Source organism: Dorea longicatena (genome assembly GCF_024168045.1).
Classification (GTDB): domain Bacteria; phylum Bacillota; class Clostridia; order Lachnospirales; family Lachnospiraceae; genus Dorea_A.
The window spans coordinates 1,516,959-1,574,629 of the sequence record NZ_CP100126.1 but is presented as its reverse complement, the minus strand read 5'-3'; the positions used below and the strand labels follow the sequence as shown (position 1 = coordinate 1,574,629).

52 protein-coding genes and 3 pseudogenes (1 of these 55 only partly in view) are annotated in these 57,671 nt (G+C 42.7%); 52 read left to right on the top strand and 3 right to left on the bottom strand.

Annotation, left to right across the window (positions count from 1 at the left end; genetic code table 11):
* From NKF87_RS07410 to NKF87_RS07330, 17 genes are all read left to right on the top strand, one after another.
* Positions 1-50, top strand: partial view of a polyprenyl synthetase family protein gene (locus NKF87_RS07410; protein WP_253583356.1) — the 3' end only. Its footprint begins 853 nt before the window's first position; the window shows 50 of its 903 coding nt (coding positions 854-903); its start codon lies off the left edge, out of view; the stop codon is at positions 48-50.
* A 15-nt stretch (positions 51-65) separates the two neighbouring features.
* Positions 66-1,928 (top strand): 1-deoxy-D-xylulose-5-phosphate synthase, encoded by a 1,863-nt coding sequence (gene dxs, locus NKF87_RS07405; protein WP_253583355.1) that lies wholly within the window; start codon positions 66-68, stop codon positions 1,926-1,928.
* A gap of 31 nt (positions 1,929-1,959) precedes the next feature.
* A complete protein-coding gene (locus tag NKF87_RS07400; RefSeq protein WP_055283458.1) occupies positions 1,960-2,769 on the top strand; it encodes a TlyA family RNA methyltransferase in 810 nt (269 codons plus the stop codon).
* A 6-nt stretch (positions 2,770-2,775) separates the two neighbouring features.
* On the top strand, positions 2,776-3,615 hold the full coding sequence (locus tag NKF87_RS07395; protein ID WP_117597424.1) for an NAD(+)/NADH kinase: 840 nt from the start codon (positions 2,776-2,778) through the stop codon (positions 3,613-3,615).
* 4 nt (positions 3,616-3,619) lie between these two features.
* Positions 3,620-4,069: an arginine repressor gene (gene argR, locus NKF87_RS07390; RefSeq protein WP_028085765.1), complete on the top strand. Its 450-nt coding sequence runs from the start codon at positions 3,620-3,622 to the stop codon at positions 4,067-4,069.
* 8 nt (positions 4,070-4,077) lie between these two features.
* On the top strand, positions 4,078-5,751 hold the full coding sequence (gene recN, locus NKF87_RS07385; protein WP_253583354.1) for a DNA repair protein RecN: 1,674 nt from the start codon (positions 4,078-4,080) through the stop codon (positions 5,749-5,751).
* 117 nt (positions 5,752-5,868) lie between these two features.
* On the top strand, positions 5,869-6,933 hold the full coding sequence (gene spoIVB / locus NKF87_RS07380; protein ID WP_028085763.1) for a SpoIVB peptidase: 1,065 nt from the start codon (positions 5,869-5,871) through the stop codon (positions 6,931-6,933).
* A 118-nt stretch (positions 6,934-7,051) separates the two neighbouring features.
* On the top strand, positions 7,052-7,840 hold the full coding sequence (gene spo0A / locus NKF87_RS07375) for a sporulation transcription factor Spo0A (RefSeq protein ID WP_118224097.1): 789 nt from the start codon (positions 7,052-7,054) through the stop codon (positions 7,838-7,840).
* A 69-nt stretch (positions 7,841-7,909) separates the two neighbouring features.
* Positions 7,910-9,346: a glycogen synthase GlgA gene (gene glgA / locus NKF87_RS07370; protein WP_055283470.1), complete on the top strand. Its 1,437-nt coding sequence runs from the start codon at positions 7,910-7,912 to the stop codon at positions 9,344-9,346.
* Between the two features lie 31 nt (positions 9,347-9,377).
* Positions 9,378-10,247 (top strand): methylenetetrahydrofolate reductase [NAD(P)H], encoded by an 870-nt coding sequence (gene metF, locus NKF87_RS07365; protein WP_055283472.1) that lies wholly within the window; start codon positions 9,378-9,380, stop codon positions 10,245-10,247.
* 10 nt (positions 10,248-10,257) lie between these two features.
* A complete protein-coding gene (locus NKF87_RS07360) occupies positions 10,258-10,902 on the top strand; it encodes a vitamin B12 dependent-methionine synthase activation domain-containing protein (protein WP_055214113.1) in 645 nt (214 codons plus the stop codon).
* A 28-nt stretch (positions 10,903-10,930) separates the two neighbouring features.
* Entirely contained in the window at positions 10,931-13,321 is a 2,391-nt protein-coding gene (locus tag NKF87_RS07355) for a homocysteine S-methyltransferase family protein (protein WP_118308920.1), read from the top strand.
* Between the two features lie 56 nt (positions 13,322-13,377).
* On the top strand, positions 13,378-14,385 hold the full coding sequence (asnA, locus tag NKF87_RS07350) for an aspartate--ammonia ligase (RefSeq protein WP_117597430.1): 1,008 nt from the start codon (positions 13,378-13,380) through the stop codon (positions 14,383-14,385).
* 101 nt (positions 14,386-14,486) lie between these two features.
* Complete coding sequence (locus NKF87_RS07345) at positions 14,487-15,998, top strand: 4Fe-4S dicluster domain-containing protein (RefSeq protein WP_117597431.1); 1,512 nt, start codon at positions 14,487-14,489, stop codon at positions 15,996-15,998.
* Between the two features lie 131 nt (positions 15,999-16,129).
* The gene (gene alaS, locus NKF87_RS07340) at positions 16,130-18,769 is read left to right on the top strand and encodes an alanine--tRNA ligase (protein WP_117597432.1); all 2,640 of its coding nucleotides are present in this window, start codon (positions 16,130-16,132) and stop codon (positions 18,767-18,769) included.
* A 163-nt stretch (positions 18,770-18,932) separates the two neighbouring features.
* Positions 18,933-19,109 carry a 30S ribosomal protein S21 gene (rpsU, locus tag NKF87_RS07335; protein WP_005603101.1) on the top strand — a complete coding sequence of 59 codons (177 nt, stop codon included), beginning with the start codon at positions 18,933-18,935 and terminating at the stop codon, positions 19,107-19,109.
* A 277-nt stretch (positions 19,110-19,386) separates the two neighbouring features.
* Positions 19,387-20,607, top strand: a complete 1,221-nt coding sequence (locus NKF87_RS07330) for an aspartate aminotransferase family protein (RefSeq protein WP_117597433.1) — start codon at positions 19,387-19,389, stop codon at positions 20,605-20,607.
* Positions 20,608-20,689: 82 nt separating this feature from the next.
* On the opposite strand, the gene NKF87_RS07325 is transcribed toward NKF87_RS07330, so the two are convergent.
* Positions 20,690-21,643 carry a cation diffusion facilitator family transporter gene (locus NKF87_RS07325; RefSeq protein ID WP_253583353.1) on the bottom strand — a complete coding sequence of 318 codons (954 nt, stop codon included), beginning with the start codon at positions 21,641-21,643 and terminating at the stop codon, positions 20,690-20,692.
* Positions 21,633-22,250 (bottom strand): Maf family protein, encoded by a 618-nt coding sequence (locus tag NKF87_RS07320; RefSeq protein ID WP_055283488.1) that lies wholly within the window; start codon positions 22,248-22,250, stop codon positions 21,633-21,635. Before NKF87_RS07320 ends, NKF87_RS07325 begins: the two co-directional genes overlap by 11 nt.
* Positions 22,251-22,448: 198 nt before the next feature.
* On the opposite strand from NKF87_RS07320, the gene NKF87_RS07315 reads away from it, so the two are divergent.
* From NKF87_RS07315 to NKF87_RS07210, 22 genes are all read left to right on the top strand, one after another.
* Positions 22,449-22,985 carry a prolyl-tRNA synthetase associated domain-containing protein gene (locus tag NKF87_RS07315; RefSeq protein WP_006426481.1) on the top strand — a complete coding sequence of 179 codons (537 nt, stop codon included), beginning with the start codon at positions 22,449-22,451 and terminating at the stop codon, positions 22,983-22,985.
* Between the two features lie 77 nt (positions 22,986-23,062).
* Positions 23,063-24,784, top strand: a complete 1,722-nt coding sequence (locus NKF87_RS07310) for an ABC-ATPase domain-containing protein (RefSeq protein ID WP_173790952.1) — start codon at positions 23,063-23,065, stop codon at positions 24,782-24,784.
* Between the two features lie 3 nt (positions 24,785-24,787).
* Complete coding sequence (gene rsmD / locus NKF87_RS07305) at positions 24,788-25,357, top strand: 16S rRNA (guanine(966)-N(2))-methyltransferase RsmD (protein WP_055283492.1); 570 nt, start codon at positions 24,788-24,790, stop codon at positions 25,355-25,357.
* Positions 25,351-25,842, top strand: coding sequence for a pantetheine-phosphate adenylyltransferase (gene coaD, locus NKF87_RS07300; protein ID WP_173790951.1), 492 nt, complete (start codon positions 25,351-25,353; stop codon positions 25,840-25,842). Before rsmD ends, coaD begins: the two co-directional genes overlap by 7 nt.
* A 5-nt stretch (positions 25,843-25,847) precedes the next feature.
* Entirely contained in the window at positions 25,848-26,570 is a 723-nt protein-coding gene (locus NKF87_RS07295; protein ID WP_173790950.1) for an ATPase, read from the top strand.
* A 110-nt stretch (positions 26,571-26,680) separates the two neighbouring features.
* Positions 26,681-27,028 carry a hypothetical protein gene (locus NKF87_RS07290; RefSeq protein WP_173790949.1) on the top strand — a complete coding sequence of 116 codons (348 nt, stop codon included), beginning with the start codon at positions 26,681-26,683 and terminating at the stop codon, positions 27,026-27,028.
* A gap of 600 nt (positions 27,029-27,628) precedes the next feature.
* A complete protein-coding gene (locus NKF87_RS07285) occupies positions 27,629-29,077 on the top strand; it encodes an aminoacyl-histidine dipeptidase (protein ID WP_117597437.1) in 1,449 nt (482 codons plus the stop codon).
* 76 nt (positions 29,078-29,153) lie between these two features.
* Positions 29,154-30,530, top strand: coding sequence for an RsmF rRNA methyltransferase first C-terminal domain-containing protein (locus NKF87_RS07280; protein ID WP_173790948.1), 1,377 nt, complete (start codon positions 29,154-29,156; stop codon positions 30,528-30,530).
* 1 nt (position 30,531) lies between these two features.
* A complete protein-coding gene (locus NKF87_RS07275; RefSeq protein ID WP_055283503.1) occupies positions 30,532-31,245 on the top strand; it encodes a pseudouridine synthase in 714 nt (237 codons plus the stop codon).
* Positions 31,232-33,247: a YgiQ family radical SAM protein gene (locus tag NKF87_RS07270; RefSeq protein ID WP_253583352.1), complete on the top strand. Its 2,016-nt coding sequence runs from the start codon at positions 31,232-31,234 to the stop codon at positions 33,245-33,247. Before NKF87_RS07275 ends, NKF87_RS07270 begins: the two co-directional genes overlap by 14 nt.
* 27 nt (positions 33,248-33,274) lie before the next feature.
* Positions 33,275-34,087 (top strand): SDR family NAD(P)-dependent oxidoreductase, encoded by an 813-nt coding sequence (locus NKF87_RS07265; protein WP_253583351.1) that lies wholly within the window; start codon positions 33,275-33,277, stop codon positions 34,085-34,087.
* A gap of 102 nt (positions 34,088-34,189) precedes the next feature.
* A complete protein-coding gene (locus tag NKF87_RS07260) occupies positions 34,190-34,765 on the top strand; it encodes a hypothetical protein (RefSeq protein ID WP_118377841.1) in 576 nt (191 codons plus the stop codon).
* A gap of 26 nt (positions 34,766-34,791) precedes the next feature.
* Entirely contained in the window at positions 34,792-35,814 is a 1,023-nt protein-coding gene (locus NKF87_RS07255) for an RluA family pseudouridine synthase (RefSeq protein ID WP_055283511.1), read from the top strand.
* A complete protein-coding gene (locus NKF87_RS07250; protein WP_253583350.1) occupies positions 35,772-36,344 on the top strand; it encodes a Holliday junction resolvase RecU in 573 nt (190 codons plus the stop codon). Before NKF87_RS07255 ends, NKF87_RS07250 begins: the two co-directional genes overlap by 43 nt.
* A gap of 60 nt (positions 36,345-36,404) precedes the next feature.
* Entirely contained in the window at positions 36,405-37,658 is a 1,254-nt protein-coding gene (gene hisZ, locus NKF87_RS07245; protein ID WP_006426497.1) for an ATP phosphoribosyltransferase regulatory subunit, read from the top strand.
* Between the two features lie 5 nt (positions 37,659-37,663).
* Positions 37,664-38,299: an ATP phosphoribosyltransferase gene (gene hisG, locus NKF87_RS07240; RefSeq protein WP_006426498.1), complete on the top strand. Its 636-nt coding sequence runs from the start codon at positions 37,664-37,666 to the stop codon at positions 38,297-38,299.
* A gap of 49 nt (positions 38,300-38,348) precedes the next feature.
* Positions 38,349-39,647 carry a histidinol dehydrogenase gene (gene hisD / locus NKF87_RS07235; protein WP_055181918.1) on the top strand — a complete coding sequence of 433 codons (1,299 nt, stop codon included), beginning with the start codon at positions 38,349-38,351 and terminating at the stop codon, positions 39,645-39,647.
* 32 nt (positions 39,648-39,679) lie between these two features.
* On the top strand, positions 39,680-40,267 hold the full coding sequence (hisB, locus tag NKF87_RS07230) for an imidazoleglycerol-phosphate dehydratase HisB (protein WP_006426501.1): 588 nt from the start codon (positions 39,680-39,682) through the stop codon (positions 40,265-40,267).
* A 16-nt stretch (positions 40,268-40,283) separates the two neighbouring features.
* On the top strand, positions 40,284-41,567 hold the full coding sequence (gene hisIE / locus NKF87_RS07225; protein ID WP_006426502.1) for a bifunctional phosphoribosyl-AMP cyclohydrolase/phosphoribosyl-ATP diphosphatase HisIE: 1,284 nt from the start codon (positions 40,284-40,286) through the stop codon (positions 41,565-41,567).
* A 99-nt stretch (positions 41,568-41,666) separates the two neighbouring features.
* The gene (locus tag NKF87_RS07220; RefSeq protein WP_173733341.1) at positions 41,667-41,966 is read left to right on the top strand and encodes a hypothetical protein; all 300 of its coding nucleotides are present in this window, start codon (positions 41,667-41,669) and stop codon (positions 41,964-41,966) included.
* Between the two features lie 126 nt (positions 41,967-42,092).
* Positions 42,093-42,941, top strand: a complete 849-nt coding sequence (rfbD, locus tag NKF87_RS07215) for a dTDP-4-dehydrorhamnose reductase (RefSeq protein ID WP_022415494.1) — start codon at positions 42,093-42,095, stop codon at positions 42,939-42,941.
* Between the two features lies 1 nt (position 42,942).
* Positions 42,943-44,232, top strand: coding sequence for a dicarboxylate/amino acid:cation symporter (locus NKF87_RS07210; RefSeq protein WP_022415493.1), 1,290 nt, complete (start codon positions 42,943-42,945; stop codon positions 44,230-44,232).
* Positions 44,233-44,366: 134 nt separating this feature from the next.
* On the opposite strand, the gene NKF87_RS07205 is transcribed toward NKF87_RS07210, so the two are convergent.
* Positions 44,367-45,698 carry an MATE family efflux transporter gene (locus tag NKF87_RS07205; RefSeq protein ID WP_253583349.1) on the bottom strand — a complete coding sequence of 444 codons (1,332 nt, stop codon included), beginning with the start codon at positions 45,696-45,698 and terminating at the stop codon, positions 44,367-44,369.
* A gap of 258 nt (positions 45,699-45,956) precedes the next feature.
* Between NKF87_RS07205 and NKF87_RS07200 the strand changes: the two genes are divergently transcribed.
* From NKF87_RS07200 to NKF87_RS07140, 13 genes and pseudogenes are all read left to right on the top strand, one after another.
* Positions 45,957-47,294 carry an MATE family efflux transporter gene (locus NKF87_RS07200; protein ID WP_334304174.1) on the top strand — a complete coding sequence of 446 codons (1,338 nt, stop codon included), beginning with the start codon at positions 45,957-45,959 and terminating at the stop codon, positions 47,292-47,294.
* A 174-nt stretch (positions 47,295-47,468) separates the two neighbouring features.
* Entirely contained in the window at positions 47,469-47,966 is a 498-nt protein-coding gene (locus tag NKF87_RS07195; protein ID WP_253583348.1) for an RNA polymerase sigma factor, read from the top strand.
* The gene (locus tag NKF87_RS07190) at positions 47,966-48,805 is read left to right on the top strand and encodes a zf-HC2 domain-containing protein (protein ID WP_182389637.1); all 840 of its coding nucleotides are present in this window, start codon (positions 47,966-47,968) and stop codon (positions 48,803-48,805) included. Before NKF87_RS07195 ends, NKF87_RS07190 begins: the two co-directional genes overlap by 1 nt.
* A gap of 121 nt (positions 48,806-48,926) precedes the next feature.
* Complete coding sequence (locus NKF87_RS07185) at positions 48,927-49,076, top strand: helix-turn-helix domain-containing protein (RefSeq protein WP_118377843.1); 150 nt, start codon at positions 48,927-48,929, stop codon at positions 49,074-49,076.
* 394 nt (positions 49,077-49,470) lie between these two features.
* Positions 49,471-49,966 (top strand): annotated as a pseudogene (gene dfrF, locus NKF87_RS07180) (trimethoprim-resistant dihydrofolate reductase DfrF).
* Positions 49,967-50,070: 104 nt separating this feature from the next.
* Positions 50,071-50,727, top strand: coding sequence for a hypothetical protein (locus NKF87_RS07175; RefSeq protein ID WP_002303420.1), 657 nt, complete (start codon positions 50,071-50,073; stop codon positions 50,725-50,727).
* 181 nt (positions 50,728-50,908) lie between these two features.
* Positions 50,909-51,439, top strand: a complete 531-nt coding sequence (locus tag NKF87_RS07170; protein WP_002303421.1) for a dihydrofolate reductase family protein — start codon at positions 50,909-50,911, stop codon at positions 51,437-51,439.
* Positions 51,440-51,801: 362 nt separating this feature from the next.
* On the top strand, positions 51,802-52,968 hold the full coding sequence (locus tag NKF87_RS07165) for an XRE family transcriptional regulator (RefSeq protein ID WP_009273376.1): 1,167 nt from the start codon (positions 51,802-51,804) through the stop codon (positions 52,966-52,968).
* Between the two features lie 666 nt (positions 52,969-53,634).
* Positions 53,635-53,849 (top strand): annotated as a pseudogene (locus tag NKF87_RS07160) (tRNA wybutosine-synthesizing protein 3-like protein).
* Between the two features lie 111 nt (positions 53,850-53,960).
* The gene (locus NKF87_RS07155) at positions 53,961-55,574 is read left to right on the top strand and encodes a recombinase family protein (protein WP_009273379.1); all 1,614 of its coding nucleotides are present in this window, start codon (positions 53,961-53,963) and stop codon (positions 55,572-55,574) included.
* A 106-nt stretch (positions 55,575-55,680) separates the two neighbouring features.
* Positions 55,681-56,142, top strand: coding sequence for a hypothetical protein (locus NKF87_RS07150; protein ID WP_055214382.1), 462 nt, complete (start codon positions 55,681-55,683; stop codon positions 56,140-56,142).
* 172 nt (positions 56,143-56,314) lie between these two features.
* Positions 56,315-56,493 (top strand): annotated as a pseudogene (locus tag NKF87_RS07145) (transposase).
* Positions 56,490-57,593, top strand: a complete 1,104-nt coding sequence (locus NKF87_RS07140; protein ID WP_253583347.1) for a transposase — start codon at positions 56,490-56,492, stop codon at positions 57,591-57,593. Before NKF87_RS07145 ends, NKF87_RS07140 begins: the two are co-directional and overlap by 4 nt.
* Positions 57,594-57,671: the final 78 nt, after the last annotated feature.

The window sequence follows — 57,671 nt, the reverse complement described above, 5'->3', positions numbered from 1 at the left end:
ATGCGTATCTGGAACAGTTACTGATACAGCTGATTCACAGAGACAGATAAAGGGGATACCTTGTTATGTTAGAAAGAATTCAAAAAGCAAATGATATAAAAGATCTGAAGCCGGAAGAACTTCCGGAACTGGCACAGGAGATCCGAAAGTTCCTGGTCGAGAAGATCAGTAAAACCGGAGGACATCTGGCATCGAATCTCGGCGTAGTAGAACTTACAATGGCAATGCATCTGGTCTTTGATCTGCCGAAGGATAAAATCATATGGGATGTAGGACATCAGTCCTATACACATAAGATCCTGACCGGAAGAAAAGACGGATTTGATGACCTGAGAAAATATGGCGGAATGAGCGGATTCCCGAAGAGAAAAGAAAGTGCATGCGATGCATTTGACACCGGACACAGCTCTACTTCTATCTCGGCGGGGCTTGGGTATGTGTGCGCAAGAGATCTGCAGAGGGAAGATTACAGTGTGATCTCGGTAATCGGAGATGGGTCGCTGACAGGTGGGATGGCATATGAAGCACTGAATAATGCATCCACGCTTAAAAAGAATTTTATCATTGTATTGAATGATAATCATATGTCTATTTCGGAAAACGTTGGAGGAATGTCGGATTATCTGGCAAAGCTGCGTACGGCGGACTTCTATACAGATCTGAAAAAAGGTGTAACAAATGTACTGCATAACGTTCCGGTCGTGGGAGATCCTGTGATCGAGCGTATCCGCAAGACCAAGAGCAGCCTCAAACAGCTGATCGTTCCGGGGATGTTCTTTGAAGACATGGGGATCACCTATCTAGGGCCGATCCAGGGGCATAATATCCCGACGATGGTACGTGCATTTAAAGAGGCAAGAAAGATTGAAGGACCGGTATTGCTTCATGTAATTACCAAAAAAGGAAAAGGATACGGGCCGGCAGAAGAAAAGCCGGAAAAATTCCATGGAATCGGACCGTTCCGGGTAGAGACGGGAGAACCGGAAAACCCGAAAAAGAAAGATACGTATACAGATGTTTTTTGTAAAGTAATGTGCGATGAGGCGGCAAGAAATGATAAGCTGGCAGCGATCACAGCAGCAATGGAAGACGGCACGGGACTTGCAAGATTCCGGAAAAAATATCCGGATCGCTTTTTTGATGTGGGAATTGCAGAAGAACATGCAGTGACATTTGCGGCGGGACTCGCAGCAGGTGGAATAAAGCCGGTATTCGCCGTGTATTCGTCATTTTTACAGAGGGCATATGACCAGATGATCCATGATGTGGCACTTCAGAATCTTCCGGTAATGTTTGCAGTAGACCGTGCAGGTCTGGTGGGAAACGACGGGGAAACCCATCAGGGAATCTTTGATCTGTCCTACTTAAGCACTATCCCTAATATGGTTGTACTGTCGCCGAAGCATAAATGGGAACTGGCTGATATGATAAGATTCGGTATCGCATATGATGGTCCGGTAGCCATCAGGTATCCTAGAGGCAGTGCATGCGATGCCTGTCCGGAATTCAGAAGTCCGGTAGTATACGGAAAGAGTGAAATGCTATACGAAGAACGGGAGATTGCAGTGATCTTTGTCGGACATATGTTTGGCGAGGCGCTGGAGGTCAGAAAACAGTTAAAAGAAGCCGGATATCACTGCTCACTGGTCAATGCAAGATTTGTAAAACCACTGGATACAGAGATGCTGGATCACCTGACAGAGCAGCACAAGCTGATCGTTACGATCGAAGAAAATGTAAGATCCGGCGGATTCGGTGAACATGTAACAGAGTATCTGATGAGGACGGGTTCGGATGCGAGAGTGCAGATCCTGGCACTTCCGGATGAATATATAGAGCATGGCAATGTGGAGGTTCTGCGCAAAGAGACTGGTCTGGATGTAGAGACCATGACAGCGAAGATCCGTAAGTTATATGAGACATTATAGATATGTGACACGATAGATAACAGGAGAGATTATGAAAGAACGATTAGACGTATTACTGGTAAAGAGAAATCTGGCAGCTTCCAGAGAAAAGGCAAAAGCCATCATTATGTCCGGAATCGTATATGTAGATGGGCAAAAAGAAGACAAGGCTGGGACTACTTTTCCGGAAGAAGCTATGATCGAAGTACGCGGACATACGCTTCCGTATGTCAGCCGCGGAGGACTGAAACTGGAAAAAGCAATTAAGAACTTTGATGTGAACGTAGAAGGAAAAGTATGTACGGATGTAGGTTCTTCTACGGGTGGGTTCACAGACTGCATGCTGCAGAATGGCGCGGTAAAGGTATTTGCGATTGATGTGGGACGCGGACAGCTTGACTGGAAATTAAGACAGGATCCACGCGTAGTGTGTATGGAAAAGACGAATATCCGTTATGTGACACCGGAAGATATAGGGGAACCGGTGCAGTTTTCATCCATTGACGTATCCTTCATCTCACTTACGAAAGTACTGCTTCCCATCCGTAATTATCTGACGGATGAAGGACAGATCGTAGCATTGATCAAGCCGCAGTTCGAAGCAGGCAGGGAAAAGGTTGGAAAGAAAGGCGTTGTACGTGAGAAGAGTACACATATAGAAGTGATTCATAAAGTGATCGATTATGCAATGTCTATTGGATTTGAAGTGCTGAATCTGGAATTTTCTCCGATCAAAGGACCGGAAGGTAATATCGAATATCTGGTCCACTTACAGAAATGTGAAGCGACTGACAGAATCTCGCCGCAGATCGATGTCGAAAAGACGGTAGATCTGTCGTTTGCTACACTTGCGAAAGGTTAGAGGCAGATGTTAAAAAAGTTTTGGATCGTTACCAATGACGGGAAAGATACGAATCATGCGGTGACAGGAAAAGTAAAAGAATTGCTGGAGATAGCAGGAAGAAACTGTGCATTGTGTGAAAAGGATGCAGAAAAGAATATTATCAGGGAACGGATTCCGGACATGATAGACTGTGCGATCGTGATCGGCGGTGACGGAAGTCTGATTGAAGTGGCAAGAACACTTTGGAAAAGAGATGTTCCAATTTTGGGTATCAATATGGGAACGCTTGGGTATCTTACAGAAGTAGAAGTGAATAATCTGGAAGAAGATATCACGCAGATGCTGCAGGGGGATTATCTGTATGAAGAACGCATGATGTTAGAAGGAACATTTCAGGATGGGAAAAAGGATGTCGCGCTAAATGATATTGTTGTGTCGCGAAGGGGCGATGACCTGCGCATTATTTATTTCAAATTGTTTGTAAACGGGGAACTTTTGAATTCTTACGAAGCGGATGGAATTATCATATCCACACCGACCGGATCTACGGCATACAATCTGTCGGCTGGAGGTCCAATCGTGGAACCGACAGCGTCACTTACCGTGATCACACCAATCTGCTCTCATGCATTGAATACAAGAAGTATTGTTCTGTCTTCAGACGATGAGATCGTAATTGAGATCGGGGAAGGACGAAGAGGAAATATCGAAAAAGTACTGGTCACATTTGACGGTGCGACCAGTGTGCCGATCCAGACCGGGGATAAGCTGACAATCTGTAAGGCGGAAAAGACGACAAAGATAATGAAGATCAATAAAATCAGTTTTTTGGAAATATTACGGAGAAAGATGAAGGGAAATTGATGAGATGAAAGTAAACAGACATGCGAAGATCATAGAACTGATCAACAAATATCATATTGAAACGCAGGAAGAACTGGCAGAATATCTGAACCGGGAAGGGTTTAAAGTAACACAGGCAACGGTATCCAGAGATATCCGGGACCTGAAGCTTACAAAGATACCGTCTGAGAACGGCAAGCAGAGATATGCACTGCATCAGCATCATGAGAGTGCAATGAGTGAAAAATATATCCGTGTCTTAAGAGAAGGATATCTGTCCATGGATATGGCGCAGAATATCCTGGTGATCAAGACAGTAGCGGGAATGGCAAGTGCGGTATGTGCGGCACTGGATGCAATGAAATGGAATGAGATTGTCGGAAGTATTGCAGGGGATGATACGATCATGTGTGCGATCCGAAGTGTGGATGACACGGTAAAAGTAATGGACAAGATTAGCAAGATTATCTTATAGGAGGATGCATGTTACAGTATTTACATGTGAAAAACCTGGCTTTGATCGATGAGATCGAAGTAGAGTTCGGCAGAGGACTGAACATATTAACTGGAGAGACCGGTGCCGGGAAGTCGATCATTCTTGGCTCGGTCAATCTTGCTCTTGGCGGGAGATACACGAAAGATATCCTCCGACAGGGAACGAGATACGGACTGGTAGAACTGACATTTTCGGTAGAAAGTGAACGACAGATCCGCAGATTAAAAGAACTGGATGTTTACCCGGAGGACGGGTTTGTTACGCTTCAGAGAAGGCTGATGGAAGGAAGAAGTGTCAGCAAGATCAATGGAGAGACGGTGCAGATGGCGACGCTTAAAGCAGTATCCGCCATCCTGATCGATATTCACGGACAGCACGAACATCAGTCATTGCTTTATAAAAAGAATCATCTGGCAATAGTGGATGCATTTGCCGGAGAAGAAACGAAAAAGCAGAAAGAAAAAGTGGCGGAAACATGGCAGCAGTATAAAGGAAAAATAAGAGAACTGTCGGAAGTAGGAACAAATGGATCCGAGCGGGCAAAGGAACTGGCTTTTCTTAAGTTTGAAGTGGATGAGATCGTCCGGGCAGAATTAAAAGAGCACGAAGATGAAGAACTGGAAGCATGTTACCGGCGCATGTGTAACGGAAAGAAGATTGCCCAAAGTGTTGCGGAATGCTACCAGTATACGGGTGAAGATGGGGAAAGTGCGAGCGAAAAGCTTGGAAGGGCACTCCGAACACTGTCGGAAGCTGTGGATGCCGATGAGCAGCTGTCACAGTTATATACCCAGCTGGCGGATGTAGACAATCTGCTGAATGATTTTAATCATGAACTGGCAGAATATCAGAAAAACTGTGAATTCTCGGATGAAGAATTCTATGAGACAGAAAAGCGGCTGAACGAGATCAATCATCTGAAGACAAAGTATGGGAATTCTTATGAAGAGATCATGGCATACTGTAAGAAGCAGGAAGAACGAATCGGGATTCTGGAAAATTATGATACTTATATGCAGGAACTGGAGAAATCCTGTGAGCAGTTGTCGCAGAAGTATCTGGAACTGGCAGGAAAGCTTTCGGCACTGCGGCAGAAGAAGGCTAAAATGCTTGAAAAAAAGATTCAGAAAGGTCTTGAAGATCTGAATTTTGAACAGGTACAGTTTGAGATACATTTTGCGGAAAAGAAAGAATATGCCAAAGATGGCATCGATGATGTGGAATTCAGGATCTCGCTTAATCAGGGACAGCCGGTGAAGCCGCTGACAGAAGTGGCATCCGGCGGGGAACTTTCCAGAATTATGCTGGCGATCAAAGCGGTAATGGCAGACAAAGATGAGATCGAGACGTTGATCTTTGATGAGATCGATGTCGGGATCAGTGGACGTACTGCTCAGAAGGTTTCGGAAAAAATGGCACTGATCGGAAAAGAACACCAGGTGATCTGTATTACGCATCTGGCGCAGATCGCAGCTATGGCAGACCGGCATTTTTTGATTGAAAAAAAGACAGAAGATGCCGTGACACGAACGCAGATCTATCCATTGAATGAAGAAAATTCCGTGGAAGAACTTGCAAGGATCCTTGGCGGAGCCAGGATCACAGATACGGTGATGCAAAGTGCCAGAGAGATGAAAAATCTGGCATCACAGATGAAATAAAAAACGTAAAGATCCAGAGTATTTTTTCTGAAATACCATATACTAAGACAGACATTTGTAACAGAGTGTCTGTTTTTTTATTGCTGTGCAGACAAAAGACAGGATGGAGTGTGGAATATGAGAAAATACTGGTATCGTAGATTCCTGCTTGTGCTGCTTGTGTTATCTGTCCTTGGTTATGCAGGATATGAAATTACAAAGCGGCAGGAACAGGGGAGAAAAAAAGAAGTAAGTGCAGATACGGTTTCTTCGGACACTGTGATCCCGGGAGGAATGCCGGTTGGGATCTATCTGGAGACGGAAGGGGTCATGGTCTTAGGTACAGAGAAGATTACCGGAGCGGATGGGAAAATGACAGAACCGGCCAGGCATCTTGTGAAAGCCGGGGATTATATAGTGGAATGTAACGGAAAGAAGATTGCCGATAAAAAGAGGCTGCAGGACACATTAAAAAAGCTGGATGCGGAAGAGGTGGTCCTAAAGCTCAGGAGAGATTCCGGGTATCTGGATGTGAAGATAAAACCGGTGCGGAATAAAAAGAATCAGTACATGCTGGGAATATGGGTAAGGGACAATGCACAGGGGCTTGGAACTGTGACATTTCTGAACACGGACAGTCGTTTTGGAGCATTGGGGCATGGAATCCATGACACAGATACGAACACTCTGATGGAGATTAAAGACGGAAGGGTCTACGAGACCAGCATTCGCAGTATCCAGAAAGGAGCAGGAGGGGAACCGGGCGGGATAGAAGGAATCATCGTCTATAACCGGTATAATGTTCTGGGAACTATTGATAAAAATACAGATTGTGGGATATTCGGAACCCTTGAACGTACAGACAACCTGTTCCGGAATACAGAGCCGGTCGGCATTATGGCAACGGATGAGATCAAAAAAGGAGATGCGGTTATACGATGCTGTGTAGAAGGAAAAGTAAAAGAATACAAAATTCGTATAACAAAAACCGACAAACATACAAAAGAAGAAAATAAAGGTCTGGAGATCAAGGTGACAGATCCGGAACTTCTTGAGATTACAGGCGGAATCATACAGGGAATGTCCGGGGCACCAATCCTTCAGAACGGGAAAATCGCTGGTGCAGTCACCCATGTATTCGTCAATGATCCTGCAAGGGGATATGGGATTTTTATCGAAAATATGCTGAAACATGTAGAATAATCAGAATATTGTCGATGCAGGTCAGGTTTTTACGACAACATTTTCTTGTTCGGAAATTGCAGGAATTATATAATAAAACTCGACATGATTATTAAGGGACAAGGAGGCATAACGTAAAATGAGAGAAGTTAATGTAGCAATCGCTGACGACAATGAGAGAATTTTGGATATGCTGGGGGAAATCATAGAGCAGGATCATGATTTGAATCTGATAGGCAAAGCCAATAATGGAGAAGATATGTATCATCTGATCAAAGAAAAAGAACCGGATGTAGTACTACTGGATCTGATCATGCCTAAGCTCGATGGTTTAAGTGTGATGGAAAAAATAAATGCAGATGACCAGATCACCAAGCGTCCGGAATTTATCATAGTAACGGCTGTTGGACAGGAACGGATCACAGAAGATGCTTTCCGAAAAGGAGCAAGTTATTATGTGATGAAACCATTTCACAATGATATGATCTTAAGCCGGATCAAAGATGCAGGAAAAGGAGAGAGGCGGAATAGTTCTGAAGCAATACCCGGAAGCACAGTGCAGAAGAAGCCGGAGTATAATCTGGAGACGAGGGTGACAGATATGATCCATGAGATTGGAATACCGGCACACATCAAAGGATATCATTACCTGAGAGATGCGATCATCATGGCAGTGGATGATATGGATGTATTAAATGCAATCACAAAAGTTCTGTATCCGACGATCGCTAAGATGCACCAGACGACGGCAAGCAGAGTAGAAAGAGCAATCCGCCATGCAATCGAAGTTGCATGGAGCAGAGGAAAACTGGATACACTGGATGAACTCTTTGGATATACAGTAAGCAACGGAAAAGGTAAGCCGACAAACTCGGAATTTATTGCACTGATCGCAGATACGATCCGTCTGGAAAATAAAAACCGGTAAACAACCCTTTTATTCTGAATAAAAATACGTTATAATGATAAAGTATTCTAAGGTTGGGAGGAAAATGCAATGAAGAAAATATTATTTGCGGCATCTGAGTCAGTCCCATTTATCAAGACAGGAGGACTTGCTGATGTTGTCGGCTCATTACCAAAATATTTTGATAAAGAAAAATTCGATGTGCGTGTAATGCTTCCGAAGTATATGTGCATGAAAGATGAATGGAAAGAAAAACTTCAGTATCACACACATTTTTATATGGATCTGAACTGGAGAAAGCAGTATGTAGGTGTTCTTGAAATGGAATACGACGGAATCAGGTTTTATTTTATAGATAACGAATATTACTTTAACGGATATGCACCGTACGGTGATATATATGCGGATATTGAAAAATTTGCATTCTTCTCAAAAGCTGTATTAAGCGCACTTCCATTGATTGATTTCAGACCAGATATCATTCACTGTCACGACTGGCAGACAGGGCTGGTTCCAATCTATCTGGATAATTTCAGATATGGCAATGAATTTTACCGTGGAATCAAGACGGTCATGACCATACATAATCTGAAATTCCAGGGAACATGGGATCCGAAGCGTGTCAGAGATATTACCGGATTACCTCAGTATTATTTCGCACCGGATAAACTGGAGGCATATAAGGATGCAAATTACCTGAAGGGTGGAATTGTATATGCAGACAGAGTGACGACGGTAAGTAATTCCTATGCAGAAGAGATCAAGACACCATTCTATGGTGAAAAGCTGGATGGTCTTATGAATGCAAGGGCAAATTGTCTGTCAGGAATTGTAAATGGAATTGACTACGAAGATTATAATCCGCTGACAGATAATAAGATTGAGAGAAATTATGATGTCAGCAATTTCCGTAAAGAAAAAATCAAGAATAAGATCGCGCTTCAGAAAGAACTTGGTCTGGAGGAAAACCAGAAGACCATGATGATCGGTGTGGTTTCCAGACTGACAGACCAGAAAGGCTTTGATCTTGTTGCCTATGTAATGGATGAACTGTGTCAGGATGCAGTACAGATCGTAGTTCTTGGTACAGGGGAAGAGCAGTATGAGAATATGTTCCGTCATTTTGCCTGGAAATATCCGGGAAAAGTATCTGCAAACATTTATTATTCAGAAGCAATGTCCCATAAGATCTATGCATCCTGTGATGCATTTCTTATGCCATCCCTGTTTGAACCATGCGGACTCAGCCAGTTGATGAGTCTGCGTTACGGAACAGTTCCGATCGTACGCGAGACAGGTGGATTAAAAGATACGGTAGAGCCATACAATGAGTATGAAAAGACCGGTACAGGATTCAGCTTCATGAACTACAATGCACATGAGATGCTGGCAACTGTACGTTATGCAGAACAGATCTATTACGATAAGAAGCGTGACTGGAACAAGATTGTTGAACGTGCCATGAATAAAGACTTCTCATGGAAGAATTCTGCAAAACAGTACGAAGAATTATACGAAGGAATGTAAAAACAGACTAAAGGAGAACGACAGAAAAAATATGAAAATCAGTGATATATTAGTAGAAAAGACACCGCATCTTTCTTTTGAGGTATTTCCTCCGAAGACAGATGCAGCATATGAAGGAGTATTAAAGGCGACAGAAGCAATTGCAGAATTGAAACCGTCATATATGAGTGTTACATATGGTGCAGGCGGCGGTACCAGTAAGAATACTGTAAAGATTGCATCACATATCAAAGATAAATATAATGTACCAAGCCTTGCACATCTTACTTGTGTATCATCAACAAAAGAAGAAGTGCATCAGGTAATCGATCAGTTAAAGGCATCAGGAATTGAGAATATCCTTGCTCTCAGAGGAGATATTCCACAAGAGAGTGAATTCCCACTTCCGAATCATTATCAGTATGCATATGAGCTGATCGAGGATATCAAGAGTCAGGGAGATTTCTGCATCGGGGCTGCATGTTATCCGGAAGGACATGTAGAGTCCGAACATAAGAAGGATGATATTGCACATCTGAAACAGAAAGTAGACTGTGGTGTAGATTTCCTGACTACACAGATGTTTTTTGATAACAATATTCTTTATAATTTCCTCTATAGAGCGAGAGAAAAGGGTGTTACCGTTCCGGTTATTCCGGGAATCATGCCGGTAACAAATGCAAATCAGGTAAAGAGAATCCTGTCTATGTCCGGAACCAACCTTCCGGAGAGATTCAAAGCAATCGTAGATCGCTTTGGAGATAATCCGAAAGCAATGCAGCAGGCAGGTATTGCGTATGCGACAGACCAGATCATCGATCTGTTCGCAAATGGCATTAACCATGTTCACGTATATTCTATGAATAAACCGGAGGTTGCTGCGGCAATCCAGGCAAATCTTTCAGAGATTCTGAATAAATAGAGGAAGCAAAATGGACGCAAGAACGAAAGAAGCAATTCGTTACTTGGGATATGGCAGACATGCGGTAGATGATCATACGCTGAAGCTTGTGGAAAGCTGTTTTGAAGAACTTTCCCAGGCGGCGTGCGGCAGGATCGTCTACCGCATTTTTGAATTAGAATTCCCGGAGAGTGGAAGAATCCTTCTGGGAAATCTGGATATCCACAGTAAAAATCTTTATAAAAATCTGACGGGATGTAAAAAAGCAGTGCTGCTAGGTGCAACGCTTGGACCGAAAGTTGATCTGCTATTGCGGAAATATTCCATCGGAGATATGGCAAGAGTGGTAACACTTCAGGCGTGTGCGGCTGCTATGCTGGAAGAATATTTGGATGAATGGCAGACTGCTCTGGAAGCAGATATGAAGAAAGAGGGTTATTATATCAGACCGAGATTCAGTCCTGGATATGGAGACTTTGATATTGCACATCAGGATATGATCCTCCGTATGCTGGATACGGCAAAGAAGATCGGGCTGACACTTACCGGCGGCAATATGTTGACACCGTCAAAATCGGTGACGGCAGTGATCGGTCTCAGTGAAACAGAGACTTCCTGCCATATCAAAGGTTGTGAAGTGTGTCAGAAGAAGGACTGCGCATATCGCAGGTCATAAGATACAGGAAAAGGATAGGAGCAGACAGATGTTATTAGAACGACTGGGAAAAGAATTATTATACTTTGATGGCGGCATGGGAACGCTTCTGCAGTCAAAAGGATTGCAGCCAGGAGAACTTCCGGAAGTCTGGAATCTGGAGCATGCAGAAGAGATCGTTGATATTCATAAGTCATATTTCGAAGCCGGCAGTGATATCGTGCTTAGCAATACATTTGGTGCCAATGCGATCAAATTTCATGATTCCAAGTATGGACTGAAAGAAATCGTGACGGCCGGGATCCAAAATGCGAAAAAGGCCGCAGAGCTCGGCGTGCATGATGGAAGAACGACTTATGTAGCGTTAGATGTGGGCCCGACGGGTAAATTATTAAAACCAATGGGTGATCTTTCTTTTGAAGATGCATATGAGGCATTTAAAGAGACCATGATCTATGGAGAAGAAGCAGGAGCAGATCTGATCCATATCGAGACCATGAGTGACAGTTACGAAGTGAAAGCAGCAGTACTTGCAGCAAAAGAGAATACGTCACTTCCGGTATTTGCAACCATGATCTTTGATGAAAAGGGAAAACTTCTGACAGGTGGAGATGTCCCGGCAGTGATTGCCATGCTGGAGGGACTCCGCGTGGATGCACTTGGAATCAACTGTGGTATGGGACCGGAACAGATGCTTCCGATCCTGGAGGATATTCTGAAATACGCATCGGTTCCGATCATCGTAAAACCGAATGCAGGACTTCCGAAGCAGCGTGACGGGGAAGTCTATTATGATGTAGAACCGGAACAGTTTGCCGGATATATGGCAAAAATCGTAGAGATGGGAGCGCATGTGATCGGCGGATGTTGTGGAACAACACCTGCACATATCCAGAAGATGGTTGAGACGACCAGAGAGATGAGCGTAAAGCCGGCAACAAAGAAAGATATCACAATGGTATCTTCTTACGGACATGCGGTCATCCTTGGCGGCAAGCCGATGATCATCGGAGAGAGAATCAATCCGACCGGTAAGAAGAAATTCAAACAGGCATTAAAAGACCACGACATGGATTATATCCTGAAAGAGGGGATTACGCAGCAGGATAAGGGAGCACATATTCTGGATGTCAACGTAGGACTTCCGGATATTGACGAACCGGCGATGATGAAAGAAGTCATCATGGAGCTTCAGAGCGTATCAAGCCTGCCGCTTCAGATCGATACCGTTGATATCACAGCAATGGAAGCGGCGATGCGTATCTATAACGGTAAGCCGATGGTGAACTCTGTAAATGGAAAACAGGAAAATATGGATGCTGTCTTCCCGCTTATTAAGCGTTACGGAGGTGTTGTGATCGGTCTTACGATCGATGAGGACGGAATCCCGGCAACCGCAGACGGAAGAGTCCGTGTGGCAGGAAAAATCATCGAAGAAGCGAAGAAATACGGCATTGACAAAAAAGACATCGTGATCGATGTGCTGGCAATGACGATCAGTTCTGAACCGGAAGGTGCGAAGGTCACGCTGGAAGCACTCAAAAAAGTCAGGGAGATTTATGGTGTCTGTACGGTTCTTGGTGTATCGAACATTTCGTTCGGTCTTCCGTACCGTCCGGCAGTTAATTCAAATTTCTATACGATGGCCATGCAGAATGGATTAAGTGCGGGGATCATTAATCCTTCTTCTGAGGATATGATGCGCTCGTATTATTCATTCTGTGCGCTGATGAATTACGATAAGAACTGCGAGGAGTATATCCGTGTATATGGCAGTCAGAAAGCAGGAACACCTGCACCGGCAGCCAAGGCAGAACTGACTTTAAAAGAGGCCATCGAAAAAGGTCTGAAAGAAGAAGCACATCATGCAACAGGAGAACTGTTAAAGGAACAGGCACCGCTGGAGATCATCAATGAACATCTGATCCCAGCACTGGATACGGTAGGAAAAGGATTTGAAAAGGGAACTGTCTTCCTGCCGCAGCTTCTGATGAGTGCCGATGCGGCAAAGATCGCATTTGCAGTGATCAAGGATGTACTCGCACAGGAAGGCGGGGAAGTCCAGGCGAAGAATAAGGTCATTCTCGCAACGGTAAAAGGAGATATTCACGATATTGGTAAGAACATTGTAAAAGTCCTTCTGGAGAATTACAGTTTTGATGTGATCGATCTGGGGAAAGATGTACCACCGGAAGTGATCGTAGATACTGCAGTGGAGCAGGATATCCGGCTGGTAGGTCTAAGCGCGCTTATGACGACAACGGTTGTAAGCATGGAAGAGACCATCAAGTTATTGAGAGAACGTAAACCTGAATGTAAAGTCATGGTAGGGGGAGCTGTGCTGAATCAGGATTATGCAGATATGATCGGGGCAGATTTTTACGGCAAAGATGCAATGCAGTCCGTATATTATGCACAGAGAGTATTTGAAGAAGAGTAATCAGTGAGCAAAGAATTTCATAAAAATATACAGCAAACAAAAAGGAGACAGAAAAAATGGGATTAATATTACCAGAACATTATGACCCTCGCTTAAGCGTAAGAGAGACACAGGAAGCAATCAAGTACATTCGTGACACGTTCCAGAAGGAATTCGGAAAAGAGATGAATCTGGAGAGAATCTCTGCACCGTTATTCGTAGAAAAAAGCAGTGGTCTGAACGATGACCTGAACGGTGTGGAAAGACCGGTACAGTTTGATATCGCAGGCGTTCCGGGAGAGACAATAGAAGTTGTACATTCCCTTGCAAAATGGAAACGTATGGCATTATACAAATATGGATTCCAGCCGGGTGAGGGACTTTATACAAATATGAACGCGATCCGCAGAGATGAAGAACTTGACAACTTACATTCCTGCTACGTGGATCAGTGGGACTGGGAAAAAGTGATCAAAAAAGAAGAACGTACCATTGAGACACTGGAAGCTACCGTACGCAATATCTTCAAGATCATCAAACATATGGAACATGAAGTATGGTACAAATATCCACAGGCAGTAAAGAAACTTCCGGAGGACATCTATTTCATCACTTCCCAGGAACTGGAAGATATGTATCCGGATAAGACTCCGAAGGAAAGAGAAAACCTGATCACAAAAGAACACGGCTGTGTATTCCTGATGAAGATCGGTGACAAACTCGCAAGCGGCGAACCGCACGACGGACGTGCACCGGACTACGATGACTGGCAGTTAAACGGAGATATCCTGTTCTGGTTCGAGACACTGAACTGTGCACTTGAGATCTCCAGCATGGGTATCCGTGTAGATGAAAAAGCTCTGGAAGAGCAGCTTGTAAAAGCCGGCTGCGAAGAGAGAAAGAATCTTCCATATCACAAAATGCTGTTAAACGGCGAACTTCCGTACACCATCGGAGGTGGTATCGGACAGTCCAGACTGTGCATGCTGCTTCTCGACCGCGCACATGTCGGTGAAGTACAGGCAAGTTTGTGGCCGGAGCAGATGCGGAAAACCTGCAAAGAACACAATATGATTCTGCTTTAAATTGATTTTCAAAATTAGTTGATAACATTTTCTCAAGTGTCTATAATAGAACTATAGACTGTTATAAAAATGACAAAGGAAAAACAGGAGGAACTCCAACTATGATGAGAGGCATTAACACAACCGTAAGACGGTTGAGAAGAAAAGTTTTTGAAGAAGTTGCAGCACTTGGTTTCAAAGCAGATGCAGATACTCTGTGCGATGATATGGAAGCAATCCCATATGCACTGGTGAATGATGAGACAGAGCAGTACCGTGACAGTGTTTACCGCGCAAGAGCAGTTGTACGAGAACAGGTAAGACTTGCAATGGGACTTTCACTCCGGCCGGAAGACAAACCGGTACATCTGACAGCGGGGGTGGAAGCAAGTAACATATCAGATAAGTATTATGAACCGCCGCTTATGCAGGTAATTCCATCCGCATGCATGAGATGCGAAGCGAAAGGATATGAGGTCAGCAACATGTGCAAAGGATGTCTGGCACATCCTTGTATGGAAGTCTGTCCGAAGGGTGCGATTTCCATGGTAAACGGCAAATCCCATATTGATCAGGAAAAATGTATCAAATGTGGAAAGTGCAAGAGTGTCTGCCCATATGATGCAATTTCCAAAAAAGAGCGTCCGTGTGCAAAAGCATGCGGTGTAAATGCAATTGAATCGGATAAAATGGGACGCGCCTATGTCAATCCGGACAAATGCGTATCCTGTGGTATGTGTATGGTAAGCTGTCCGTTTGGAGCAATTTCAGACAAATCCCAGATCTTCCAGCTTGCAAGAGCATTGTCGGAAGGCGAGCAGATTATTGCTGAGATCGCACCGGCATTTACCGGACAGTTCGGAGATAATATCAATGCGAGAAACTTAAAAGCAGCACTGGAAGAACTTGGATTTTCACAGGTGTATGAAGTGGCGCTTGGTGCAGATATCGGAGCTGTTGCGGAGGCACATCATTATGTAGAGAAGGTTGCGACAGGAGAATTACCGTTCCTTTTGACATCCTGCTGTCCGTCATGGGCAATGCTGGCAAAGAAATATTTCCCGGATATGATCGATGAAGTGTCTCAGGAACTGACTCCTATGGTTGCTACTGCACGTACGATCAAGAAAGAACATCCGAATGCTAAAGTAGTATTCATCGGACCATGTGCGGCCAAGAAACTGGAAGCGATGCGCAGAACCGTAAGAAGTGATGTTGATTTTGTAGTGACATTTGAAGAACTGCAGGGAATGTTTGATGCGAAAGGAATCGACCTTTCCGAATATGAGGCAGAGTCCTCCTTCCACAATGCAACAGGTGCAGGACGCGGCTATGCGGTTGCAGGCGGCGTGGCATCTGCAATTGAAAAATGTGTAAATGAGTACTATCCGGGTGTGGAAGTAAAGATTGAGCATGCAGAAGGTCTTGCGGATTGTAAGAAGATTCTTTCTATGGCGAAGATCGGAAGAATGAACGGATGTCTGATCGAAGGAATGGGCTGTCCGGGCGGATGTGTAGCCGGTGCGGGAACGAACATCCCGGTGCCAAAAGCACAGAAGAAAGTGAAAGAATTTGTAAAAGCATCCAGCAAGCAGCTTCCGCCAAAAGAACTCGGTGAAATCGAGCTGAAATAAGTAAAAAAGAGACCAAAAAAGAGACAGGCGTAAAGATTGACAAAACGCCTGTCTCTCTTTATAATTAAAAGTTAGTATTGATAAAAATATTTATACTGATTAGATACATGAATGTAGAGCAGGAGGAAATTATGCAGAAGTATGGCGTAAACGAATTAAGAAGAATGTTTCTTGAGTTTTTTGAAAGTAAGGGACATCTGGCAATGAAGAGTTTCTCGTTAGTGCCTCATAACGATAAGAGTCTGTTACTGATCAACTCTGGTATGGCACCATTGAAACCATATTTTACAGGACAGGAGATACCACCGAGAAGACGAGTTACCACCTGTCAGAAATGTATCCGTACAGGAGATATCGAGAACGTAGGAAAGACAGCCAGACATGGTACATTTTTCGAAATGCTTGGTAACTTCTCATTTGGAGACTATTTTAAAAACGAAGCAATTCACTGGACATGGGAGTTCCTTACAGAAGTAGTGGGACTGGATCCAGATAGATTATATCCATCCATTTACCAGGATGACGATGAGGCCTTCGAGATCTGGAATAAAGAGATTGGAATTCCGGAGGAGAGAATCTTCCGTTTCGGAAAGGAAGATAACTTCTGGGAGCATGGAGCAGGACCTTGCGGACCGTGTTCAGAAGTATATTATGACCGTGGAGAAAAATATGGATGCGGAGAGCCAGGATGTACAGTCGGATGTGAATGTGACCGTTACATGGAGATCTGGAACAACGTATTTACACAGTTTGACAACGACGGACATAATAACTATACAGAATTAGAGCAGAAGAACATCGATACAGGTATGGGACTGGAACGTCTGGCATGTATCGTGCAGGATGTTGATTCCATGTTCGATATCGATACATTAAAGGCTTTAAGAGACCATGTATGTAACATGGCAGGAGTAGAATATCAGAAAGATGATAACACAGATACTTCAATCCGAGTACTGACAGACCACATCCGTTCAGTAACATTTATGATCTCAGACGGTATCCTTCCATCAAACAGCGGACGTGGATATGTATTGAGACGTCTTCTCCGCCGTGCATGCCGTCATGGAAGACTTCTTGGAATCAAGGGAGCATTCCTTGTAGAACTTGCACAGACAGTTATTGACGGATCTAAAGACGGATATCCGGAACTGGAAGAAAAGAAAGACTTTATCTTTAATGTAATCGCAAAAGAAGAAGCACAGTTTAATAAGACGATCGACCAGGGACTTTCTATTCTTGCAGACATGGAAGAAGAGATGAAGAAGAACGGAGAGACGGTTCTTTCCGGAAAGAATGCATTTAAGCTGTATGATACTTATGGATTCCCAATCGACCTGACAAGTGAGATCCTGGAAGAGAAGGGTCTGACTTATGATGAGAAAGGATTTGAAGAAGCACAGAAAGAACAACGTGCAAAATCCGAAGGAACATTTGGTACACATAACTACAGCGGTAAAGATGCAAGTGTATACGACCAACTAGAGGCAGAATTATCTTCTGAATTTGTTGGATATGACCAGCTGGAAGTGGAATCTGAAGTAACAGCTATGACAAGTGAGACAGAAGTGGTAGATGCACTGACAGACGGAGATAAAGGAACGATTATTACTGCTAAGACTCCGTTCTATGCGACGATGGGTGGACAGGAAGCTGATAAAGGCGTGATCTGTACAGAAGACGGCGAATTTGTAGTGGAAGATGTTGTGAAGCTTGCAGGTGATAAATTCGGCCATATCGGACAGGTTACAAAAGGTATGGTCAAAGTCGGTGACAAGGTAATGCTGAAAGTTGACAAAGAGAACCGTGCACTTGCTGAGAACAACCACAGTGCAACCCATCTGCTTCAGAAAGCTCTCCGTATGGTACTTGGCAATCACGTAGAGCAGGCAGGATCTCTGAATAATGCACAGAGATTGCGTTTCGACTTTACACATTTCTCTGCCATGACAGCAGAAGAACTGCAGAAGGTTGAAGATATCGTAAATGAGAAGATCCGTGAGAATCTTCCGGTTGTAATTAAAAATATGCCGATCGAAGAGGCTAAGAAGACGGGAGCTGCAGCTCTGTTCGGAGAAAAATACGGAGACATTGTACGTGTTGTAAGTATGGGTGATTTCTCTATCGAATTCTGTGGTGGTACACATGTAAAGAATACAGGAAACATCATGGCATTTAAGATCCTGTCCGAGACAGGTGTGGCTGCCGGAGTACGCCGTATTGAAGCCCTGACATCCAAAGGACTTCTGGATTACTATAGCGCTCAGGAGAAGAAGCTTCATGAGACTGCAAAATTACTGAAAGCAACACCGGAAAACATCGAAGAGAAGGTTTCTCATCTGATGAATGAAAATAAGGTATTAAAGGGCGAAGTAGAGAGCCTGAAGAGCAAACTTGCAAAAGATGCCATGGGTGATGTGATGAACCAGGTAGAAGAAGTAAAAGGTGTGAAATTCCTTGCTACAAGCCTGGAAGGTGTAGATATGAACGGCCTTCGTGATCTTGGAGACCAGTTAAAAGAGAAGCTGGGCGAAGGTGTGATCCTGCTTGCTTCTGTTAATGATGGTAAAGTAAGCCTGATGGCTACCGCTACAGACGGAGCTATGAAACAGGGAGCTCATGCAGGTAACCTGATCAAAGCAGTTGCCAAATTAGTTGGCGGCGGTGGCGGCGGACGTCCGAATATGGCGCAGGCCGGCGGTAAGAATCCGGCAGGTGTAGAGGATGCTCTGAAGGCTGCAAAAGAAGCATTAGAAGGACAGCTTGCATAAAATTTTACTGTCAATTCGCGAAATTTTGCAATTTTTTCCAAAGTGGAAGAAAGTTGTTGACGTGAGAAAAAAATATGTTATAATCATATGTAGTGCAATAAAAATACCCGAACAGTCGTATGATGCACAATATAGGACTGGAGGGGAGGTTAGGTGTGAGACTATGTCAAATGTAATCGTTAAAGAAAACGAATCGTTAGATAGCGCTTTACGCAGATTCAAAAGAAACTGTGCAAAGGCTGGTATTCAGCAGGAAATTCGTAAAAGAGAACATTACGAAAAACCAAGCGTAAGACGCAAAAAGAAATCTGAAGCTGCTAGAAAACGTAAGTATAACTAATATGTGCAGAAATAGAGTGTCGTATGACACTCTATTTTTTATACCTGTGTATGTCGGAAAAGTTCATGATAAAAATATTTAAAAAAAATTTCAAAAAACATATTGACGTTTCAAAAACACAGGTATATACTGTGAATCGTTGAAAGGCAAAGGCGCCATACCCGTTTGGGTGTGGTGCCTTTTTTTCGTTCTAATGACAGAGTGATAAAAGGATAGGAAAACGAACGAGATCATAATTCAACAAATTCGAAAATGAATGAAAGTGAGGAGTTTTATTATGAGATTAAAGGATACGGGACTTACAGCACAAGAGTTGAAGGACATGGTCAATAAGTATATGATGGAGACTTATGAAAGATATGATTTCATTGCAGAGAGAGCAGAGGGCATGTATTTGTATGATGAAGAGGGAAATGCATATCTTGATTTCTACGGTGGAGTTGCCGTTAACAGCTGTGGTAACAGAAATCCAAAAGTCATTGCAGCAATCAAGGATCAGTTAGATGATATCATGCATACATTTAACTACCCATACACAATTCCACAGGCATTACTGGCTAAGAAGATCTGTGATACGATTGGAATGGATAAGATCTTTTATCAGAACTCCGGAACAGAAGCCAATGAGTGCATGATCAAGATGGCAAGAAAATACGGTGTGGATAACTTTGGACCGGAAAGATATCACATCATTACAGCAAAACATGGTTTCCATGGAAGAACATACGGAGCAATGTCTGCAACAGGACAGCCGGACAATGCCATCCAGATGGGATTCAAACCAATGCTTCCGGGATTCGATTATGCAGAATATAATAACCTTGAAGATTTCAAATCTAAGGTAACAGAGAATACGATCGCAATCATGATTGAGCCTGTACAGGGTGAAGGTGGTGTGCATCCTGCAACACAGGAATTCATTGAAGGACTTCGTAAATTATGTGATGAAAAAGATATGTTACTCCTGTTTGATGAGGTTCAGACAGGATGGGGACGTACCGGAGCACCGATGGCATACATGGGATATGGCGTGAAGCCAGATGCAGTGTCCATGGCAAAAGCAGTCGGAGGCGGAATGCCATTAGCAGCATGTTGTGCAACAGAGAAAGTAGCAAAAGAATTTACAGCAGGAACACATGGTTCTACATATGGCGGACACTGTGTAACATGTGCAGCAGGTCTTGCATCTGTAACAGAAATTCTTGATAATAACTTAAGTGAAAATGCAAAAGAAATGGGAGAATACATGAAACAGGAACTTGCAAAACTCCCACATGTGAAAGAAGCAAGAGGACGTGGATTGCTGGTCGGATGCGAATATGATATTCCGATCGCTGTAGAGGTAAAACACGGATGCCTTGACAGAATGGCACTGATCACAGCAATCGGAGACAGTGTAAACCGTATGATCCCGCCACTTATCGTAACAAAGAAACAGATTGATGAGTTGATGTTGATCATGAGAGCGTCTATCGAAGATGCAGCTGCAAAATACTAATTCAGACAATACCACAATTTTGATTCATAAAACTACCTTTAAAAAGAGGCTGCCGGCAATTATGCTGGCAGCCTCTTACGTATTATGCTTCTTCTTCATCAGGAACGGGTTCGGGAACCTCTGTATCCCCGTTGTATTCAATGTCCGGAAGTAGTTCAAAATAAAAATCCTGATATTCTTTTGAAAGCGCCTGGATAATCTCTTTCTGCACAGATTTGAATTTGGAAATAGAAATCATATCACGGTTCATGGTGATATATACGCTGATCCATAATTTCCGTCCGGTACGCAGGATATCATAATATAATTTTGTGTCCCCGTATGTGGCAAGAATCGGAGATACGATATCTTTGATCTCCTGAACCGTTTCTTCCTCCGGAGGGAGTAAGAACAGGTCCCGAAGTCCCGTAATCACGGTTTTTACCGGAACCGGAAGCATAAAAAGGGACAGGATGATCGCCAGTATCGGGTCGAGATAAGGAATCAAAGGCTGGAACCATTCTCCGGTTATGATCTGCGGCAGAAAGAATGCGATGCACATACCAAATGATGCAACAGAGTCGATCTGCCATTCCTGGATCTCCATGATCACGATCGGTGAAGTCAGTTTACTGTTCATCCTGCGAAGCAGGAAGATCACAGCAATACTGACTAAGGTGGCACTCATTTCAAAATACGCAACCATGGAAAAGTTGACATGCTGGCCGCCGTGGAAGATGATCTGGATGTTGTTAATGATCAGTCCGACGGTAACAGCAATCATGATCGCACCTTTTACAACAACAAATAAGGATTCAATCTGCTGGTAACCAAATGGGTGGCTTTCGCTGGACGGCTTGTACATCAGCGGAACCAGTGAAAGTGACACGAATACCATCAGAATCTCGACGCCGTCATAGACACTGTCCAGAAGGACGGCCTGCGACCTTGTGATGACCGCCATAACGATCTCCAGGATTACGAAAATCGTACTTCCTGTGATGGAGATACGGAGTGCGGATTTTTCGTATTTCTGTTTACTCCGGCTAGAATGCATAATGTATCTTCTCCTTTGGCAAAATGGAATCAAGTTCATGGTAGAGTCGTGCGATCGGAAGGCCGACTACATTATTATAATCACCTTCGATCCCTTTTACGTGGATGGCAAATGCGCCCTGGATGCCGTAAGCGCCGGCTTTGTCAAGAGAATCACCGCTGTCAACATAAGTATGAAGATCCTCTTTTGTGACTGGATAAAATGTAACATCCGTTTTTTCGTAAAATGTATGTAGGATCTGCTTCCCGCTGATATGTCCTGCGAATGTGACTCCGGTATAGACTTGATGTGTGCGGTCCGCGAGCATGGAAAGCATATCAAAGGCTTCCTCGTTATCAGCCGGTTTTCCGAGAATCTCACCGCGGTAAGATACAATGGTGTCGGCACCGATCACGATACAGTCTTCTGTCTGATATGCAGGATTATCTTTTATCCGTGATTCGTATACATCAAGAGCTTTTTGATGTGCCAGTTCCATCACGACATCGGATGGAATATCTTTTGTAATCTTTTCTTTAACTGCAGACGGGATAACATCAAAAGAAAATCCTGCCTGGGTAAGCAGCTCCTGCCGTCTGGGAGAAGCTGAGGCTAATACGTATTTCATGACTTTTTCTCCTTGTGACTTTTTAGATATAAAGGTGTCAAAGGCAGAAATCCCCCGACAACATCAATTATAGTATAGCATAAAATGACAGAAACAGAAATTTATAAGAAATAAATTTGTAATGTAAAAATTGCAATCGCTGTGCAGATTCGATATAATGTTAACAAGTATAAGTATCAGAAACGGAGGTTTAGTGTTATGTATATCAGTGAAATAAGGACAAAAGCACCGGCAGACGAGAGAATGCCGTTAGAGCGTAAATTCTACGATACATTGGAAAAATTAAAAATCCCATATGAACAGGTAGACAATGATCCGGCATCTTCTATGGAAGAATGTGCGGAAGTAGACAAGGCAATCGGAACGGAGATACGGAAGAATGTGTTCCTATGTAATCAGAAGAAGACGACATTCTTCTTGCTGGTGATGCCGGCCGATAAAGCGTTTGACACGTCTTCTTTCAGTAAGAAGCTGGGCGTATCCCATATGTCATTCGCACCACCGGAGAAGATGCTGGAACATCTTGGTACAACACCGGGATCTGCAAGTGTTGCGGGACTTCTGACGGATGAAGATGATTATGTGCAGGTGATCATAGATAAGGAAGTTGCAGAGGCAGAATGGTTCGGATGCAATCCGGGGATCAATACCAGCCATTTGAAATTCAAGACAAAAGATCTGCTTCAGAAATATCTTCCGGCGATTCATCACAGAGCAAGGATTGTGGATCTGTAGAGTGCAGAAAAAACGCAAAAGCAGACTTCTAAAAGAAAGAGAAGAAAATAAAAAGGAATAGTAGCAGTTACAAAAATATGAAGACATCAGAAGATTTAAAACAGATATTGGAACGCATTGATCACAGAGGATATCCGGCATATAAGGATACAAGAGGCGTATACCAGTTCGGAACATATATACTGGGAATTGATCATGTACAGGGAGATCCGTTTGCAGCACCGTCCAGGTTACATATACAGGTGGCCGGAAGAGCAGTACGGATTCCGAAAGAACTATATGACAGCAAACATAAAAAGACGGCGGTGGCAGATTATCTGCTGCGAAATTTTGCAAAGCAGCTGGAACGGCATTCGTTTCAGGCACATGGTTCCGGAAAAAGCGGAATTATTCAGGTGACGAGATGTGGTCAGGAAGTGCTGGAACGTACGGCGTGTGAGATAGATGAAAAGACAGGGGATGTGACTGTCCGCTTTGAAGTCGGATTTCCGGCAAGAGGACGTACGATACAGGCAGGAGAGCTGGTTAAAATTCTTTATCAATATCTCCCGGCATGTGTGGAAAAAGCATTATATTATAAAAATATGGACCGCAATGCAGTAAAGCAGGCAGCAGAACTTTCCGTGGATCAGGAATATATCCGTGAACAGTTGAAAAAAGAAGGACTGGTCGCATTTGTTGCTGACGGATCTATACTTCCGAGAGAATCGGGGGTTTCCCAGAGACCGATGAAGGATGCGGTACCGTTTGCTTCACCGGATTCTATGAGAATTACTATGAAGCTTCCATATAAAGGTATGCTTACCGGAATGGGGATCCGAAAGGGGGTTACCTTGATCGTAGGTGGCGGCTACCATGGCAAATCTACACTTTTGAAAGCATTAGAAAGTGGTGTATATCCACATGTTGCGGGAGACGGAAGAGAATATGTGGTCACGGATGATACGGCAATGAAGATCCGTGCGGAAGACGGAAGAAGTATCCGGCATACAGATATTTCCATGTTTATCAATGATCTGCCAAATGGAAAAGATACTTATGCGTTCGATACAGAAGATGCGAGCGGAAGTACATCACAGGCGGCAAATGTCATAGAAAGCATGGAAGCGGGAACACAGGTATTCCTGATTGATGAAGATACAAGTGCAACGAACTTTATGGTCAGGGATGAACTGATGCAGCAGGTGATTCACCGTGATATGGAGCCGATCACACCATTTATTGAGCGAGTGAGGGAGCTTTATCGGGAATATGGAATATCGACCGTGCTGGTAGCGGGAAGTTCCGGATCCTATTTCCAGATTGCGGATCAGATCGTTCAGATGGATAAGTATGTTCCGAAAGAAATTACGGAACTTGCAAAGAAAGCAGCTGCAGACTATCCGGCATTGAAGTTCCCGGAAGAAAAGCCAAAAGAGCCATCCTATGACCGGAAAGTACGCAGAAATCCGGGTATTCGACAGAAAGGCAGAGTAAAATTGAAAACAATGGGGCGTGATGCAATCATGATCGGTCATGAGACGATCGATCTGCGGTATGTGGAACAGCTCGTGGACAGTGAACAGTTGAATACGCTGGGGCAGATTGTGCGCTTTCTGGAAGAGGAGGTATTTGATGGAAAGAAGACGCTTGGACAGGCTGTGGAACAGGCGGAGAAGCTGTTGGATAAAAGGGGACCTGCCGGAATGTGTGAAGGAAACATTGTACCGGGCAATCTTGCAAGACCGCGTATACAGGAGATTTATGCCTGTATGAACCGTTACAGAAAGCTTGGAACAGACAGGAAAGAGAGGGGATAGAATATGAGAGTCATTGCCGGAAGTGCAAGAAGAACACAGTTAAAGACGTTAGAAGGCATGGATACCAGACCAACGACAGACAGGATCAAGGAGACATTGTTTAACATGATCGCTCCATATTTATATGACAGCATCTTTCTGGATCTGTTTGCCGGAAGCGGCGGAATCGGGATTGAAGCTCTGAGCAGGGGAGCAATGGAATCTGTATTTGTAGAGAAAAATCCAAAAGCTATGGCATGTGTCAAAGAGAACCTTCAGAAGACGCATTTTGAAAGAAAAGGGATGACCATGCAGATGGATGTGATGACAGCTCTCTATAAATTAGAGGGAGAAAAGCAGTTCGATTATATATTTATGGATCCACCGTATAATCATGAATTAGAAAAAAGCGTGCTGACTTATCTTGCGGAATCATCGCTTTTGTCAGAGGAAGGAATCATCATTGTAGAAGCTTCCAAAGAGACAGAATTTGATTACGCGGAAGATCTCGGATATCACATCATCAAAGAAAAAGAATATAAAACAAACAAGCATGTATTTTTGGAACCTGCGGGAAGGAAAGAAATATGTTAGCTGGAATCTATCCGGGAAGCTTTGACCCGGTTACATACGGACATCTGGATATCATCAGAAGATCTGCCGGAATGGTGGATGAACTGACAGTCGGAGTGTTGAATAATAAAGCAAAAACCCCGTTGTTTTCCGTAGAAGAACGTGTTAAAATGTTAGAGGAAGTAACGAAAGACATAGCAAATGTTAAGATTATTCCATTTGAAGGACTGCTGGTGGATTTTGCCCATAAGCTGAATGCGAAGATTGTAATAAGGGGACTACGGGCAATCACCGATTTTGAATATGAGTTACAGATGGCGCAGACAAATCATAAGCTTGCGTCGGATGTTGAGACAGTTTTTCTGACAACGAATCTGCAGTATTCATATTTAAGCTCTACTACAGTGAAAGAAGTAGCGGCCTTCGGAGGAGATATATCCCAATTTGTGCCGGAATACATAGAGCAGAAAGTCTGGGAGAAAATGAAACATAGAAGGAGAGTGTAAATATTATGAGCAGCCGTATTGAGCAGATCATAGAGGAAATTGAAGAGTATATCGACAGCTGTAAATTCCAGCCGTTGTCGACAACAAAAATAATTGTAAATAAAGATCAGATGGACGAACTGTTAAGAGAGCTTCGTATGAAAACACCGGATGAGATCAAGCGTTACCAGAAGATCATTGCGAACAAGGATGCGATTTTGGCTGATGCACAGGCAAAAGCAGACGGCATGATCCAGGAAGCACAGATTCAGACAAATGAACTGGTAAGTGAGCATGAGATTATGCAGCAGGCATATGCACAGGCAAACGAGATCGTAACCGCAGCAACTGCACAGGCACAGCAGATACTGGACAATGCAACGAACGATGCAAACCAGATCCGTGTCGGAGCCATTCATTATACAGATGATCTCCTTTCTCAGGCGGAGAGTGCGATCGGACGCACACTGGATACATATACATCGAAGTATGACAGTCTTGTAAATTCTCTTCAGGAATGTTACGACATGGTACGTAACAACAGAGCAGAGCTTGATGTTCCGCCGGAGACAGAACAGAATGTACAGCAGGAGTATCCGCAGGATCAATATCCGGCAGAAGAATATCCGCAGGATGCTTATGAGCAGGATACGTACGGACAGGATGATTATCTGGATGATGGAAATTCATATCCGGATGATATGCCGATTTCTGATTATGATATTCAGGAAGACGATACATTGGATTAAGATACAATCAAATAGCATATATGTAAGCGGAGATAAGAAGACTGGTTACCAATGCGGTGACCAGTTTTGCTGTTATATAGGGAAGAATCGGTAATTGGCTGCTGGAGATCATGGAATATGTTTGGGCGATGCAACACCATCCGCCGAAAGAGGTCAGAAAAGCGCAGAGGATAATCTTCTCAGTTGTATATAACGCAGATGAAAAGAGCAGTCTGATTCCGGTGCTGATCTCCAGACTGGAATACAGAAGAAGCGAAAAGATAGTGTTCGGAAGAACCGAAGCAAGCAGTTGTATCAGGACAGAGAACATCATCATATATCCTCCGACTTTTGTGACAGATTCGAATGCATTCAAGATACAACGGTCAAGAAAGTTGTCAGAGATACTTTCAGATGGATTGGAGAAAGAACCGGGTGTTACCTGTGGAAAGGAACAAGAGGATTCTGGCAGGCGGTAGAAGAGGCGGAAGATAAAACTCAACATAAGCGGTGTAAATGTAAGAATCAGGAAAAAAGGAATGCAAAGATTACGTTCCTTCATATTTTGGGCCACTACATAGCTTAAGATAAAAGCAGGGCTTATATTGTTGCAGAAAGATAAAAGGTAAGAGGCTTCCGAACGCGAGATTTTATTGACATTCAGAAGATCAGAGGTGGTCTTCGCACCCATCGGATATCCACATAAGAATCCGGTGAGTACTGCGAATGTGCCATAATAAGAGGTGCCGAGAAGCGGACATAAAAAAGTGGATGTGATACGGCAGATCCAGTGAAGTGCAGGTGTGCAGATCAGAACATTGATTAGTATCATATAAGGAAGCAATGTGGGAAGGACATGCCGGAACCACAGAACAAGTCCGTAACTGGCACCGGTAAAGACTGTCTGCGGAAATGACAGCATGCTAAAAAACAGAATCAATATCGGAATGGTAAGGGCAGGATGTCTGGACATGTGATCACCCGGAGAACCTTGTTAATTCATTGTATGGATAAGGTTGATTTTTTATGAAGACTGTTAGATAATAGATATCAGTGTAACATAGGAGGAATGTAGGAAAATGGCAGTATTAAATGAATTAGAACCGAAAGAAGTCTTTCGCTTTTTTGAAGAAATAAGTGCAATCCCGAGAGGAAGCCGCGATACAAAGCGCATCAGTGATTATCTGGTCGCATTTGCAAAAGAAAGAGACTTGAAAGTGATTCAGGACGAAGTGAATAATGTAATCATATTTCAGCCAGGAACACCCGGATATGAGGAAAGCGAACCTGTAATCTTGCAGGGGCATATGGATATGGTATGTGAAAAGACATCGGAATCCACACATGATTTTGAAAATGACGGATTGGAATTGTATGTGGAAGATGGATTTTTAAAGGCAAAAGATACCACTCTTGGGGGAGATGACGGAGTTGCTGTCGCAATGGCACTTGCACTGCTGGATAGCAGAGAGATTCCACATCCGCCAATTGAGGCAGTATTTACCGTGGACGAAGAACTTGGAATGGAAGGTGCGGAAGCTATCGACCTGACTGTACTAAAAGGGAAAAAACTCATCAATCTGGATTCAGAAGAAGAGAAGACCCTGACGGTTGGATGTGCGGGCGGAGTCCGCTATCAGGGACTGATTCCGGTAGAAAAAGAGACGGCATCCGGTGATGAGATCAAGATTACCATCCAGGGACTTCTTGGAGGACATTCCGGAGAAGAAATCCACAGACAGCGTGGCAATGCAAATAAGATGATGGCACGTCTGTTGTATCACATTGCAGAAGAAAAGAGTTACCGCTTAAGTGAGATTTACGGCGGCTCTAAAGACAACGTGATCGCAATGGAAGCACATGCATCTCTCGTAGCAGCACCGGAAGATACCGAACAGATACTGGCCATGATCCGGAATATGGAGGATGTATGGAATGCGGAATTCATGGGAGAAGAACCTGGTCTGACAGTAAAAACAGAAACAGAAAAAAATACAGATACAGTAGTGTTCTCAAAAGATACTACGCAAAAAGTAGTAGGGTATCTGAAGGCGAGTCCAAATGGATTAAAAGAATACAGCCGTAAGGTTGCCGGCGCGACAGAAACTTCCTTAAATCTTGGTGTTGTATCTATGAAAGAAAACGGTGTGGAAGCTGCTTTCCTGATCAGAAGCGCCGTGGACAGCAGAAAGCAGCAGGTATTGGAAGAAGTCGATGCTGTGACAAAAGCGTTCGGAGGAACAGGAACAATTTCCAGTGCATATCAGGCATGGCAATACAAACCAAAGTCAGAGCTCCGTCCGGTCATGATAGAAGCATATAAAGAAATCTACGGAAAAGAACCGGAGATATGCATTATCCATGGCGGACTGGAGTGCGGAATCTTTCTTGGAAAACGGCCGGATCTGGATTGTGTATCTTGCGGACCGGATGTTCTGGATATTCATTCATATAATGAACGTCTGGATATTGCATCTACGCAGAGAAGCTGGGAATTCCTGAAACTGGTACTTAAGAACTGCAAATAACAGGAAATAATAACAACATTCATAATGACGACAGTAAGACAGTCAGAACAAGAAAAAGATGACGGAGGATAAATATATGGAACTGCCAGCAGCATTTGAGGAAAAGATGCGGGCACTTCTGCAAGAAGAGTTCGACGACTATATTGCCTGCTATAAAGAACCAAGATACTATGGCATGCGTGTAAATACAGGTAAGATATCTGTGGAAGAATTTGAAAAGATATGTCCGTTTGAGATTAAAAAAATTCCATGGATCGAAAATGGTTTCTATTATGACGGGGACAAAGTGTCTCCTGCAAAGCATCCGTACTATTTTGCCGGTCTTTATTATCTTCAGGAGCCAAGTGCCATGACACCTGCGAACCGCCTTCCGGTAGAACCGGGAGACAAGGTTCTGGATGTATGTGCAGCTCCGGGAGGAAAAGCGACGGAATTAGGAGCAAAATTACAGGGAGAGGGAGTGCTGATCGCTAACGATATCAGCAGCTCAAGGGCAAAGGGCCTGCTTAAGAATATAGAGGTATTCGGAATCGGGAACGTCCTTGTTTTGAGTGAGGAACCGGGACGTCTGGAAAATTATTTTACGGAATATTTTGACAAGATCCTGATCGATGCACCGTGTTCCGGAGAGGGAATGTTCCGGAAAGATAAAAAGATGGTAAAAGCATGGGAGGAACATGGACCGGAATTCTTCAGCAATCTGCAGCGGAATATCATTCTGCAGGCAGCAAGAATGTTAAAGCCGGGTGGCCTTATGCTATATTCGACGTGTACATTTGATCCGGGTGAAAATGAGCGTATCATTGAACATCTGAAGAAAGAATATCCTGAATTCCATGTGCTTCCGATGGAAAGTTATGAGGGATTCTGTCCGGGAATACCGGAAGTGACAGAGGAAAAAGACGAAGAACTGAAAAAGACAGTCCGCATTTTCCCACATAAGATGAAAGGAGAAGGCCATTATGTAGCCCTTCTGCAAAAGGGTGAACCACTGCCTGCAAAAGAACTGAAAACAAAAAAGAAGGCGGGAAAGATTCCGGCCGACCTGGAAGAGTTTATGAAGCTGGTAACCTGGAAACTGGACGGTTCCAGACTGGATATCCATGGTGAGCGCATTTACTATATGCCGGAGGGACTTCCGGATGTGAGAGGAATCCGTTTCTTAAGAACCGGACTGTTGCTTGGAGAACTGAAGAAGAACCGTTTTGAACCAAGCCAGGCATTTGCTATGTGTCTGAAGAAAGACGAATATGCACAGATCATTGATCTCCCGTGTGAAGATGAACGAGTCAGACGATACCTGAAAGGGGAGACACTGGATGTGGACGATCTGACGGAGAGAAAAGCAAAAGGCTGGTATCTGGTATGTGTGGATGGGTTCCCGCTTGGATGGGGGAAAGTATCCAATGGTACATTGAAGAACAAATATCTGCCGGGATGGAGGCTGTGTTAAGATGATGCGTCTGGATAAATATCTGGCAGAGATGGGTGTGGGAACCCGCCAGGAGGTAAAAAAACAGATCCGTCAGGGAAAAGCAGCAGTTAACGGAACAGTGGTAAAAGCAGCAGATACAAAGATTGATGAGACCAGTGATGAAGTGACGATTAGCGGCCGGAACATATCTTATGTATCGTATGAATATTATATGCTGAATAAACCGGCCGGCGTGGTATCGGCAACTGAAGACCGGAGAGATACTACAGTGATCGATCTGATCAAAGAGAAGAAGCGAAAGGACCTCTTCCCGGTCGGACGATTGGACAAAGATACGGAAGGATTACTTCTGATCACCAATGACGGAGATTTGGCACACCGTCTGCTGGCACCGAAAAAGCATGTGGATAAAGTCTATTATGCAAAAATAGATGGAATGGTTACAGAAGAGGATGTAAAGCGGTTCGCAGAAGGAATCGATATCGGCGCAGAGGAAGAAGAGATGACAAGACCTGCAAAACTTGACATTATGAAGAGCGCGGAAGAATCTGAGATCCGCCTTACGATCCATGAAGGAAAGTTCCATCAGGTGAAGAGGATGTTCCTTGCAGTGGGTAAAGAAGTTACTTATCTGAAGCGAGAACGCATGGGAACCCTGTGCCTGGATGAAAATTTGAAGCCCGGAGAATACCGGCTGCTGACAGAAGAGGAGATAGAGAATGTCAGAAAATAAATTTTTACCGATTTGCAAAAAGGATATGGAAGAACGGGGATGGGAACAGCTGGATTTTGTCTATATTTCCGGAGATGCTTATGTAGACCATCCGTCTTTCGGACATGCGATCATTACGAGACTTCTGGAAGCGCATGGATTTAAAGTCGGTATCATTGCGCAGCCGGACTGGAAAGATAAGAACAGCATTACGATCCTTGGAGAACCGAGACTGGGATTCCTTGTTTCTGCGGGAAATATGGATTCGATGGTGAATCATTATTCCGTGTCGAAAAAGCATCGCAGAACGGATGCTTATACGCCGGGAGGCGTGATGGGAAAGCGTCCGGATTACGCAGCGGTTGTATACAGTAACCTGATCCGTCAGGTATATAAGAAGACACCGATCATCCTCGGAGGGATCGAGGCAAGTCTCAGACGACTGGCACATTATGATTACTGGTCAGACAAATTAAAACGTTCGATCCTGCTGGATTCCGGTGCAGATCTGATATCTTATGGAATGGGAGAACATTCGATCATTGAGATTGCAGAAGCTCTGGACAGCGGTATTGCGGTCAGTGATATCACATTTATCGCTGGAACGGTTTATAAGACGAAGAGTCTGGACAGTGTCTATGACGCGGAGATTCTTCCGGGATACGAAGATATGAAGCAGGATAAGCTGGAGTATGCAAGAAGCTTTTATACACAGTATTGCAATACCGATCCATTTGCCGGGAAAAGGCTGGTAGAGCCATATAATGATCATATGTATGTAGTACAGAATCCACCGGCACTTCCGCTTTCGGAAGGGGAAATGGACGATGTCTACGGACTGCCTTATATGCGGACCTACCATCCTTCTTATGAGAAGGACGGCGGCGTACCTGCAATCTCAGAGGTCAAGTTCAGTCTGATCAGCAACCGTGGCTGCTTTGGCGGCTGCAGCTTCTGTGCACTTACCTTCCATCAGGGAAGGATCATGCAGGTGAGAAGCCACGAGTCGCTGTTAGATGAGGCGAAGATGATTACGCAGGAAAAGGACTTCAAAGGCTATATCCACGACGTAGGAGGTCCGACGGCGAACTTCCGCCAGCCATCCTGCGAAAAACAGCTCACACGTGGCGTGTGTAAGAACCGCCAGTGCCTGTTCCCGAAGCCGTGTCCGAATCTGAAAGTAGATCACAGAGACTATATCAAACTTCTGAAAGAACTGCGTGACATTCCAAAAGTGAAGAAGGTATTCATCCGTTCGGGAATCCGGTTCGATTATGTTGTTGCGGATAAAAGTGATGCATTTCTGGAGGAACTCTGCCGTTATCATGTAAGCGGACAGTTAAAGGTTGCACCGGAGCATGTATCGGATGATGTTCTTACACTGATGGGAAAACCAGAGAACAGTATATATCAGGAATTTGTGAAAAAGTACAATAAGATGAATCAGAAGATCCACAAAGATCAGTATCTTGTGCCGTATCTGATGTCTTCACATCCGGGATCCAGAATGAAAGATGCAGTAGAACTTGCAGAGCATATCCGGGATCTTGGATATATGCCGGAACAGGTACAGGATTTCTATCCGACACCGTCAACGATCTCGACGTGTATGTATTATACAGGCGTGGATCCAAGAACGATGCGGCCGGTCTATGTGCCGAAGAATCCGCATGAAAAGGCAATGCAGAGAGCTCTGATCCAGTACCGGGATCCGAAGAATTATGATCTGGTCATGGAGGCTCTGAAAAAGGCACACCGCATGGATCTGGTAGGATTTGATAAACACTGTCTGATACGCCCGAGAAAATTCGAAGGCAGATCACAGCAGAAAGTACCGGGACAGAAAACGCAGAATCAGAAGTCTTCCGGAAAACCGGGACAGAATGACCGTAGGAAAAACAAAAACGAGCATTCCAGAAGAAATACTGTGCAAAGTGACAGACAGAACAGCAGACAGAATACAGAAACGGATAGAAGCAGACAGAAAAAGAAATCGATCCGGAATGTGCATAAGAAGAAATAACAGCAAGAGAAATAGCATAAAGGGAAAATGATGAAAAACCGGCAGCCGGATGGATGTAGAGAGGTGTTAAAGTTGAAAATAGCGATCGTTACAGGAGCATCGTCGGGAATGGGCAGGGAATTTGCGCTTCAGATCCCGCAGCTGTATAAGAACCTGGATGAATTATGGGTAGTGGCAAGACGGACAGACCGTCTGAAAAGTCTGAAGGAACAGGTAAAGATCCCGGTCAGGATCTTCGACGGGGATATGCAGAGAGACTATATTTTCGAAAAACTGCAAAGAGAACTGGATCGCCGGCAGGCAGATGTAAGGATGCTTGTAAATGCGGCAGGATATGGAAAGATCGGTAACGTCAGTGACATTGATCTGAAAGAACAGTGCGGCATGGTTGATCTGAATTGTACAGCACTCACCAGAATGACAGGAATCTGCCTGCCATATCTGTCGAAAGGCAGCCGGATTGTCAATCTGGCTTCGGCAGCTTCGTTCTGTGCACAGCCGGGATTCTGTGTATATGCGGCTTCCAAAGCATATGTACTGCGTTTTTCACAGGGACTGGCAGCAGAATTGAAGAAACGGGGAATCCTGGTAACGGCAGTGTGTCCGGGACCGGTACGTACAGAATTCTTTGACCGGGCTGGTGCGCTTGCGGCAAGTGAAAAAGAAGCACTCTGTGCCGAACCGGAAGCGGTGGTGACACAGGCACTTACAGACAGCGTGCGTGGAAGAAGCGTTTCGGTATATGGAGCAGCAATGAAAGGTTCCAGAATCCTTTCCAAGATCCTTCCGGATCACCTGCTTGTATGGGGGATGATGAAGATCAACCATGCGGATATATAAAGGCATATACGGAATATCTATGAGCTTGAGAAAATGTTTTTTCATGATAGAAAAAGACGATTACAGAAAAATTATAAATAGAAAACAAAAAGGACAGACAATATGAGAACAGAAAAAGGACAGCCGGGATATGTAAAGGCAAGAAAACAGAAATATCTTCTGGGAGCGGTCGTAGAATTTGCAATTGTGATCGCAATCTTTGTAACCGGATATATTCAGACCGGATCCAGACTGAATCTGCTTACCGTTGTAGCGGTAGTCGGATGCCTTCCGGCAGCAAAGATGCTGGTTGAATTTATCACAATGGCACCGTACAAGAGTATTGAAGAAGCAAAATATCAGGAACTGGAGGAAAAAGCACCTTTGATACTGAAGGCATATGATATGATCATTACCAGCTCACAGAAGATCATGCCTCTGGATGCAGTGGTAGTATCCGGACACATTGTCTGCGGATATGCCAGCAATCCGAAGACCGATGAGACAGCACTTGCCCGTCATATCAAAGACATTTTGAAAGACAATCATTATGATAAGATGACGGTGAAGATTTTCCATGATTATACTGCATTTTTAGCGCGTGCGGAGGGCATGAATAATATGGCAGAAGTAGAACAGAAAGAATCTTTACGGAGAGAAAAAAAGATCCGGAAGATCATCTTAAACATTTCCATGTAGAAGATTAGCGGGAGTTAGAAGAGTATATGAAAGAACTGATCATTCATGACAATGAGGCGGGACAGCGCCTGGATAAGCTGCTGCGCAAATATTTGAGCGAAGCGCCGGGAAGCTTTATTTATAAAATGCTGCGTAAAAAGAATATTGTGCTGAACGGAAAGAAAGCGACCGGAAATGAACATCTGAGAAAGGGAGACAGTGTGAAACTGTTCCTGGCGGATGATACAATTGCCAAATTCCAGGCGGCGGGAAAGACAGTAGAAGAAAACATAAAGAATACGGTAAAGTTGGATGTGATCTATGAAGATCAGAATGTGATATTTATTAACAAGCCGTCGGGGATGTTGTCGCAGAAAGCGAAGGAGACAGATGTATCAGTGGTAGAGAATGTGACAGCATATCTTTTGGAATCCGGACAGCTAACAAAGGAGAATCTTCAGACTTTCCGCCCGTCCATCTGCAACCGTCTTGACCGGAATACCAGCGGGTTGATCGTTGCGGGAAAGAGTCTTGCAGGCCTGCAGCAAATGGGAGAATTATTCAAAGAACGTACGCTGAAAAAGTATTATCTCTGTATCGTAAAAGGCAGGATCACGGAACCGGCACATATCAGTGGATATCTTGTGAAAGATGAGAAGACGAACCGCGTCAGTTTTTCAAATGGAACTTCTTCAAAAGAGGCGAATGGCCTGCCGATCGAGACGGAATATCTTCCGATCGCATGGAATCAGGAGATGACGCTTCTGAAAGTACATCTGATCACTGGACGTACCCATCAGATTCGTGCACATCTGGCAGGCACCGGACATCCGCTTCTCGGAGATTATAAATACGGTTCTAAGAAATGGAATGACCGTTATAAAAAAGAATGGAAGATCAAAGACCAGGTATTGCATGCCTATCAGCTTACAATGCCCGGTATGAAAAAAGAACTGGAGAATCTTTCTGAAAAGACATTTTACGCAAAAGTTCCGGAGACATTCTGGAAACTGATAAAGGAGACGGCATGGGAACATGGAACTCAAGAGGCCTTAGAGGTTCTACATTAGAAGATATGGTGAATCGTACCAATGAGTGGTATCTGGAAAAGAATCTGGCACTTATGCAGAAGATCCCGACCCCGATCACGCCGGTACGTATGGATAAAGAACACAGACAGATCACGCTGGCTTATTTTGATCAGCGCAGTACGATCGATTATATCGGTGCAGTGCAGGGGATTCCGGTGTGTTTTGATGCGAAGGAATGTGTGGCAGAGACATTTCCGCTTCAGAATATTCATGAACATCAGGTGGAATTTATGAAGAATTTTGAAAAGCAGCAGGGGGTTGCATTTGTCCTGATTTATTATTCATCTAAAAATATCTTATATTATATGCGTTTTGAGGAACTGTACAGGTTCTGGATGCGTGCACAGAACGGAGGAAGAAAAAGCTTCCGTTTTGAGGAACTGGACGAACGGTTTTTTATGAAATTCTTCCATGGATGTTATGTTCCATACCTGGATGCCTTGAATCTCGATCTGGAACTTCGTGATGAACTTGACAAAACGGATGAAACTGCGTATAATGCAAAGTGATTTTTTAACATGGTAGCACACTAAAGTGCTGGAAGAAAAATATTACTACCTGGAGGACATATGAAGAAAAAATTACACACTCCGGAAGGAGTACGGGATATATACAACGTAGAATGCGGAAAAAAACTTGCGTTGGAAAGCAGATTGAAAAAAGTATTTCATTTATATGGATATCATGATATCCAGACTCCGACGATTGAATATTTTGATGTGTTCCGCGAGGAGATTGGAACGACACCGGCCAACGATCTGTATAAATTTTTTGACAAAGATGGCAATACACTTGTCTTAAGACCCGATATCACACCGTCGATCGCAAGAGCATCGGCAACGTTGTTTAAAGATGAGAATCTTCCTATCCGTCTGTGCTATACAGGGAATACATTTGTGAACCATTCCAGTTATCAGGGACGCTTAAGAGAGACGACGCAGATGGGAGCAGAATTTGTCGGGGATGATTCGGTAGAGGCAGATGCAGAGATGCTTGCCCTGGTGATTGAATCTATGTTGACGATCGGGCTGAAAGAATTCCAGCTCTGTGTTGGTAATGTTGATTTCTTCCAGAGTCTGATCGAAGACGCAAGTCTGGATGAAGAGGCGGAAGAAAGAGTAAGAGAACTGATCGGTAACCGCAATTACTTCGGTGTAGAAGAATTTCTGGACAGTATTCAGGCAAAGAGAAGCTCCAAAGAAGCATTTTCAGCATTGAATGAACTGATCGGAGGAATTGATATCCTGGAAAAAGCGGAAAACCTTGCGCCGAATTCCAAAGGTGTGATGGCAATCAGACGTCTGGAGAAGATATACCACATCCTGCGCTATTACGGAGTGGAAAAATTTGTCACCTTTGACCTGAGCATGACAGGAACCTATGGATACTATACAGGAATCGTGTTCCGTGGTTATACTTACGGAACCGGGGATGCAGTTGTAAAGGGCGGACGTTATGACCATCTGATCGAAAAGTTCGGTAAGAAATCACCATCTATCGGTTTTGCGATTGTAATTGATGAACTGGTGAGTGCACTGACCCGTCAGAAGATCCGCATCGTATATCCAAGAAAGAATACGATCATCATATATGCGGAAGGAAGACAGCTTGAAGCAATCCGCCTTGCGAAGGATTTCCGTAGAAAAGCCAAGAATGCAGAACTTCTGAAGAAGGATGAAAACAGTGGATTGGAAGATTATATCCGTTACGGAAATGATTATTATGCCGGAAGTCTGGTATATATCGAGGAGACCGGAGAAGTAACGATGGTCAATCTCGTTACCGGAGAGCAGAAGATCGTGAATAGTACAGATAGGAGTTAGACATTATGAGATACCTGACATTTGCCCTGGGGAAAGGACGTCTGGCAAAACAGACATTAGAATTATTTGAGAAAATCGGGATTACCTGCGAAGAGATGAAAGATAAAGATTCCAGGAAGCTGATTTTCACCAATGAAGAATTGAAACTCCGTTTCTTTCTTGCAAAAGGACCGGATGTTCCGACATATGTAGAATATGGCGCAGCGGATATCGGAGTCGTTGGAAAAGATACAATCCTGGAAGAAGGACGTAAGGTACATGAAGTACTGGATCTTGGATATGGAAAATGTAAGATGTGTGTATGCGGATACAAAGATGCCGCACCACTTCTGCAGCATCATGAACTGATCCGGGTAGCAACAAAATATCCGAATATTGCAAAAGATTATTTCTATAACACGAAGCATCAGACTGTAGAGATCATTAAGTTAAATGGTTCCATTGAACTTGCACCGATCGTCGGACTGTCCGAAGTGATCGTGGATATTGTAGAGACAGGGTCGACTCTCCGTGAAAATGGTCTGGAAGTGTTGGAGGAAGTATGTCCGTTGTCTGCTAGGATGATCGTGAACCCGGTCAGTATGCGTATGGAAAGCGCAAGGATCAAAGACCTGCTGACAAGACTGCGGGAGCAGGTATAATACTGTACAGACAGAAAGAAAATAAAATGAGAGGATGGCGGTTAAGGCTATGAGAATACAGCGTTTGACAAAAGATGCAAAAGAGAACTTACTGGAGGATCTTCTGAAGAGAAGCCCGAATAATTACGGTCAGTATGAACAGGGAGTTCAGGAAATCCTCGCTCATGTAAAAGAAGAAAAGGATCAGGCAGTATTTGCATATACGAAGAAATTTGATCATGCAGATATCACTGCAGACAATATTAAGGTTACAGAAGAGGAGATCGAAGAGGCATATAAAGAAGTAGATCCAAAACTGGTGGAGATCATCCGCAAAGCTCTTCTGAACATCCGTACGTATCATGAAAAACAGAGACAGTACAGCTGGTTCGACAGCAAACCGGACGGAACAATCCTGGGACAGAAAGTCACACCACTTCACAGAGTCGGTGTATATGTGCCGGGCGGGAAAGCGGTATATCCATCTTCTGTATTGATGAACATTGTACCTGCAAAGGTAGCCGGAGTTGATGAGATCGTGATGGTCACACCGCCCGGAAAAGATGGAAAAGTGACACCAAACACGCTGGTTGCAGCACATGAAGCCGGCGCGGATGTCATCTATAAAGTCGGCGGGGCGCAGGCTATTGCTGCTCTGGCATACGGAACAGAGAGCATTCCAAAAGTCGACAAGATCGTAGGACCTGGAAATATATATGTTGCTCTGGCGAAAAAAGCAGTTTATGGTTATGTAAGCATTGATGCAATTGCCGGACCAAGCGAGATTCTTGTTATTGCAGATGAGACGGCAAATCCAAGATTTGTGGCAGCAGATCTTCTTTCACAGGCAGAGCATGATGAACTTGCATCTGCAATTCTGGTCACAACATCTGAAGAACTTGCCCGGAAAGTATCGGATGAAGTGGATGGCTTCTTAAAAGAACTTTCCAGAAGTGAGATCATCCGGAAATCACTGGACAACTACGGTTATATCCTGGTCGCAGATACGATGGATGATGTGATTGATATTGCAAATGAGATTGCATCCGAACATCTGGAGATCCAGACAAAGAATCCATATGATGTGATGACAAAAGTAAGGAATGCCGGTGCCATCTTTATCGGGGAATACGCAAGTGAACCACTGGGAGATTATTTTGCAGGACCGAACCATGTTCTTCCAACCAATGGTACAGCAAAATTTTTCTCACCGCTTTCTGTGGATGATTTCATTAAAAAATCAAGTATCATCGGATATTCGGAAGAAGCATTACGCGATATACATAAAGATATTGAAGCATTTGCCGAGGCAGAGCAGCTGACGGCACATGCCAATTCTATCAAAGTCCGTTTTGAGGGCGAAGAGTAGAAGACAGCAGAAAAATAAGGAGGCGAGGAGCTATGAACAGAACAGTCACCAGGACAAGAACGACAAAGGAGACGGATATTACGGTAACTCTGAACCTGGATGGAACCGGAAAGACGGAGATTGATACAGGAATCGGTTTTTTTGATCATATGTTGAATGGATTTGCAAGACACGGATTGTTCGATCTGACGGTACATGCGAAAGGGGATCTGGAAGTGGACAGTCATCATACCATCGAAGATACGGGAATCGTACTTGGACAGGCTATTCTGGAAGCAATAGGAGATAAAGCCGGAATCAAACGTTATGGCCACTTTATGCTTCCAATGGATGAGACACTCGCACTTTGTGCGGTGGATCTCTCCGGAAGACCATATCTGAATTATAATGCAGAGTTTGTGTCAGATAAGATGGGTGAGATGGATACTGAGATGGTAAGGGAATTCTTTTACGCAGTTTCTTACAGCGCAATGATGAATATCCACCTGAAGATTCTGGATGGTATCAACGATCATCACAAGGCGGAGGCGCTGTTTAAAGCGTTCGGAAAAGCACTTGATATGGCGACAATGGAAGAGCCAAGGATAAAAGAGGCATGGACCACAAAGGGAAGCCTCTAAAAGGAGACGGACAGACATGAGTTATAAAAGATTAATACCTTGCATTTTTATAAAAGACGGGAAAGCGGTCAGATGGATTGATGATCCGACTGTTGTATCCAAAGACGTAATTGAACTTGCAAAATATTACAGTGATCACGGTGCAGATGAACTGATCGTGCTTGATCTCTCAGATTCGGATGAAGAACATGATGAAACGATCACATTGATGAAACGGATCAATCGTGTGATCAGGATCCCGATGATCGCAGGCGGCAATATCAGACGCCAGGAAGATATTAAGAAGATTCTGTATACAGGTGCAAAACGGGCAATGCTGAATTTCTCTAAGCCGGATAGTGTCAAACTGATTGAGGATGCGGCAAAGAGATTCGGAAAAGAGAAGCTTGCGGTATCATTGAATGATTTTGATGCATTGTTCAAACATCAGCATCTGATCCAGGATTACAGCAGTGAAATTGTCTTTATGCACAGACTGGATCTGAATTCCATTATGAATGTAACAGATGTACCGTGTGTGATCATTACGGATACGGAAGAAGAGTCAGAGTTATTTAAAATTTTGAAATGCCCGGGTGTCCGGGGGCTTTCGGGAAGATATGTAAGCCGTACAGATATTGATTGTGTGGCATTCAAAGATAAGTGTACGGAAGAAGGAATTAAGATGACATCTTTTGAGAGTATGATGGAGTTCTCACAGTTTAAGACCAATGATCAGGGCCTGATTCCTGTCATCGTCCAGCATTATAAGACACAGGAGATCCTGATGCTGGCATATATGAATGAGGAATCTTTCTATGAGACGATCAAGACAGGAAAGATGACGTATTTTAGCAGAAGCCGGCAGAAACTCTGGGTAAAGGGGGAGACGAGCGGTCATTTCCAGTATGTAAAATCCCTGACGATTGACTGTGATCTAGATACATTGCTTGCAAAAGTAGATCAGATCGGAGCAGCATGCCATACCGGTAATCCGACCTGCTTCTTCCAGCCGCTTGTAGGAATTGACTATGATGAGACGAATCCGCTTCGGATCTTTGAATCGGTATATGACACGATCGCAGACCGTAAAGAGAATCCAAAGGAGGGGTCTTACACGAATTATCTGTTTGATAAGGGAATTGATAAGATCCTGAAAAAAATTGGAGAAGAAGCAACGGAAGTTGTGATCGCAGCAAAGAATCCGAATCCGGAAGAAGTCAAATATGAGATCGCGGATTTCCTGTATCATGCAATGGTTCTGATGGTAGAAAAAGGTCTGACATGGGAAGACATCGTAAAAGAATTGGCAGATCGTTAAGCAGAAACTCTTAGAAAACATGAAAAAGAGCCTGTATGCAGTAAGTTTTGCACATGAGTGAAACAGATATCTCATATATTGTTTCAGAGGTGAGCGCATGTGAATGAAGTGGAAAAGCGAAGAAGAGAACTTCTGGAACAGACACGTTACAGCTATCAGGAATCCGGGATACCGGCAATACATCCTAGATACAGGGCATCTTATAGTGAACTGTATGGTGAGGAAGAGGCAGAACAGGGAAGCCTGGGAATTCGTACATTTATTTGTATGATTCTGTTTGCGGTGTTTGTATTTATGCAGAATGAAGGGAAAGATATTCTACATATAAGCAGCACAAAAGTGGTGCAGGAGGTCAGTAAAAACGCTGACATTACCGATGTGTGGAAAAAAATACCATAGAGGAGTAGATTTGAGACCGTTGGTTAAGAATTGAAACTGACGGTTTTTTTGTGTATACTAGCTATATTAAAAGGAAAGCAGAGAGACTGGCGTCAGCCGGTCCCGGCAGATGAGGAGGAAGCAGATATGTTAAAATTATGGATTGTTGGTGCATCCGGACAGATCGGATCGGCCATCAATGAAGTGTTGGATCCATTAGAAATGGAAGTGTTTAACACAGATAAGGAAGAATTAGACATTACGGACACCGATGAGGTGCTGAATTTCGGAGTGATCAACCGCCCGGATGTGATCATCAACTGTGCAGCAGTCACAGATACAGATCTCTGTGAAAAAGAACCGGAGCTTGCATACCGTGTGAATGCGCTGGGAGCAAGAAATTTAAGTATTGTGGCAAGAAAGACAGGGGCCAAGATGGTACAGATATCCACGGATGATGTATTTGACGGAATCCGGCATACCCCATATACAGAGTTCGATGACACAAATCCGAAGACCGTTTACGGACGTTCCAAGAGAGCAGGGGAGAATTATGTAAAGGAATTTACACACAAGCATTTCATCCTGCGCAGTAACTGGGTGTATGGAAATGGTAATAATTTTGTAAACCGCGTACTTCATGCAGCAGATACAAAGGATGAACTTCTGATTGCATCAGATCAGTTTGGTTCTCCGACCAGTGCAAAAGACCTGGCACGTATTATTCTTTATCTGATCAAAACGAATGAATACGGAACGTACCATGCAACCTGTCAGGGTGTATGTAATCGTTATGAATTTGCGCAGGAAGTTTTGAAACTTGCAGGAAAGAGGATCACTCTGCGCCCGGTAGTGACCAGCGAATCGGATCTTTCTTCTGCAAGACCAGCATATGCGGTCCTGGATAATTTTATCCTTCGTATCATCAATGTATACGAGATGCCGGACTGGAGAGCTTCACTGAAAGAATATATGGATGAGAGGATGGAGGACTAATATGGGAGAGACACAGAAGAAGGAAAAGAAGAAAATAGGACTTACAACGAAGATTTTTATTGCATTGCTTGCAGGAGCGGTATTTGGAATTATTTTATGTTATGCGGTTCCAAGTGGACATATCAAAGACGACATTATCGTAGAAGGTGTACTGTACGTGGTCGGACAAGGCTTTATCAAACTGATGAAGATGTTGGTTGTACCACTGGTATTCTGTTCGCTTGTGTGCGGAAGTATGTCGATCGGGGATACGAAGAAGCTTGGTACAGTCGGTGCAAGAACACTGATCTTTTATCTGGCAACAACAGCACTTGCGGTTACCGTAGCATTGTCTGTCGGAAACCTGATCAATCCGGGTGTGGGACTGGACATGAGCACGATCAAGACTAATGCAGCATCTGTAGAAACTATGAAGGCTACTTCATTGACAGACACGTTGTTAAATATTATCCCGGATAACCCGATTAATTCTCTTGCAAGCGGAGAGATGCTGCAGATCATCGTATTTGCATTGATCATCGGTGTGATCCTTGCAAAATTAGGAGAACGTGCAGAGACAGTTGCGAACTTCTTCAGCCAGTTTAATGATATCATGATGGAAATGACGATGATGATCATGGCACTTGCCCCAATTGGTGTCTTCTGCCTGATCAGCCGCACATTTGCAAACATCGGATTCAGTGCATTTGTACCGCTGGCAAAATATATGATCGGTGTATTGATCGCACTGGCAATCCAGTGTTTCGGTGTATACCAGATCTTACTGAAGATATTTACCGGACTGAATCCTCTGAAATTTATCAAGAAGTTCTTCCCGGTTATGGCTTTCGCATTCTCAACAGCAACATCAAATGCAACGATTCCGCTGTCAATCGATACCCTGACCAAGAAGGTGGGTGTATCTAAGAAGATATCATCTTTCACCATTCCTCTTGGAGCGACCATCAATATGGATGGTACTTCGATCATGCAGGGGGTAGCCGTTGTATTTGCCGCACAGGCATTCGGAATCCACTTAAGTATGACAGATTATATTACTGTAATCGGAACTGCAACACTTGCATCCATCGGTACGGCCGGTGTGCCAAGTGTAGGTCTGGTAACACTGACAATGGTATTCAATTCTGTCGGACTTCCGGTTGAGGCAATTGGTCTGATCATGGGTATCGACCGTATCCTGGATATGACAAGAACTGCCGTTAATATCACAGGTGATGCTGTATGTACAACGATTGTTGCACACCAGAACAAGGCACTGGATAAGAATGTGTTCTATGCGGAAGAGAATTAGGATCGAAGATATTAATTTTTAAAAGATGTTCTAATAAATAAAAAACGTATCTCTGAGATGCTTCCTTTTCAGACAGTGGGGAAACATTGCAGAGATACGTTTTTTATATTGTTATACATTTGAAAGAGATTGTCTTACAGGTAATGATACTTGTCTTTCTGACGGACGAAAAATGTAGTGGTCATGATAAGTGTCAGCGCCTCCGCAATGCTGATCGCACTCCAGATACCGTTGATCCCGAACCAGAGTGGAAGTGTCAGGACCATGATGACCTGGAACACTAACGTTCTCAGAAATGAGATGACAGCCGATATCAGGCCGTTATTCAGTGCAGTAAAGAACGAGGATCCGAAGATATTGATACCGATGATCAGGAATGCAATGGCATATACACGGAAGCCGTGCAGTGTCATAGCGTACAGGCCGGTATTGTAACCGACAAATATCTTAGACAGAACAGGTGCCAGTAACTGTGCGGCACCGAACAGGATCACGCCCCAGACCAGTATGATAGACATACTTTTTTTATACAGATTTTTAAGCTCTGCGTGATTTCCAGCACCATAATGGTAGCTGATAACCGGGGCACAGCCAATTGCATAGCCTAAAAAGGTGGCAACAAAGATAAAATTGACGTACATAACTGCACCATAAGCAGCAACACCATTTTCTCCGGCAATCTTCATGAGCTGGAGATTGTATAATGCATTGACTAAGGACATGGACAGGTTAGTCATGAGTTCCGAGGAACCATTGGTGCAGGTCTTAAGAAATACACGTCTGTCGAATACCGGTTTTACAAAGTGAAGGAGGTTGTCGTTCTTACGGAAGAAATATACCACCGGGAGCAGACCGCCGATAAATTCACTGGTCATGGTTGCGAACGCGGCGCCTGCAATTCCAAAGTGTAATACACCGATGAACAGGGCATCGAGAACAATGTTTGTACAACCGGCAGCCACAATGACTTTCAGTCCAAGCTGGGGTTTTCCAGCAGCCACAAAGAAACTCTGGAAGACATTCTGCAGCATGAAGGCGGTCAGGGATATGCAGGAGATCCGTCCGTAAAGAGTACAATAATCAATCAGATCACCAGCGGCACCAAATGCCATGACAATCCGCCTCATAAATATAAAACTGAGAACAGATAACACAAATCCTCCGATAGCAGCAATCGTAACCAGCATTGAAAAATACTGATTTGCCAGTTTTTTCTTTCCTTCACCAAGGGTTTTTGATACAAAAGCACTTCCTCCGGTACCGATCATAAATCCAAGTGCACTGATTCCCATCAGGTAAGGCATAATGAGATTCACGGAAGCAAATGCTGATTTTCCCACAAAGTTCGATACAAAGATGCCGTCCACCACACTGTAGATGGAAGTGAATACCATCATAATAATGGAGGGCAGGATAAAACGAAGTAATTTTTTATAGGTAAAATGCTCTGAGAGCTGAATATTCATACGTATTCTCCTTTTTTATATTTACTGATATGGATGTTTACAATGAATGTAAATGAAAACATATAAGCTAAGTGATTATAGGTTGTTTTTGATGTTCTGTCAAGGAAAATGTCTTTACACATATAAAACGAATTAATAATTAAATGTTCACAAACGATAAATCTATGCTACAATAAAAATTACGGCTTTATGCTTTGATTGAAGATATTACTATAAAAGGAGAGAGTTGTTTTGAAGAAAAATAAATATGAGATTGATATGTGCAATGGAACCATCATGGACAAATTGATTTCATTTTCCATACCACTGATGCTGTCAGGAATCTTACAGCTGATGTTCAATGCGGTGGATATCGTGGTAGTGGGACGTTTCAGCGGAAGTCAGGCGCTCGCAGCGGTGGGTTCGACAACGGCACTGATCAATGTGTTTACCAATCTTTTCATTGGAATCTCATTGGGAGCAAATGTACTTGCAGCGAGATATTATGCGGCCGGAAAAACAAAAGAAATGTCGGAGACGGTACATACGGCTATTGCACTTGCTCTGGTAAGCGGAGTGGCGATGGCGGTGATCGGAGTGGTCTTTGCCAGAGGCGCGCTGGAAATTATGGGGACACCGGATGATGTAATTGCCAAATCCACACTTTATATGCGGATTTATTTCTGCGGTATGCCATTTTTTATGATGTATAACTATGGAGCAGCCATATTAAGGGCAGTGGGGGATACCAAACGTCCGTTGATCTTCCTGATCGTATCCGGAGTGATTAATGCAATATTGAATCTGTTCCTAGTCATCGGTTTTCATCTGGATGTAGCAGGCGTCGGGATTGCGACCGTTATATCCCAGCTGGTATCCTGTATCCTGGTACTCCGGTGCCTGCATCACACAGAGAGCAGCTATCAGCTTCACCTTGCAAAGCTTCGGATCAGATCCGTGTATCTGAAGCGGATCTTCGAAGTCGGGGTTCCGGCGGGAATCCAGAGCACGGTAATCAATATTTCAAATGCGATGCTGCAGTCATCGGTCAATTCTTTTGGATCGATCGCAATGGCAGGATATACGGCATCGAATAATATTTTCGGATTCTTATATGTGTCGGTGAACTCCTTCACACAGGCCTGTATGAGCTTCACAAGCCAGAACTACGGAGTGAAGAAATTAAAACGTATGGACAGGGTTCTGATCGACTGTATGATCCTTTCAGTTGTGGTAACTTTGATCCTCGGAAGCGGTGTGTACATATTCGGACCGGAACTTCTGCATATTTACAGTAATCAGGCAGATGTTATCAAATACGGTATGGAGATCTTTTCTTATACAACCGTTACCTATTTTCTGTGCGGTTTGATGGATCTGTTCCCGGGAGCACTGAGAGGAATGGGATATTCCACGGTACCGATGATCCTTTCTATCATCGGTACGGTCGGAGTCCGGATTATCTGGATCTATGGACTGTTCCCTTCACACAGATCACTGACTTTCTTGTTTCTGTCTTATCCGGTATCCTGGATTGCAACAATCATCATGCAGGTGATCTGCTTCTGGTTTGTAAGGAAGAAGATCCACAGGACGATGGCGGTTACGGCAGAGTGAGCTTTTTCGAACATATAAAGATATAAAACTCCCGGAGTCTTTGGGGCTCAGGGAGTTTTTTATATCAAAGGATGCAAGACATATTTTGCAGATTATTCTAAAATAAATGTAAAAGGCTGTAACAAAAATGGAATTCATGCGTCTAATAGATAACAGAAGGGAGGTGACAGGTACTTGAAGCTTGAGTTGGAAGAGATTTATAAAACCTATTTTCAGGATGTGTATTATTTCGTTCTCGCAATGAGTAAGGATCCGCACATTGCAGAAGAGATCACACAGGAGACATTTTTCAAAGCACTAAAAGGAGTAAAGCATTTTCAGGGAAAATGCAGCATCAAATCCTGGCTGTGTCAGATTGCCAGGAATGAATACATTTCTTATACCAGAAAAAAACACCGTACAGATCAGGGACTGACAGAACAGGCATACAGTGACGGAAAAACGGATGGACCCGAACAACGTATGCTTCGGAAGGACGAAGCCATGATGGTTTATCAGACCCTTCATTATCTGGACGAACCTTATAAAGAGGTATTTACACTAAAGGTACTTGGCGAATTAAATTATAAAGAGATTGCACAGATATTTGGAAAACAGGAGACATGGGCGAGAGTTACCTATCACAGGGCCCGGGTGAAGATACAGGACATTCTGGAAAGGAGGAGTAGATAATGGCAAAGATTCCATGTGAGATCATAAGAGACCTGCTGCCGTTATATCAGGATGATATATGCAGTGAAAAGAGCAGAAATGCAATAGAAGAACATATAAAAGAATGTGAATCGTGCAGAACATATCTGAAAAAAATGGAAGGTGAGATTCCGATAGAAACAGATAAAATAGAAGGCACAGACGAGGAGTGGAAAGGGTTCCGGGAGTTTTCTGAAAAAGTATCAAGAAAATTAAACAGAAGAATCGTTATGGCGTGCGGAGTTGTTTTCCTGATCTGTATAATGCTGACCGTGGCTCTATATTCGGATGCCTTTCAGTCTTATCATTTATCAAGGATTGCGGCAGAAGATATAAAGGTAGAAGAGGTGTATCAGTTAAAGAATGGCAGACTGTATGTACATGTAAAGAGCAAACGCAGAACCACAGGACTGTCTTATCCTCAGACAGATATAGACACAGATACAAATACGGTAGCAGGTAAAGATGCAGTTGGCGCTGTACGCGAACCAAAGAACTCTGTCACATATGGAATATCTATGAATTCGAGTATAAATCCATTTGCAAGAGTGATGTATATTACGTCCAAAGAGGTTGCATATGTCATTCCGTTTGAAGATGGACAGATTATCACAGATAACGGAACAAAGGCATCGGAATTTGACTATGTCGGAAGATCCGGTGAGAAAAAGATCCTGTGGCAGGAAAATGATGAAGTTAAAAAGGCTCCGGCGAGGGTCGAAAAATTTGTGAAGGAATCATTGGAGAAAGAAGAGGATGATCCGGCAGATGAAAATGCGGTGAAAGTATTATGGGTGAATCCGCAGATGCCGCTTCAGTGATATCTGATTCCATTTTCATAAGAATTAGTGAGAATTAGCGGCATTTAGAGGCGTTCAACCATAAGTGGAGTGCTTTTCTGGGAGAAATATGGCATAATAAAGCCGACAGGAGGTGACGCATATGGTTGAACCATTAGAACTTGGAAGGTTTATATCGACATGCAGGAAGGAAAAAAATCTGACGCAGAAGCAGCTGGGAGAAGAACTGGGCGTGACAGACAGAGCTGTGTCAAAATGGGAGAATGGTGTTTCCCAAACAAAAAGATATTAAGAAACAGCCCATGTTTACCTGCTTGCAAACAAAAGAATATTGCTACTAGACTAAGAGATACTACATAAGTGTGTTGGTATCTCTTTTTTGTTGCCGTGAAACAGCAGACTATTTCATTTCTGCTTGATTACCTTAAAACTTATTAGTCTATGGTTTGTCAAGGGCTTGTTGCGTGAGAAATGCTGAATATCACCCTTTACAAAACATAGGCTGATAAGTAACTTTTCAAAAGCAGAAAAGAAATGGCAATGCTTATAACAATATGATATAATGCAGATGAAGACAAAAAAGGAATTTGTCGAGCTGGTTAGTTCGAGATAATTTTGAGTTTGTTAAGATGTGGTGCACTTGATGGAATCACAGGTACGACATCATATTATGGAGGATGAAATAGATGATAGGTTTGATTGTTGCGAGGTCAAAGAATAATGTTATAGGCAAGAATGGTAATATACCATGGAAAATAAAGGGAGAACAAAAGCAATTTAGAGAGTTAACAACGGGTAATGTGGTTATTATGGGGCGAAAGTCTTATGAAGAAATCGGTCATCCGTTGCCTAATAGAATGAATATTGTTGTTTCCACCACAACAGAGTATCAAGGAGATAATTTAGTTTCAGTTAAATCATTAGAAGATGCATTATTATTGGCTAAAGGACGAGATGTATACATATCTGGTGGATATGGACTATTTAAGGAAGCTTTGCAAATAGTAGATAAAATGTATATCACAGAAGTAGATTTAAATATTGAAGATGGAGATACATTCTTTCCAGAATTTGATATCAATGATTTTGAAGTTTTGATAGGGGAAACACTTGGTGAGGAAGTGAAATATACGAGAACATTTTATGTAAGGAAAAAATGAATTGAGTAAATTTTGGATTTAGGGTGTTTTCATAAATATATTGCTTTTTATGCATATATAAATTGTTGTAAGACAAATTCCAGTTTGTATGGGGCGATAAAATCAGAATTTGAGAGAGGATTGAATATGAATAAGGAATGGTCTGAACTTAATAAAACAATGCAGGCACAAATAAAAAAGAAAGATACTTATAAGAGGGGTATTGATACTTTACTTACTTTACGAAGTCAGTTAATACAAACCTTAGTATCTTTCAAAGAAGAATTATGCAGAGAAGATTTTAACTCAATCCCCTTCATAAACGCTGATGGTTATCATAGTAAGACGATTGCTTATTCTATTTGGCATATTTTCCGCATTGAAGATATAGTTGTGCATACAGTGATAAATGAAGATGAACAAGTATTTTTTGCAGGCAATTATCAAGAGCGTATCAATTCACCTATCATTACAACAGGAAATGAACTCATGAAACAGCAGATTGCAGACTTTTCAAAACAGCTTAATCTGGAAGAATTATATTTATATATTTTCGAAGTATGGGAAAGCACTGAGAAAATGCTTGAACGGTTATCTTATGATGAATTGAAAAGAAAAATACCGAAAGAAAGAAAAGGATACTTAGAATCGTTGAATGTAGTAAACGACAATGAAAAAGCAATTTGGCTGATTGATTATTGGTGTAATAAAGATATTTGTGGACTAATTCAAATGCCGTTTTCAAGACATTGGATTATGCACACAGAAGCCTGTTTGCGTATAAAGAACAAGATACATTCATAGGCAAAAATTTCAGTTTGTAGAACTAAGGAAATTGGAATTTAAGGAGGAATAAAGTATGGTTAGTGATTTTATAAGAGCAGCATTTCCATGGATTTTAATGGGTTTATTTGTAGCAATCAGTTGTTCCCTTATGAGTAAAAAAGAGAAATAAATTCCTGTTTGTATTTATAAAAGAGAAAAAATGAGAAAAGTAGTTTTATTTATTGCCATGAGCCTTGACGGATATATTGCGGACGGTAATGGTGGAGTAGCTTGGCTAAATGGTCATGGAAATGACAATGAAAACATCGACACTTATACAGAATTTACCAAAGATATAGATACTGTCTTAATGGGGTGGAATACTTCTCATCAGGTTGTTACTGAACTTTCTCCGCAAGAATGGGTATATAATAAATTTACAACTTATGTATTAACACATAAAGAGTGCAATTCTTCCCAACAAATTCATTTTACAAGTGAAAATCCTGTTTTATTATTGGAACGGCTAAAACAAGAAGCAGGAAAGGATATTTGGATTTGTGGCGGAGCAAATCTTGTTCAGCAGTTGGTAAGCAAAAATATGATTGATAAATATTACATTTCTGTTATTCCTACTCTGTTAGGAAATGGGGTTCGTCTTTTGGGCAACATAGACAGGGAAATAAAGTTAAGGCTTTGTAAAACACAGACTTATAACGGAATAACCGATTTGATTTATATGCGTAGATAACTAGAGAGAAACAGAAAAGCTGTTAAACCGACGGAGCGATCCGACCACGTTGGCGGGAAAATCCTTAAGATTTTTCCGCCATGCTTGCAAGGGGGCGGTTCGCTTCGGCGGTTCGGCGAGCTTGCGAGCCGTTCAAAGCCCCCGTTATCTAACAGGGGGGTACTATTACAAAAGACAAGAGCAAAAACAAATACAAAACTGCTGATATGCAACGATTTACAAGGTTATAAGAACTTATTTCACTTCACATCCTATTTTTTCGATCCGACAGGTCTAAAACAGCATATCAATAGCAAATAATGATAAGATACAAGGCGTATGCTTCTATGAGTATATGCCTTTTTTGATTGGAGGAATAAAGCATGAATGATATGAAATTTATTGAAACATTAAAGCAAAAGAGAAAAGACTGTGATTATTCGCAATCACGACTGGCACAGGAATTGCAAATCAGCAGGCAGAACTTAAATGAAATTGAAAACGGAAAAACAAAAGCCAGTAAAGAAATGAAACATATACTTCTACATTATCTTGATTATTGTAATTGTACTCAGCCTTTCACTTTAACGATTGACTACCTGCGTGTTCGTTTTCTCACCACAGACGCATTGGAAATTATAAAAAATGTACTGGCAATGAAGAGCGAATATTTTATCCATGAAGATTACGGAATGTATGGCTATGAAGAACAGTATGTCTATGGGGATATTAGTGTAAATGCTTCTAAAGATAGTTCTATGGGTGTTTTATTGGAATTAAGAGGTATGGGGTGTCGGAACTTGGAATATGTTTTACAGGCAAGAGGGATAGACTGGTATTACTTTTTAAGATGTTGTATAGATTATCAAGGTGTTTTTAAACGCATAGATTTAGCGGTCAATGATATGGGCGGACTGCTGGATATAGAAATTCTAAGGGAACGCTATTATGCCAACAAGGTATGGAAACGTTCAAGAACCCATGAAGCAGTAGACAGCGGGAAATTATCGGGTACACATGGAGATACTGCAAAAACCTTTTATATCGGTTCAAAGAATAGTTCCATCTACTTTTGCCTGTATGAAAAAGAAAAGGAACAAAAAAGCAAAGGTATAAAAACAAACATTAAGAACCGCTTTGAAATTCGTTTAAAAAATGGAAAAGCAGAACAAACGATAGAACAACTTGTTTTTACAAGAAATCCCGAACAGACCATAGCAAGCCTTATCCTCACACAGATAGATTTTCCCGATTATATTTTATGGGATATATTTTTAGATAATGTAACGACCTCACTTCCGTTTATTATGACGCCTGTTGCTGTCAATATGGAGAAAACAAAACGCTGGTTAGAAAGACAGGTCATGCCCTCTTTATTGATGATAAAAGAGATTGAAAAGAAAACAGGAGCAAATTATCTGGAAGAAATCGACAGACATACAAGACTAACAGAAAAGCAGGAATTAAAAATTAAACAAATGACAACAGACATAGCAGATATGATTGAGAAAGATACCGCTGTTCCACAAGGGAATGACGGTATTTTTTAATTTCTTCAAAAAATCTGCAACAAAACGGTTACTTGCGTACAGATATGGTGCAAGGAAAGGAAATCTGACTTTTTTTGAAAACAGGTCATTAAATCGGTGGTTGCTGTCCCTATATGATGTGAAAGAAGAAACGATTTTCAATTTCAACTTAACAATCCGTAGTTTCCATTCCCTATATGGAGCAAAGAAAATCTTTCATTCCATAGTTGGTAGTAATAGTGTTGCATGGGTAGTTAGGGTGTGAAAAGAAAATCAGATTTTTTCATCACCAACTTAGCAGAATGACACTTTCTTTCCCTATATGGTGCAGGAAAAGAGAAAAGTTTTGAAGATTGGTTACGCTTCTGCTCTTTTCCAACGCGGTATATAGGAAAGACGATTTTCTTCTTTCATGTTCTTTGACAACTGAATAAAGCAGTTCAATACGTTTGACAGACAGCGAGCCGTTGAAACAGATACGCCATGACCTTTCCCCTGCAAAAGCGAGCGACAACTTATTTGTGTTCCTGTAAAAGATTTGTTCTCTTTTATCGCCATGACCTGTCCTGTCTGATAATGATACTCCCGTACAGCCACAGCTTGAGCGTTCAGAGCGTCGCACGCAATGGGTACGGCTACATAAGAACTATGCAGAGGTGGAACTCCTGTGGGCTATGACAAAAGCCGTTGAATTGCTTAGAAAAGATTTTTACAGAAAGGGGGTATGTGTTATTGCTGATATTGTAAAAACAAGGCAGGAAAAGACAAATAATAAGCGTGGCATTGGCAACAGAGGAAAAACAAAGATTGTTATAAAAGAGCACTTTTCCGAAAAGGGAAAGACAATGGGAGAACTTCTGACAGATGTTATGCTGGAAAAAGCAAAGCAGACAATCGCATAAAATCGGTGCAGTTGTAAGAAATAGATTGAATGACAAAAAGTACCCGTGTTATACTTTACTTGCAAGCAGGTATTGTAAACACGGGTTAGTTATAAAGGAGGATAACTGACAATGAAACAACAGATTTACAATACTGCACTTTATCTTAGGTTAAGCCGAGATGATGAATTACAGGGCGAAAGTTCCAGCATTACCACACAAAGAAGTATGTTGCGTCTATATGCAAAAGAACATCATTTGAATGTGATTGATGAATATATTGATGACGGCTGGTCGGGAACAAATTTTGAAAGACCGAGTTTCCAGAGAATGATTGAAGATATAGAGGCAGGAAAAATCAACTGTGTTGTAACGAAAGACCTTTCCCGACTTGGCAGAAATTATATTATGACAGGACAATATACAGAATTGTATTTTCCCAGCCATAATGTCCGTTACATAGCGATTGACGACGGTGTAGACAGCGAAAAAGGCGAAAGTGAGATTGCACCATTTAAAAATATCATTAATGAATGGGTGGCAAGAGATACAAGCCGTAAAGTGAAATCGGCATTTAAGACAAAATTTGCAGAGGGTGCGTATTATGGGGCTTATGCTCCGTTAGGATATAAGAAACACCCCGACATCAAAGGAAAACTGCTGGTTGATGAGGAAACAAAATGGATTGTTGAAAAAATCTTCTCCCTAGCCTATCAAGGTTACGGTAGTGCAAAAATCACAAAGGTACTGCGAGAAGAAAAAGTTCCGACAGCGTCTTGGCTGAATTTCACAAGGTACGGTACTTTTGCACACATCTTTGAGGGAAAGCCCGAAAGCAAGCGTTATGAGTGGACGATTGCTCATGTCAAGGCAATCTTAAAAAGTGAAGTCTATATCGGAAACAGCGTTCATAATCGACAATCAACAGTTTCATTCAAGAGCAAGAAAAAAGTGCGTAAGCCCGAAAGTGAATGGTTTCGAGTAGAAAATACCCATGAACCGATTATTGACAAGGAAGTGTTCTATCGTGTGCAGGAACAGATAAAATCAAGGCGTAGACAGACAAAGGAAAAAGCAACGCCGATATTTGCAGGGCTTGTCAAGTGTGCGGATTGTGGCTGGTCTATGCGGTTTGCGACAAATAAGGCAAATAAAACGCCATACAGTTATTATGCTTGCAGTTACTACGGGCAGTTTGGCAAAGGTACTTGTTCTATGCACTATATCCGTTATGATGTGTTGTATCAAGCCGTATTGGAACGATTGCAGTATTGGGCTAAGGCAGTACAGCAGGACGAAGAAAAGGTGTTGAATAAGATACAAAAGGCTGGCAATGCAGAGCGAATACGGGAAAAGAAGAAAAAGGCAAGTGCCTTGAAGAAAGCCGAGAACCGACAAAATGAGATTGACCGCTTGTTTGCGAAAATGTACGAAGATAGAGCCTGTGAGAAGATAACGGAACGAAACTTCATCATGCTGTCGGGGAAATATCAGAAAGAACAGATAGAACTGGAACAGCAGATAACCAACCTAAGAGAAGAATTAAGTAAAATGGAACAGGATATGATAGGTGCTGAAAGGTGGATTGAGTTAATCAAGGAGTATTCCGTACCAAAGGAACTGACAGCACCGTTATTAAATGCAATGATAGAAAAAATCCTTATTCACGAAGCAACAACGAATGAGGAGAACGAAAGAATACAGGAAATAGAGATATATTACCGATTTATTGGAAAAGTAGACTGATAAAGAGGGTTCATATCTTTAACTAAGGGAAACTGGAAAATCATTCCCGGACATCAGTCTGATCGAGCCACTGTGTCAGATACTGGATATCAGTGTCGGTGAATTCATGCTTGGAAAAAGGATTGAACCGGAACACTATCAGGAAGAGACAGAAAAAGCCTGGATTGCATCGCTGGATGAGCCGTTATTGTATAAAATTCAGATGATCATATATATATTAGGAATTGCAGCGGTTGCGGTATTGCAGGTTCCTCTTTTTTCACACGGACCTATGTGTGTGAATATTATATGCTGGGCTGTATGGGGTGCACTGTTCTTTGCTGCATATTACCTGGATAAGAAAATCCCGGAAAGGAAGCTGAGATATTCGAATCCCTGGATCGAAGGGGTGTTTTCAGTGATTTATTTCCTGTGTTATATGTTATGGTTCTTTTTGCGCAAAGATGAATGGGGAACATTGCCGATGTCGGAACAGATGTCGCTTTGGGCGATAATTGTTGTTGGATTGATTGTGGGGGTTTGTGTGAGAGTTTTTTTAGCAAGAAAAAAGAGGAGAAGTGCTGTTTAATGCGTTTAACATAATATAGCAAGAATTCTTCTTCCTCTGCAGGTGGGAGATGAATTGCAAAAAAACAAAAAGAACACTTGTTCGACAATGCGATTCGTGGTATTATAGAGTCAGTCGAAAACATAAATTGTTAGAGAAAAAAACAGATCATAATGCGCATTCAGTATATCTAATGTATTATCATCTGATCATGGTAGTGAAATATCGAAGAAAAGTCATTGACAATCCAATTTCAGAAAGAGCAAGAAAGAAGCCTTTTGGAGTCAGAGTTTCTGCCTACTGACAGCTGGAGGTGCTCCGGTAGAAGTAATCCGTCAATACATTGAAAGCCAGGGAGTGAAAAAGTATTGAACATAGCATATCGTTTCCGAATTTATCCGACAGAAGAACAGAAGATACTTCTAGGCAAAACATTTGGCTGTTGTCGTTTCCTGTACAATCAAATGCTTAATGATAAGATTCAGGAGTATGAAAAGACGAAGAAAATGTTAAAAAATACACCGGCCATGTATAAAAAGGAATATCCATTTTTGAAAGAAGTAGATTCGCTGGCGCTGGCAAATGTCCAGCTTCATCTGGAAAAGGCATATAAGAATTTTTTTCGGGAACCCAAGATTGGATTTCCAAGATACAAGTCAAAGCATCATTCCAGAAACAGCTATACAACGAATTTGGTCAATGGAAATATTTTGGTGGAAAGTAAGCGAATCCGACTTCCTAAGTTAAAATGGATTGCCATGAAAAAACACAGAGAGCCAGCAGAAGATTTTCGTCTGAAATCAGTGACAGTCAGTATGGAACCATCCGGAAAATACTTTGCAAGCCTGTTGTATGAAGGATACAGCTGTGAAAATCAAGCAGCTGAATCAGATTACAGTACTGCAAAGATACTTGGAATTGATTATGCAATGCAGGGAATGGCAGTGTTTTCAGAAAAGATTGAGACGGAAGAAGCAGGTTTTTTCAGAAAAAATGAAAAAAGGTTGGCGAGGGAGCAACGAAAGTTGTCAAGATGCGTACGAGGAAGTCATAATTACGAATTGCAGAAAAAGAAAGTTGCCAGATGTCATGAAAAGATACGAAATCAGAGAAGAGATTATCTGCACAAACTTAGTCGAAAGATTGCAGATAATTATGATGCAGTTGCAGTGGAAGATATCGATATGAAAGCAATGGGGCAGTGTCTGCATTTCGGAAAAAGTGTACAGGATAATGGATATGGAATGTTCAGAAAAATGTTAGACTATAAACTGGCATGGAAAGGAAAGAAAATGGTAAAGGTAGATCGTTTCTTTCCTTCCAGTAAAAAATGCTGTAAATGTGGAAGGATAAAGAAAGAACTGAAATTATCCGAAAGAGTCTATCGCTGTGCGTGTGGAAATGAGATGGATAGAGATCGTAATGCAGCAATTAACATCCGTGAAGAGGCAAGAAGGCTGTTGACAGCATAAACTGTCCGTATCCGGACAATAGAAAAACAAGAAAATATGCCCGTGTCCGGGCAAAAGAATCGCGGGGCACGCGAGGAT

Excerpts from the sequence above, each read along its gene's own strand:
- NKF87_RS07295 (WP_173790950.1), top strand. The coding sequence starts at position 25,848 with ATGAGCAGCCGTATTGAGCAGATCATAGAGGAAATTGAAGAGTATATC.
- dxs (WP_253583355.1), top strand. The coding sequence starts at position 66 with ATGTTAGAAAGAATTCAAAAAGCAAATGATATAAAAGATCTGAAGCCG.
- NKF87_RS07200 (WP_334304174.1), top strand. The coding sequence starts at position 45,957 with ATGTGCAATGGAACCATCATGGACAAATTGATTTCATTTTCCATACCA.
- NKF87_RS07355 (WP_118308920.1), top strand. The coding sequence starts at position 10,931 with ATGTTATTAGAACGACTGGGAAAAGAATTATTATACTTTGATGGCGGC.
- NKF87_RS07260 (WP_118377841.1), top strand. The coding sequence starts at position 34,190 with ATGAGAACAGAAAAAGGACAGCCGGGATATGTAAAGGCAAGAAAACAG.
- NKF87_RS07330 (WP_117597433.1), top strand. The coding sequence starts at position 19,387 with ATGAGATTAAAGGATACGGGACTTACAGCACAAGAGTTGAAGGACATG.
- NKF87_RS07170 (WP_002303421.1), top strand. The coding sequence starts at position 50,909 with ATGAGAAAAGTAGTTTTATTTATTGCCATGAGCCTTGACGGATATATT.
- NKF87_RS07360 (WP_055214113.1), top strand. The coding sequence starts at position 10,258 with ATGGACGCAAGAACGAAAGAAGCAATTCGTTACTTGGGATATGGCAGA.
- argR (WP_028085765.1), top strand. The coding sequence starts at position 3,620 with ATGAAAGTAAACAGACATGCGAAGATCATAGAACTGATCAACAAATAT.
- alaS (WP_117597432.1), top strand. The coding sequence starts at position 16,130 with ATGCAGAAGTATGGCGTAAACGAATTAAGAAGAATGTTTCTTGAGTTT.
- NKF87_RS07205 (WP_253583349.1), bottom strand. The coding sequence starts at position 45,698 with ATGAATATTCAGCTCTCAGAGCATTTTACCTATAAAAAATTACTTCGT.
- hisD (WP_055181918.1), top strand. The coding sequence starts at position 38,349 with ATGAGAATACAGCGTTTGACAAAAGATGCAAAAGAGAACTTACTGGAG.
- NKF87_RS07395 (WP_117597424.1), top strand. The coding sequence starts at position 2,776 with ATGTTAAAAAAGTTTTGGATCGTTACCAATGACGGGAAAGATACGAAT.
- hisG (WP_006426498.1), top strand. The coding sequence starts at position 37,664 with ATGAGATACCTGACATTTGCCCTGGGGAAAGGACGTCTGGCAAAACAG.
- NKF87_RS07345 (WP_117597431.1), top strand. The coding sequence starts at position 14,487 with ATGATGAGAGGCATTAACACAACCGTAAGACGGTTGAGAAGAAAAGTT.
- NKF87_RS07325 (WP_253583353.1), bottom strand. The coding sequence starts at position 21,643 with ATGCATTCTAGCCGGAGTAAACAGAAATACGAAAAATCCGCACTCCGT.
- NKF87_RS07320 (WP_055283488.1), bottom strand. The coding sequence starts at position 22,250 with ATGAAATACGTATTAGCCTCAGCTTCTCCCAGACGGCAGGAGCTGCTT.
- recN (WP_253583354.1), top strand. The coding sequence starts at position 4,078 with ATGTTACAGTATTTACATGTGAAAAACCTGGCTTTGATCGATGAGATC.
- NKF87_RS07155 (WP_009273379.1), top strand. The coding sequence starts at position 53,961 with ATGAAACAACAGATTTACAATACTGCACTTTATCTTAGGTTAAGCCGA.
- spoIVB (WP_028085763.1), top strand. The coding sequence starts at position 5,869 with ATGAGAAAATACTGGTATCGTAGATTCCTGCTTGTGCTGCTTGTGTTA.
- rpsU (WP_005603101.1), top strand. The coding sequence starts at position 18,933 with ATGTCAAATGTAATCGTTAAAGAAAACGAATCGTTAGATAGCGCTTTA.
- NKF87_RS07275 (WP_055283503.1), top strand. The coding sequence starts at position 30,532 with ATGATGCGTCTGGATAAATATCTGGCAGAGATGGGTGTGGGAACCCGC.
- NKF87_RS07175 (WP_002303420.1), top strand. The coding sequence starts at position 50,071 with ATGAATAAGGAATGGTCTGAACTTAATAAAACAATGCAGGCACAAATA.
- NKF87_RS07150 (WP_055214382.1), top strand. The coding sequence starts at position 55,681 with ATGCTTGGAAAAAGGATTGAACCGGAACACTATCAGGAAGAGACAGAA.
- spo0A (WP_118224097.1), top strand. The coding sequence starts at position 7,052 with ATGAGAGAAGTTAATGTAGCAATCGCTGACGACAATGAGAGAATTTTG.
- coaD (WP_173790951.1), top strand. The coding sequence starts at position 25,351 with ATGTTAGCTGGAATCTATCCGGGAAGCTTTGACCCGGTTACATACGGA.
- NKF87_RS07250 (WP_253583350.1), top strand. The coding sequence starts at position 35,772 with ATGGGAACATGGAACTCAAGAGGCCTTAGAGGTTCTACATTAGAAGAT.
- NKF87_RS07280 (WP_173790948.1), top strand. The coding sequence starts at position 29,154 with ATGGAACTGCCAGCAGCATTTGAGGAAAAGATGCGGGCACTTCTGCAA.
- rfbD (WP_022415494.1), top strand. The coding sequence starts at position 42,093 with ATGTTAAAATTATGGATTGTTGGTGCATCCGGACAGATCGGATCGGCC.
- NKF87_RS07285 (WP_117597437.1), top strand. The coding sequence starts at position 27,629 with ATGGCAGTATTAAATGAATTAGAACCGAAAGAAGTCTTTCGCTTTTTT.
- NKF87_RS07400 (WP_055283458.1), top strand. The coding sequence starts at position 1,960 with ATGAAAGAACGATTAGACGTATTACTGGTAAAGAGAAATCTGGCAGCT.
- metF (WP_055283472.1), top strand. The coding sequence starts at position 9,378 with ATGAAAATCAGTGATATATTAGTAGAAAAGACACCGCATCTTTCTTTT.
- hisB (WP_006426501.1), top strand. The coding sequence starts at position 39,680 with ATGAACAGAACAGTCACCAGGACAAGAACGACAAAGGAGACGGATATT.
- glgA (WP_055283470.1), top strand. The coding sequence starts at position 7,910 with ATGAAGAAAATATTATTTGCGGCATCTGAGTCAGTCCCATTTATCAAG.
- NKF87_RS07310 (WP_173790952.1), top strand. The coding sequence starts at position 23,063 with ATGAAGACATCAGAAGATTTAAAACAGATATTGGAACGCATTGATCAC.
- hisZ (WP_006426497.1), top strand. The coding sequence starts at position 36,405 with ATGAAGAAAAAATTACACACTCCGGAAGGAGTACGGGATATATACAAC.
- asnA (WP_117597430.1), top strand. The coding sequence starts at position 13,378 with ATGGGATTAATATTACCAGAACATTATGACCCTCGCTTAAGCGTAAGA.
- NKF87_RS07190 (WP_182389637.1), top strand. The coding sequence starts at position 47,966 with ATGGCAAAGATTCCATGTGAGATCATAAGAGACCTGCTGCCGTTATAT.
- NKF87_RS07165 (WP_009273376.1), top strand. The coding sequence starts at position 51,802 with ATGAATGATATGAAATTTATTGAAACATTAAAGCAAAAGAGAAAAGAC.
- rsmD (WP_055283492.1), top strand. The coding sequence starts at position 24,788 with ATGAGAGTCATTGCCGGAAGTGCAAGAAGAACACAGTTAAAGACGTTA.
- NKF87_RS07270 (WP_253583352.1), top strand. The coding sequence starts at position 31,232 with ATGTCAGAAAATAAATTTTTACCGATTTGCAAAAAGGATATGGAAGAA.
- NKF87_RS07265 (WP_253583351.1), top strand. The coding sequence starts at position 33,275 with ATGATGAAAAACCGGCAGCCGGATGGATGTAGAGAGGTGTTAAAGTTG.
- NKF87_RS07185 (WP_118377843.1), top strand. The coding sequence starts at position 48,927 with ATGGTTGAACCATTAGAACTTGGAAGGTTTATATCGACATGCAGGAAG.
- NKF87_RS07210 (WP_022415493.1), top strand. The coding sequence starts at position 42,943 with ATGGGAGAGACACAGAAGAAGGAAAAGAAGAAAATAGGACTTACAACG.
- NKF87_RS07315 (WP_006426481.1), top strand. The coding sequence starts at position 22,449 with ATGTATATCAGTGAAATAAGGACAAAAGCACCGGCAGACGAGAGAATG.
- NKF87_RS07255 (WP_055283511.1), top strand. The coding sequence starts at position 34,792 with ATGAAAGAACTGATCATTCATGACAATGAGGCGGGACAGCGCCTGGAT.
- NKF87_RS07290 (WP_173790949.1), top strand. The coding sequence starts at position 26,681 with ATGGAATATGTTTGGGCGATGCAACACCATCCGCCGAAAGAGGTCAGA.
- hisIE (WP_006426502.1), top strand. The coding sequence starts at position 40,284 with ATGAGTTATAAAAGATTAATACCTTGCATTTTTATAAAAGACGGGAAA.